The organism is Xanthobacter tagetidis (genome assembly GCF_003667445.1).
GTDB lineage: Bacteria > Pseudomonadota > Alphaproteobacteria > Rhizobiales > Xanthobacteraceae > Xanthobacter > Xanthobacter tagetidis.
In genome coordinates this window covers 113,295-167,457 of the sequence record NZ_RCTF01000010.1, presented here as the reverse complement: position 1 = coordinate 167,457, position 54,163 = coordinate 113,295, and the positions used below count along the sequence as shown (strand labels likewise).

The following is a 54,163-nucleotide window of genomic DNA, read 5'->3' as shown; positions in this document are numbered from 1 at the left end:
GGATGTGGATTACCCAGGCCGGCGGTGCCGGCTTGGGGGAGACGACAGAAGGCGCGGCCGCAAGGCTGCGCCTTTTTGTTGGCAGGAGCAGCCGGCGTTTCCCGGTGCGGAGCCGGACGTCGTAACGTAAGCTGTCTCCGCTGGAGGCATGGGCAGGACGGATGGCGACGGAGAGCGGGACGGAGGGCGCGGCCGGAAGCGGCGAAAACGCGGAGCACGCCCGGCTGCCGTTCGACGCCGCCCTCGCCGCCTTCGCCCGCCTCGCATCGGCCGCCTTTCCCGGCCGCACGGTCGAGGTGTGGCTCACCGATGCGGCGCGCGCACGCATCGGCCGCGCCGGTCCCTCCGATCCGAGGGCTGAGGCGCTGCTGGGCCGGATCGGGGCGTTTTCCGGCGTGTTCGAGATGGCCGATGCGGCGCGTGATCCCGTCATCGCCGCGGCCGGGCCGCCGCCGCCGGGCGTCATCGCGGTGGCGCCGCTCAAGGCGGGGGCGGGCGTGGTGGTCATGTGGGGCGGGGCGCAGGCCGCGCTCACGCCGGCCGAGCGGGCGCGCGCGCTGGACGTGGCGCACATCGTCTCGGCGCATCTGGCGGCGCTGGCCGAGGAGCGCGAGGCGAGCGAGCAGCGCGATCTGTTCGGCCTGATCGCCGAGCACAACTCCGACACGCTGGTGCGCGGCAATCTGGAGGGCGTGCGGCTCTACGTTTCCTCCTCGGTGCGCGATCTTTTGGGCTATGCGCCCGAGGAGATGGTGGGCCGCCGCGCGGCCGAGCTGGTGCATCCCGACGACCTGCCCGAATTCCGCGGGCTGATGGAGGGGGTGCGGACCGGACGGGTCGAGCTGCTGCGCACCGAGCATCGCCAGCGGCGCAAGGACGGCACCTATGTGTGGCTGGAGGCCTATCTCAAGCTGACGCGCGACAAGGAGACCGGCGCGCCGGACGGCTACGTGGTCTCGGTGCGCGACATCTCGCAGCGCAGGGCGGCAGAGGACGAACTGGCCTTCGCCGCCTCGCACGATCCGCTCACCGGCCTGGCGAACCGGGTGATGGCCGAGGCGCAGCTGAAGGCGGCCGTGGAGCGCTGGGCGCGCGGGGGCGCCGGCCTTGCCGTGCTGCTGCTGGACCTCGACCGCTTCAAGACGGTGAACGACACGCTGGGCCACGCCGCCGGCGACCAGGTGCTGCGCGCGGCGGCGGACCGCTTCCGCGCCGAGCTGCGCACGGGCGACCTGGTGGCGCGCATGGGGGGCGACGAGTTCCTGATAGTGCTGGAGCACCCCGCGGGCGCTGCGCCGGAGGCCCCGCCGGCCGGGACGTCCGGCGCGGGGCAAGGCGAGACGGCGGGCGATGGCGCCGGGCTGGGCGGGGGCGAGCGGGCGGGGGCCGCCATCGGAGCGGACGCCGCCGCGCCCGCCATGGAGGCCGCCGCCTGCGCCCTGTCCGAGCGCCTCATCGCCGCCATGGCGAAGCCGGTGGAGACGGCGGCGTGGAGCGTGGGCGTCGGCCTCTCGGTCGGCATCGCCGTGCCGGGCGAAGGCCGCGACACCCCCGAAGCCCTGCTCCAGGCCGCCGACACGGCGCTCTATGCCGCGAAGGCGGGGGGGAGGAATGGGTGGCGGGTGGGGTGAGGGGGGAATTAACGATCAGGAAATTCTATTTTCTTTTATGAAATCTATTACAGGACTCCAAAAATGACTATTTTTTTCATTAAATATGTCGATCATTCCTGCGCGTATGTATACGGCAGATATAAAATCTAATTTTTCACTTAGTTCGGAAAAAATAATATGCGGATCACATTGTGAATTGCGTACAGTTTGTATTGATTCGAGTATTTTATCTTCTGTAAACTGAGACAAAAAACATCGTTGTCTAATTAATGAAACTAGTTCGCGTCTGTTACTAAAAATGTATTCAAATACAATAGATTCCGGAGTTCCTTCTCCGAGAAACATGGCATGTTCTGGAAGTGATTGACCTCTGGTTTGGTCATAAATATCTCCATCAACTAGGGCAACGGAGGGAATCTGTAAAAGGGGGTTCTCATTATGAAACTGACTAACCTTTACGACATTTGGATAACCTCCAGCAGAAAATACCTTTGTTGTTCCCGCGATGCCTTCTCCGAAACGCCCAATTGCATTTTCCGTCCATTCTTTCACAAATGCATCCTCAACATAAACAACGTGCGTGCTGGGGGCGTCCCCTGTGATGGCTCTCAAGCTTTCAATGCTTAATTTTCCGTTCCATGTTCTTTTATTAATGGAAGCCCACACCGCTTCTGCGGGTAATTCATTAACTGCATCCTGCGAATGTGTAGTAAAAATTATTTGTAACCTTTTTCTTCGGGCGGCATTTTGAAGGTATTGGACAAACATCCGCACGGCCACCGGATGCAGGCCATTTTCAACTTCTTCGATTAAAATCAACGCATTGTCATTCGATGATTCTATTCTATCTATCGTTTCAATCACGGAAGCCTCTCCGGCTCCAAAATGAAATTGCGAATATCCTATAGCGGATTCAGTAGATCCAACATACATTTTTATATTAGGATTTCTAATGTTCTGAACTACGCGATAATGTTCAATATTTTTATCTAGAACCGCAGTTGCATATTTAATAGTATTTTCATTTAATGATGAAACATTGTAATCATCTAAATTTCCGCTCAAAAACCGTCTAAATCTAGTCAGTTCGCCTGCCGGTACTGTTCTTTGAATTTCAATGTATTGAACAGGTCGCTCCGGAAAATCATCTCGTCTCCATTTGGATTTAGAAAAGCGAGCTGTCCTGGTGACTGTGCGATCTTGAGCTATTTGTTTGGCTATCAGTTCAAGCTCTATTGTCCAATCAGACATGCTTTCGTCCCCAAGAAATGCCTTGGGAAAAAATTGACCAGGCTTAATGTTTTTATATGCTATAGCAATCGCACCAAGAATAGTAGATTTACCACCGCCGTTTGTGCCCACGAGCGCTGTTACAGGATACTTTAATTCAATGGTTTCGTTTATGAAGCCGCGAACTTTTTGTAATCTGACTTTCTTTACAAACTGCCGGAAATTATTTTGGCGAACGCGTTCTATTTCGCTATGAATTTCTGTCGGCGAGAGTTTCATTGTTTGATCCTGCCGAAAGGTCGCCAGCGTGAGGTCGATGAAATGCTACAGTCTCGCACGGCATTCGGCAATCCTTGTGAAAATCCCCCTCACCACCCAATCGCCCCCGGCAGCCAGGTCGCTAGCGTCGGGAACAGGAACACCAGCACCGTCGCCGCCACCTGCAAGGCGATGAAGGGCACCACGCCCCGGTAGATGTCGCCCGTCTTCACCTCCGGCGGCGCCACGCCGCGCAGGAAGAACAGGGCCCAGCCGAAGGGCGGGGTGAGGAAGCTGGTCTGGAGCATCACGCACACCAGCATGCCGATCCACACCAGGTCCACGTTCTGCGCCTGGAAGATGGGCAAAAACAGCGGCACGGCGATGTAGCAGATCTCGATCCACTCGATGAAGAAGCCGAGCAGGAACACGATGGTCAGCATGAACCAGATCTCGGCCGCCTGACCGCCCGGCAGGAGGTCGAAGGCGTCATGCACCAATTGCTCGCCGCCGAGCCCGCGGAAGGCGATGGCGAACACCTGCGCGCAGATCAGGATGAACATCATCTGCGCCGTGATCTTCGCCGTGTCGGTCATGGTGGCCCACAGCGTCGCCCAGGAGAGCCGCCGCCCCAGCGCCGTCACCAGGATCGAGCCCAGCGCGCCCATCGAGGCGGCCTCGGTGGGCGCGGCGACGCCGGCGATGATGGAGCCGAGCACCGCCAGCACCAGGCCGAACGGCGGCAGCGCCACCCGCAGCATCTTGCCCATGAGTTCGGCGCGGCCCATGGCGGCGCGCTCGTCCACCGACACCGGCGGCACCATGTGGGGCCGGAAGACGCCGAGCGCGAGGATGTAGAGGCAGAACAGCGCCGCCAGCATCAGGCCCGGGATCACCGCCGCCGCGAACAGGGTGCCGACGCTCTCGTTCATGATGTCGGCGAGCAATATCAGCACCAGGGAAGGCGGGATGATCTGGCCGAGCGTGCCCGAGGCGCAGATGGCGCCGCAGGCGAGCCCCTTGTCGTAGCCGCGCTTCAGCAGCGCCGGCAAAGTGAGCAGGCCGAGCGTCACCACTGTGGCGCCGACGATGCCGGTGGTCGCGCCCATGATGACGCCCACCAGGATGATGCCCACCCCGATGCCGCCGCGCACCGAGCCGGCGAGATGGCTCACCACCTCCATCAAATCCTCGGCGAGGCGGGATTTCTCCAGCATCACCCCCATGAACACGAACAGCGGGATGGCGAGCAAAGTGTAGTTGGTGACCACGCCGTAGATGCGCGCCGGCACCAGGTTGAACAAAAGCGGCCCGAAGCCGAACCAGCCGGCGACGAAGCCCGACACCGCGAGCGTCAGGGCCACCGGCAGGCCGGCCATCAAGAGGCCGAAGAAGCCGACCAGCATGCCGATCGCCAGCCACTCGTTCACGCTCATGATGTCACCGGGGAAAGAGGCGCTGCCAGGCGCGGATGGCGTCGGCCAGCGATTGCAGGAAGAACAGCGCGAAGCCGAGCGGGATGAAGGCCTTCAGCAGGTAGCGCATGTCGATGCCGCCCGGGTTCGCCGAGCCCTCGCCCATGGCCGCCGACTGCATCACGTAGGGGATCGAGAGGCGGAAGATGATCGCCGCCACCACCATGGAGACGAGGGCGGTGAGCACGTCCGTGACCGCCTTGGCGCGGGGGGAATAGCGCGAATAGAGCACGTCCACCCGCACATGCTCGCCGTGGCGCAGCGCATAGGCCGCGCCCAGCATGCAGATGGGCACCAGAAGGTGCCATTCCAGCTCCTGCGCCCAGATGGAGCCGGTGGAGAAGAGGTAGCGCAGCAGAACGTTGGTGGCCATGACCAGGACCAGCGCCAGGCAGGTCCAGGCCGAGAGCGCGCCCACGCGGTCCACCAGCGTCTCGATGGCGCCCGCGACGCGCCCCCCGAAGGAGGGCGCGCCGGCCAGATCGGCAGGTGCGGTCACGGGCGTCAGCCGAGGATCTTGTTGTAGTAGACGCCTTCGGACAATTCGGCCCAGCTCTTGTAGGTGCCGAGGAAGGCGAAGTAGCTGTCCGAGACCTTCTTGGCGATCGGGTCGGCCGCCACCGCCGCGTCCAGCACCTTGGCGGTGCCGATGCGCAGGTCCTTCACCACGTCGTCGGGCAGCGGCTGGGCGATCACGCCCTGGTTCTTCACGAGGTCCTGCATGGCCTCGCCGTTGGCCTTCTGGCACCAGGCTTCCGAGATCACGTTGCAGGCGGCGCAGGCATTCTCGACGATCGCCTTCAGGTCGTCCGGCAGCTTGGCCCAGGCGGCCTTGTTGACGATCACCTCGGAGACGGTGGCGGGCTCGTGCCAGCCGGTGGTGTAATAGTATTTCGCCACCTTCTGCAGGCCGAGCTGGCGGTCGAGATAGGGGCCGACGAACTCGGCCGCGTCGATCACGCCGCGCTCCAGCGCCGGGAAGATCTCGCCGCCCGGCAGTAGGCGCACGTCGACGCCGAACTCCTTGTAGACGCGCCCGGCAAGGCCGGGGATGCGCATCTTCAGGCCGTTGAGGTCGGCGGTCTTCTCGATCGGCTTCTTGAACCAGCCGGTCATCTGCACGCCGGTATTGCCGGCCACCAGCGGCACCAGGTTGAACTTGTCGTAGACCTCCTTGTAGAGCGGCATGCCGCCGCCCTCATAGAGCCAGCCATTGACGCCCTGGAAGTTGAGGCCGAACGGCACCGCGGTGAAGAACTGCGCGGCGAAGCTCTTGCCGGTCCAGAAATAGGCGTTGGCGTAGTTCATCTCCACCGTGCCGGCGGAGACCGCGTCGAAGCCCTCCAGCGCCGGGATCAGCTCGCCCGCGCCGAAGAACTGGATCTTGAGGCGCCCGCCGGACATGGCCTCGATGCGCTTGCACAGGTCCGTGGCGCTGCCCGGCCCCACGGAATAGAAGGCGGCCTTCGGGCCGTAGGCCGAGGTCATCTTCCAGGTGAAGGTGGTCTGGGCGCGCAGCACCGCCGGGGCGGCGACGGTTCCGGCGGCGGCGGTCAGGGCAAGCTTCGTGAAGTCGCGGCGGCGCATGGGAGGCCTCGTGCGTCGGGGAAGGTGCGGGCTGACCGTTCGCAACGTCCGTGCCAATTGCATGCACTTTGTGGATGCAGCACGGAAACCGCGCTTTCCCGTCGCCGGGTAGGGGCGCTCTGCCTTCCGAAGCGGCAATTGGCGCGCCACAGGGCAGAGTTCGCCGGTATCACGCGGTCGTGAGTCGGTGCCCCCTGGTTGGCGCGGCCGACGGCGCCGCCGGAAGGCTCAGTCGCGCACCAGCGTCATTTCCGCCAGCGGGATCACGGTGGGTGCCGGTGCCGCGGCCAGGCGGGCGGCGGCATCCTGCTCCAGCGCGTCCATGAAGCGCGCGGCGCGGTCGGCGTCGGCGCCCAGCTCCGCGGCGAGCGTCGGGAACACCGAGGCGCGTGAGAAGCCGGCCCATTTGGCGCCGAACGCGCGGGCGTCGCCGTCGGCGGAGAAATCGGCGAACACGTGGTCGAAGCCGTGGAACACGTCGAGCCCCTCCAGGCGCAGCCCGGCGAAGCGCCCGCCCGCGAACGGCGCCGAAAACTCTGCGCGGGTCCGCCCATAGGTCGGGATGGCCATGCGCCCGAGCTCGGCGGCGGTGATCGCGCCGCGCGCCGCCATGTCCTCCAGCGCGGCGTAGAGCGTCGCCACCTGCGCCCCATAGCCGAAGTCGCTGGCATCGTCGGTGGCCATGGCCAGCACCACGAGGCGCCCGCCGGGAGCAAGCTCGGCGCCGCGCGCCTGAAGGAAGGCGCGCCAGTCGGCGGCGGCCTGGGCGGCGAAGGCGGCGCGGGCGGCGGCATCCCGGCTGAAGGCCACCTGCACCTGGTCCGGGATCGGCGCCGGCACCCGGCTCAGCCACTGCACCGCCCACGAGCTCCAGCCGAGATGGACGCTTGATCCGGGCAGGATCTGGCCGAAGAAGGAGCGTCCCACCGCCGAGGGAAAGACCGCGCCGTCGCCCTTGAGGTAGCTTGCGGGATCGCTCTCCAGCGTCTCGAACAGCGCCGAGAAGTCGTTGCCCGGCAGGTCGGTGTGGACGACGCTCACGGCGCGGTCCGGCCCGGCGCGCCGGCGCAGCTCCGCGAGCGCCGAGCCGATCGGGGCGAGCGAGTTGCGGCCCTGGGATGCGCCGTAGTCGGCGATCACGAGCGGCGCCGGCGGATCGGGCAGGGGCGCCGCCTGCGCCGCCGCTTCAAGCAGCCCCAGTGCCGGCGCCGAGGAGGCGCCCTGCACCCGCGAGCCGCGATTGTAGGCGCCGTGGCCCTCCATGGCCGCGGGCATGTCCGCGCCGCCGGTCTGCGCCAAACGCTCTCCCCCGATCTGCATCGCGATCCTTTCTTCCCGTCGCGGCCTCAGTGCGGCACCGGCCGGAAGCCGATCAGCCCGGCATCGGCATCGAAGAGATAGTCGTAGGCATTGAGCAGCCGCACGGTGGTGTTCACGAAAGGCGGCCTGCGGCCATTGCCCACGAGCACCACGCGCTCGGGCGTCACGGGTGCCGCGAGATCGCCGACAAGAAAGCGGTAGGACGGCGCGCTCGCCCCCGATGGGGGCAGGATCGACACCTCGACGCCGTCGGCGAGGATCGGCTCGCCGCGCGCGCTCAGGAACTCCAGCTCCGCGGCCTGCCCGTCGGGGACCGACAGATACATGGTGGCGACGCCGGTATCCACCAGCAGCGTTCCGCATGCGGGCGGCTTGCGCTGCGCCAGCGAGATGCAAGCCTGCGGCGGCGCCCAGTCGCCCCGCGTCGGATCGCGTTCGAGCGCGGTGGTGACGAACCGGTCCGCCGCGTCGCGGGGGCCGAGACCCACCTGCACGCCCCGGCGCTCGATGATGTAGCCGCGCCCGAGCGGTCCGGGCGCGTCGGGGCCGCCCATGTCGGGCAGGTTGAGGAACGGGTTCTTCTCAGGGGTCGCGGCCCGCTGGCGGTCCGCTTCGCGCGCGAAGCCGACGCCCAGCATGGCGATGCCGCGCGGCCGGTCCTGCGGCTCGCAATTGCGCGCCGAGGCGAGGCAGTCGACGCTCTCCACCGCCAGCACGGGGATCGGCCGGGTGGTGATCGCCGCGCCGTTCTTGCCGATCACGGTGACCGGCGAAAGCACGTAGCGCCCCTGCATGATGCGCCCGGAACTCGTATAGGTGAGCTGGCCGGGGCCGATCACCGGCAGGTCGTCGATGTCGAGGATCGAGGAGGCCGAGACCACGACGCCGGTCGAGCCCGTGTCGAGCACCGCCCGGTGGATCTCGCCGCTGCCCACCGCCAGACCCAGGGTGGGGGGGCGCAGCAGAGGCCCGCCCTCGGGCGGCGCGTTGAAGAAGGTGAGGGTGACGCTGCGCCGGTTCTCGCCCTCCCCGGCGACGGCCGGCCGTGGGCAGGCCAGCGCCGCGAGTGCGGCGAGCGCCAAGCACAGGAGGCGGATGCCGAGGGCGGCATCCCGGGCGCCTTCGTTGGACATCATGGAACGCACCTTGGAAGGCAGGTTTTGCGCCGTGGGCCACCGGCCGACATCATCATTCCGCGTCGAAAACCGCAAGCCGTTCAGGCATTGAACGGCGGTGCGGCGGGGGAAATCCGGTGGCGGAGGTTGCCGCGTGCCGCCGGGCCGCGTGCCCCGAAAAGCCCGCCCGGCCTTGGTGCGTCGGCTGCCGAAAAAACTTAGCCGATCTGCGAAGTGTTGGTTGCGCGGCGGGTGCGCCGGTGATAGTTAGCATCATGGCTAAGCATTATCCGGATCTCTCGCTCATCTTCCACGCTTTGGCCGATCCGACCCGGCGGTCGATCCTGACCCGGCTCGCCACGGGGCCGGCGCGGGTCACGGAGCTGTCGGGACCGACGGGCCTGCGCCTGCCGACCGTGATGCGGCACCTCGGCGTGCTGGAGGAGGCGGGACTGATCGCCTCCACCAAGGACGGGCGGGTGCGCACCTGCGCCATCGTGCCGGAGGCGTTCGCGCCCGCGCGGACCTGGCTCGATGCGCAGCGGGACATCTGGGAAGGCCGGCTCGACCGGCTGGATGCGTTCGTGATGGCCACCATGAAGGAGCCCAAGGAATGACCGCCAAGCCGAACCCCGCGCCCACGCCTGCGATGCCTGAGCCTGCGGCCGGCCGCTTCGCCACGCTGACCTTCGCGCGGGACGTGGCCGCGCCCCTCCCGGTGCTCTGGCAGGCCTGGACGGCCCCCGCAGCGCGCGCGGTCTGGGCGGCGCCGACGCCCGCGGTGGTCGTCGAGTTCATCGAGGCGGACACCCGCGTCGGCGGGCGCGAGGTCTCGCTCTGCAAGGTCGATGGCGCGCCGGACATCCGCTGCGAGTGCGGCTGGCTGGAGCTGGAGCCTGCGGTGCGCGCCGTGAATTACGAGGTGGTCTCCATCGCCGGCGCGGCGCAGTCGGCGGCGCTGGTCACGGCGGATTTCTCCGGCTCGGACGCCCGCAGCCGGCTGGTGGTGACGGTGCAGCTCTCCGCTCTGGCAAAGGAGCCCGTACGGGACATGGCGGCCGGCTATCGGCAGGGCTTCGAGGCGGGGCTCGGCAATCTCGCTGGCGTCGCCGCGCGCACCATGCTGCTGGAGCGCGTCATCCGCGCGCCGCGTGCCGCCGTCTGGAATGCCTGGATGAACCCGCTGACTCTGCCGCAATGGTGGGGCCCGGACGGCTTCTCCTGCCGCACGCAGCGCATCGACCTTCGCGCCGGCGGCGAATGGGTGTTCGACATGATCGCGCCCGACGGCACGGTCTTCCCCAACCATCACCGCTATGGCGAAGTCCGCCCGCAGGAGCGGATCGCCTACGCGCTGTTGTGGGGCGAGAACGGGCCGAAGCACGCGGACGCCTGGGCCAGCTTCGAGGACGAGGACGGCGCGACCAGGGTGAGGCTCGGCATGGTGTTCAGCACCGAGGCGGAATTCCAGACCGCGAAGGGCTTCGGCGCCATCGAGCTGGGGCTGCAGACGCTCGGCAAGCTGGCCCGCTTCGTCGGCGCGCCCTAGGGGAGCGCCGCGGCCGGCGCTTCCGGGCCGCCGCCCGACCGTGTTAGATTACCGTTGGCGCGACGTGAGCGCCGAACGGGAGATGCCCAGGCATGCGCAGCGAGATTTCCGGCACGACGCTCCCCGTCCTCACGGTCACGCTGGAGGCCGGCGAGACCATGCTCGCGGAGCCGGACCGGCTGTCCTGGATGACGTCCAACGTGGCCATGCGCACCACCGCGGCCACGGGCGGCGCCACGGGCTTCTTCGGCGCCATCGGCCGTGCGGTGTCCGGCGGCGGCCTGTTCATGACCGAGTTCACCGCCGAGGGCGGCGAGGCGCTGGTGGCGTTCGCCGCGACCCTGCCCGGCGCCATCATGGAGACGAAGGTGAGCGCGGGGCGGGGCCTGCTGATCCACCGCCACGGCTTCCTTGCCGGCGCGGCGGGGCTCAGCCTCGCCGTCGGCTTCCAGCAGTCGCTCGGCGCCGGCGTGTTCGGCGGCGAGGGCTTCGTGCTCCAGCACCTCACGGGGGAGGGGCCGGCCTTCGTGGAGCTGGGCGGCGAGATCGTCAGCTACACGCTCAAGCAGGGCCAGGACCTGCTAGTGCATCCCGGCCATGTGGGCATGTTCGAGGAGACCGTGGGCTTCGAGATCACCACCATACGCGGCGTCAAGAACGTCCTGTTCGGCGGCGACGGCCTGTTCCTCGCCCGGCTCTCCGGACCGGGGCAGGTGTGGCTCCAGTCGCTGACGCCGGCCAAGCTCGCCCACGCGCTGCGGCCCTATCTGCCGTCCGGCGAGCACCGCTGAGGGGGGGGGAGCCCGCCGGCGTCACCCCCGCATCAAGGCGGTGACGTGCGCGGCGGCGGAGGTGGCGAGGCCTTCGAGGTCGTAGCCGCCTTCCAGCACCGAGACCACGCGGCCCTGGCACTTCTTGTCGGCGATCTCCATCAGGCGCTTGCTGATCCAGCCGAAGTCCGTGTCCACGAGGCGCAGCGAGGCGAGCGGGTCGCGCACATGGGCGTCGAAGCCGGCGGAGATCAGGATCAGGTCCGGCGCGAAGCTCTCCACCCGCGGCAGGATGCGGCTCTCCATCGCCTCCTTGAACTTGGCGCCGTCGTCGCCGGAGGCGAGCGGGGCGTTGACGATGGTGCCGACCGCGCCGGTCTCGCTCACCTCGCCGGTGCCGGGATAGAGCGGCATCTGGTGGGTCGAGCAATAGAGCACGCTGTCGTCGGCCCAGAAGATCTCCTGGGTGCCGTTGCCGTGGTGCACGTCGAAATCGATCACCGCCACGCGGTCGAGGCCGTATTTGGCCTGGGCGTGGCGCGCGGCGATGGCCACCTGGTTGAGCAGGCAGAAGCCCATGGGCCGGCGCGTCTCGCAATGGTGGCCCGGCGGGCGCATGGCGACGAAGGCGTTGGAAACCTTGCCGTCCATCACCTCGTCCACGGCGAAGCAGGCGCCGCCCACCGCGCGCAGCACCGCCTCCCAGCTGCCGGGCGAGAGCAGCGTGTCGGAATCGATGCGCACCAGCCCTTCCTTCGGGCTCGCCTCGGCCATGGCGTCGACGAAGTCCTCCGGATGCACGCGGATGATGTCCTCGCGCGCGCCGCGCGGGGCGAGGTCACGCACCAGGTTCGCGAACTTCTCCTGCTCGAAGATGCGGTCGAGCACGCGCAGCCGGTCGGCCCGCTCCGGATGGCCGGGCGGGGTGGCGTGGGCGAGGCCGGACGGATGGGTGACGAGCAGCGTGGACATGGGGGCGGCGTTTCCTCGGGCTGTCTTCTGGAGCGCGATCCGATCAAATCGACTCAATTTGGTCGGCGCGTGCTCTTGGGCGCGCAGAGCTTCGCCCTGCATACCATATTCCAACCGGCCCGGTAGCGCTTTGAGCCGGCTCAATCGCCGGCAGGCCCTGCGCCCGCTCAGTTCCCGTCGAGCCGGCGGGAGAAGACGATGCGCTCCTCCTCCTGGTAGCCGAGCGCCGCGTAGAAGGCGCGCACCTGGGCATTGTCCGGCCGCACCATGAGCATCAATTTGGGCACCGCGCGGCCCTTCAGCCAGTCCTCGGCCGCCAGCGCCAGAGCGCGGCCGATGCCCTTGCCCTGGAGCGCCGGCTCCACGGCGAGGTAATAGAGCCAGCCGCGGTGGCCGTCATGGCCCACCATCACCGAGCCGGCGATGGCGTCGGCCTGGCGCGCCACCAGGATGGTGGAGTGCGGCCCGCGCCGGGCGAGGGCGATGTCGGCGAGCGGATCGTTCCAGGGCCGGGTGAGGCCGGCGCGCGCCCACAAGGCGGCGAGGGCGGCCGCATCTCCGTCGCCCGCATGGTCGATGGCGAGGGTGCCGGCGTCGGTGGAGACGGCGATGGGGTGGGCGGTCATTGCGGCGTCTCCTCGGGAGCGGATCGGGGGGCGGCGGCCCGTGCGAGGCGGTCGGCGATGGCCTCGCCGAGGCCGTGGCGCGGCAGGGGAACGACGGCGATGGCCGGTGCGCCGCAAGCGTCAAGCGCCCGCAGCGCGCCATAGAGGCGGGCGGCGGCTTCCGCCAGATCGCCGGTGGGACTGAGGTCGATGGTCATCGCCGCCGCCGCAGCGCCCGGTGGGCGCGCCCCGGCGAAGGTGAGCAGCGCCTCGCCCGGCGCCAGCGCCTCGGCCTCAAGCCGCACCGCGGCGCGCGGCGCATAATGGGAGGCGAGGCGCCCGGGGGAGGCGGGGCGCGCCGCGTCGCCCGTCCCGGCATCCGCCAGCGCGTGGCCGAGCACCTGTTCGAGCGCCGCACGCGGTACGCCGCCGGGCCGCAGCAGGCGCGACACTGCGCCGGTGGCGTCGACGATGGTGGATTCGACCCCCACCTGCGTTGGCCCGCCGTCGAGGATGGCGTCGATCCGCCCGTCGAGGTCGGCCGCGACGTGCGCGGCCTGGGTGGGCGAGACCCGGCCGGAGCGGTTGGCGCTCGGCGCCACCACCGCGCCGCCGAACGCCGCGAGCAGCGCCTGCGCCACCGGATGGGAGGGCACCCGAAGGGCGACGGTGGCGAGCCCCGCGCGCGCCAGCTCGCACACCGCGTCGCCGCCGGCGAACGGCACCACGAGCGTCAGCGGGCCGGGCCAGAAGGCCGCGGCGAGCCGCCGCGCCTCGGCGGAGAAGGCGCCGATGGCGAACGCCTGCGCCGCCGTGGCGGTGTGGGCGATCAGCGGGTTGAAGGCCGGCCGGCCCTTGGCGGCATAGAGGTCCGCCACCGCCCGCGGGTTCGCCGCGTCCGCCCCGAGGCCATAGACCGTCTCGGTGGGAAAGGCGACCAGCCGGCCCGCGCCGAGCAGCGCCGCGCCTTGCGCCAGCGCGTGCGGGTCGGCGGCCGGGAGGCTCAGGGTATGGCGCTGCGGGGGGCTTGCGGAAGGGTCCATGGGTGCCGGCACATCATACGAAGTGGCCAAAGCCAGGCCCTTGACGAAAGGGGGGCAACGCCCCGAATTGGTGCGCCGGTTCCGGCTCTAGTGAGCGGGCCGTGCCGGGTCAAGCCGCATCGCGCCGGGCGCGGGCGTCACATATGCACACGTGGAGAGATCGATGGCCTATCGCGCCCCCGTCGAGGATGTGTCCTTCCTGCTGAAGAGCTGCACCTCCCTGCCGCGGCTTATGGAAGAGGGCATCGTCGATCTCTCGTTCGACCTCGTGGACAGCGTGCTGGAGGAGGCCGGCAAGTTCGCCGCCTCCGAGGTCGCCCCGCTCGACCCGGTGTCGGACAAGGAGGGCTGCACGCTGAAGGACGGGGCGGTTGCGACCCCTACGGGCGTGCGCGCCGCCTATGCGGCGTGGGCGGCGGCAGGCTGGCCCTCGGTCGCCGCCGAGGAACGCTTCGGCGGCCAGCATCTGCCGGTGGCGCTCACCTCCGCGCTCACCGAGTTCTGGAATTCCGCCTGTCCTTCCTTCGGCATCTGCGGCGTGCTCACCATGGGCGCGGTGGAGGCGCTCACCGCCCACGGCGCGAAGGCGCTCCAGGACACCTATCTGCCGAACCTCGTGGCCGGCACCTGGACCGGCACCATGAACCTCACCGAGCCGCAGGCGGGCTCCGACCTCTCCGCCTTGCGCGCCCGTGCCGAGCCCAAGGGCGACGGCACCTACCGCATCTTCGGCACCAAGATCTTCATCACCTATGGCGAGCACGACGTGGCCGAGAACATCGTCCACCTGGTGCTCGCGCGCCTGCCCGGCGCACCCGCCGGCACGCGCGGCATCTCGCTGTTCCTGGTGCCGAAGTTCCTGGTCAATGCGGACGGCAGCCTCGGCGCGCGCAACGACGCGGTATGCACCGGCATCGAGCACAAGCTCGGCCTGCACGGCTCGCCCACCTGCACCATGACCTTCGGCGACAAAGGCGAGGGCGCGGTCGGCTGGCTGATCGGCGAGGAGAATCGCGGCCTCAATTGCATGTTCACCATGATGAACAACGCCCGCCTCGCGGTGGGCGTGCAGGGCGTCGCCATCGCCGAGCGCGCCACCCAGCGCGCCATCGCCTTTGCGAAGGAGCGCCGGCAGGGCAAGGCGGCGGGCTACCAGGGCGAGGGCATGGCGCCCATCGTCGCCCACCCGGACGTGCAGCGCACGCTGCTCACCATGCGCGCCGAGACGTTGGCGGCGCGCGCCATCTGCCTGATGACCGCGGACGCGCTCGACCGCTATCACCGCCTGCCCGACCCCGCCGCCCGCGCCGCCGCCCTCGCCGAGGCGAGCCTGCTCACGCCGGTGGCGAAGGCGTTCTCCACCGACATCGGCATCGAGGTCGCCTCCATGGGCGTCCAGGTGCATGGAGGAATGGGCTATATCGAGGAGACCGGCGCGGCGCAGCACCTGCGCGACGCGCGCATCTTCGCCATCTACGAGGGCACCAACGGCATCCAGGCCATCGACCTCGTCACCCGCAAGATTGGCCAGAACGGCGGCGACGTGGTGGAGGCCCTGATCGCCGACTGTCGCACCGTCGCGGCGGACGTGACGGCGGTGAACGCCGTGGAGTTCGGCCATATGGGCGTGCGGCTCGGCGAGGCGGTGGACGCGTTCGCCACCGCCACCCGAAAGATGCTCGACTGGCTGGGCGAGGATCAGGGCAAGGCGCTCGCCGGCGCGACGCCCTATCTGCGCCTGTTCGCCCGCGCGGCCGGCGGCGCCTATCTCGCCAAGGCGGCGCTCGCGGCGCACCGCGCCCGCACCGAGGGCGAGAGCGACCCGCGCCTTGCCGCCCGCATCGCGCTTGCCCGCTTCTTCGCCGAGAACCTCGCCACCGAGGCCCGGGGCCTGTGCGAGAGCGTCATCGGCGGCGCCGGCGCGGTGCTGGAGGCGGAAGCGGTGCTGGCGCTCGACTGACGCGGGCTCCCTATGGCGCCGCCGTCACCCTCCGGCTTGGCCGGAGGACCCACGGCCCGCGCCGTTTCCCTGCCCTGAGGCTGGATGCTCCGGTCAAGCCTGTCGCCGCCCTGGAACGGCATAACCGGTCGCGCCCCCTCTCCCAACGGAGGAGGGAGCCCGTCACCAATACTCCGCATGGTGAGACGCAAGGACGCCGGCCCTGGCGTTTGCGCCCCCTCTCCCCTCGTGGGAGAGGGCCGGGGTGAAGGGGCGGACGCCGGGGCTTCGATGCACCGCGGCCTGCGCTTCGCGCTCCCCCTCACCCCCGCCCCTCTCCCGCGGGGGGAGAGGGGAGTCCGGCCGGCGCTTCGACGCACCGCGGACTGCGCCCCCGGCCTATGGTCCCACGAAGCGGTCGAACACCATGTCGGGGGCGCTGGTGTTGTGGGCGGAGGGGGCGAGGCGGCCGGCCCACAAGGCGCGCACGTCGGACGCGCCGGGGAAGGTGGTTATGTGCGCCTCGCGCCAGCCGTGCGCCCCCGTCCGCCAGGCGAGGCGGGCGACGTCGGCGTTCGCTTCGGTGACATACATGGAGCGCAGCGCCGCGAAGGCGCCGGCGCGCGGGCGGTCGAACGCCGCCTCCAGCACCATGCGCGCCTCGGACAGCTCGGTCAGAGCGAGCCGCGCGGTGCCGCCCGCGGCGAAGGCGAGCGTGAAGGCCTTCGCCTGCGGGTCGAAGGCGATCTCCTTCAGGTCCACCACCGGCCGGCCCTTCTCCTCCACCGGGCCGAGCAGGAACGACGAGCCGTAGGCCACGGCGCGCAGGTGCGGCGGCGGCAGCGGGCGGGCGCGCCAGTAGCCGTCCGGCGGATAGACCACCAGCACCTCCTCGGCGCGCTCCTTGTGCCAGACCCAGAGCTGGACCAGGTGCAGCCCCTCGAAGGTGCGCCCGCCGACCCGCACCGGGGTCGCCGCCGCGCGCCAGAAGGAGGGGAAGGTGAAGCCCACCAGCCACAGGTCCGGCGTCTCAAAGAGCGTGGTGCGCTTCGGCCCGCTGAGCGGCGCGGCGGCCGGAACGGCCGGATCGTTCGTCATGTCGCAGGCGGTGAAGTCGGGCGCCGTGCTGTCGATGGCGAGGGTGCCCACATAGGCCGGGTGGCGCGCCTCGATCCTGAGGCCCGTGACCGCGGGGGCGGAAAAGGTGAGCGCGACGTTGTCGGTCTCGGCGCAGGCGGTGGGCGCGGTGCCGTTCGCCACAGCGACGCCGATCTCGCCCGCTTCGGCGCCGCCGAGCGCGGCACAGGCCATCAGCAGCGCCGCGCCGGCGATGATCTCACGTCGCAAAGGCATAGCCGGCGCCCCTCGGCTCGATCAGCCCGCGCACACCGAGGTGGGAGCCCATGACCGCGATCTTGTCGGCGCTCACCAGGTCGAGCAGCCGAAGGCGGGTCGCCCGCGCCTCCGCCATGTCCACGTCGAACAAGAGCGACCAGCCCGGATGAGGAAACTGGAGCGCGGCGGTGTGCAGCACGTCGGTCCACAGCAGGATGCGCTCGGGACCGTCCTCGATCAGCACACCCATATGTCCCGGCGTGTGGCCGGGGAAGGGCATGGCGAGCACGCCGGGCGCCAGCGCCGCGACGCCTTCCAGCGGCTCGATCCGGTTCCCGTAGGCGGCCAGCACGTCGCGGGCGATCTTGAAGAAGGGCTTCATGTCGTCCGGCGCGCGGGCGAGCATGGCGTCGTCGCTCCAGAAGGCGATCTCCTTGAGCTGGACCGTGACGCGCGCCTTCGGGAAGCGCGCCGTGCCGTCGGCGGCGAGGAGGCCGCCCGCATGGTCGCCGTGCAGATGGGTGAGGTGGATCGTCTCCACCTTCGCCGGGTCGATGCCGGCGCCGGCCATGGCGCCGAACGCCTTGCCGAAGTCGGCGCCGAACAGGGAGCCGCAGCCGCAGTCGATCAGCGCCAGCCGGCCGTTGCGCTCCAGCGCGAAGGCGTTCACCGGGATCGGCACCGGGCCCTTCGCCGGCAGGTCGGCGGCCCTCAGCAGCGCGGCGCCCGCGGGGCTCTGGGCGTCCGGGATGATCGGCAACGGCAGAGGGAAGGTGCCGTCGAACAGCGGCGTCACCTGGAACGCGCCCACCCGGAACCCGGCCGCCCCGAGCGGCGCCGACCGCGGGCGGGGATGCGATTCGGCCAAGGCGGCCGTGGGGCCGAGTGCGGCGGCGGCGCTCGCGGCAATGAAGGCGCGGCGGGAGAGGGCGGACATCATCTGCTCCTGGAGACGAGGCGCGCGAGGGGGGCGGACCATATCAGGCGCACCGATCACGGCCAATCTCGGGCGGCCGCGGGGGTATCGCCCGCTGCGCGGAAGCTTCCCCCGGACCCCGGCTCGGCGCTCCGGCTGCGCCGTCGCTGGGCCGGGGAACGGCGGATGCGACGCCGGACATCGCCGCCCGCGCGTCCCGGCCGACTGCAACGCAGCGTCAGCGGAGTGGAAGGAGAGCCGGGACCCAACGCAAGGGATGCGCCGAAGGCGGCTTCTGATGTGAGCGCGGTTGGGTCATGCCCCGCTGCGCGGGAGTCCTGCGCTGGACCCCGGCTCGCATTCCGCTGGCGCTCCATGCGTCCGGGGCACCGCCCGCGCTCCGGCTTCGCCGTCGCTGGGCCGGGGAACGGCGACGGGGCGTGCGCAGACACGCGTGCCGCGCTGCACACCAAGGCTGCACACCAAGATTTCAAGTGAAGCGACACGCTTGCCCTGGAAATCGGGGGCGTTCTTCCCATATGTAAGGGCAAGCTACCGTTAGGTCAGGTGGCGGCGGGAGGACTCATGTTCCGGAAGACCACACTTTTTGCGGCCCTTGCAGTGGCGGCCGGCCTGACGCTGGCGGCAGTCGATGTGGCCGAGGCCAAGCGCGGATTCTCGTTCGGCAACCGCGGCTCGCGCACCTATCAGGCGCCGCCCGCAACCAATACTGCCCCCAGTGCCGCTCCCATCCAGCGCTCCACCACGCCGCAGACCACGCCGGCGCCCGCCGCGACCCGCGCGCCCGGCGCCGCCGCGCAGGCGGCGCGGCCCTCCATGTTCGGCGCCGGCCTCGGCGGCGCGCTGATGCGCGGCCTGCTGATCGGCGGCATCATCGGCCTCCTGATGGGCGGCGGCTTCGGCGGCCTCGCCGGCATGCTCGGCCTCCTGCTCCAGGTGGGCCTGATCGTGCTCGCCGTGGTGCTGGTGATGCGCTTCCTGCGCCGCGGGCAGCCGCAGCCGGCAGCCGCCGGTGCCGGCGCGCCCTATGCCCGCTCCAGCGGCGTGCCGCCCATGGGCGGCGTTCCTCCGATGGGCGGTGCGCCGGCCGGCGGCACGGGCTATCCGGCCGCCGCAACCGCTGCCTCTGCCGCGGCCTCCGAGCCGGAATTCCAGTCCGCGGCACGCGCGCCGTCCGACGACCTGGGCCTCAAGGGTGAGGATTTCGACGCCTTCGAGCGCCTGCTCGGCACCATCCACGGCGCCTTCGGGGCCGAGGACCAGGGCACGCTGATGCAGCACACCACGCCGGAGGTGTTCTCCTACTTCGCCGACGAGCTGCGCGAGAATGCCGAGCGCGGCGTGCGCAACGTGGTGAGCGACGTGAAGCTGCTCCAGGGCGACCTCGCCGAGGCCTGGCGCGAGGGCGGCAAGGAGTTCGCCACGGTCGCGCTGCGCTACGAGAGCCGCGACACGATGGTGGACCGCGCCACCGGCCAGGTGGTCGGCGGCGACCGCGACGCCAAGGGCGAGGCCACGGAGATCTGGACCTTCGTGCGCGAGCAGGGCGGCGACTGGAAGCTCACCGCCATCCAGGGCACCTGATCCCGCAGGATTGCATCCACAGCAGGACAGGGTCCCGCGCCTGACCGCGCGGGACCCTTCCGCGCGCGGCCGGACAGGTCTAAGAGGGTGCCATGCCCGACCCCGAGTCCCGCGCTGCGCCCGGCGCCGTCATTTCCGTCTCCCGCCTGTCGAAGACCTACGCCACGGGCCATAGCGCGCTCAAGGACGTGAGCTTCGACATCCGCCGCGGCGAGATCTTCGCCTTGCTCGGCCCCAACGGCGCCGGCAAGACCACGCTCATCTCGATCGTCTGCGGCCTCGTCAACGCCACCGCCGGAACGGTGCGGGTGGACGGCCACGACATCGTCAGGGACTACCGCGCCGCCCGCGCCGCCATCGGCCTCGTGCCGCAGGAGCTGACCACCGACAGCTTCGAGACCGTATGGGCCACCGTGAGCTTCTCGCGCGGCCTGTTCGGCAAGAAGGCGAACCCCGCTTTCATCGAGAAGGTGCTGAAAAGCCTCTCCCTGTGGGACAAGAAGGACGCCAAGATCATGACGCTCTCGGGCGGCATGAAGCGGCGCGTCTTGATCGCCAAGGCGCTGGCCCACGAGCCGCATGTGCTGTTCCTCGACGAGCCGTCCGCCGGCGTCGACGTGGAGCTGCGCCGCGACATGTGGCGCCTGGTGCGCGAGCTGCGCGAGAGCGGCGTCACCATCATCCTCACCACCCACTATTTGGAGGAGGCGGAGGAGATGGCGGACCGCATCGGCGTCATCACCAAGGGCGAGTTGATCCTGGTGGAGGAGAAGGCGACGCTCATGCGCCGGCTCGGCCGCAAGGAATTGACGGTGGAGCTGGTGGCCCCGCTCGCGGCGATCCCGCCGGCGCTGGCGCCGTTCGGCCTTGAGCTCTCGGACGGCGGCACGCACCTGACCTACGTCTACGAGACCTGCGCCTCGGGCGCCGAGGAGGAGGGCGACACGCACTCCATCGCCGACCTTTTGGCGCTGCTCTCCGCCGAGGGCATCGCCTTCAGGGACCTCCACACGGAGCAAAGCTCCCTCGAAGACATCTTCGTGAGCCTCGTGAGGCGGGACCAGTGAACCTCGAAGCCGTCCGCGCCATCTACATGTTCGAGATGGCCCGCACCATGCGCACCCTGCTGCAGAGCGTGGTGTCGCCGGTGATCTCCACCTCGCTCTATTTCGTGGTGTTCGGCTCCGCTATCGGCTCCCGCATGGCGGAGATCGAGGGCGTGCCCTACGGCGCCTTCATCGTGCCGGGCCTGATGATGCTGACGCTGCTCACGCAGTCCATCTCCAACGCCGCGTTCGCGATCTACTTCCCGCGCTTCACCGGCACGATCTTCGAGCTGCTCTCGGCGCCGGTGTCGCCGTTCGAGATCGTGCTCGGCTATGTGGGGGCGGCGGCGACCAAGTCGGTGGTGCTGGGGCTCATCATCCTCGCCACGGCCTCGCTGTTCGTGCCGCTGGAGATCAAGCACCCGTTCTGGATGCTGGGCTTCCTGGTGCTGACCGCGTTCACCTTCGCCCTGTTCGGCTTTATCATTGGCATCTGGGCCGACGGGTTCGAACGGCTGCAGGTGATCCCGCTCCTGGTCATCACGCCGCTGACCTTCCTGGGCGGCACCTTCTACTCGCTCGACATGCTGCCGCCGGCCTGGCGCACGGTGACGCTGTTCAATCCGGTGGTCTATCTGGTGTCGGGCTTCCGCTGGAGCTTCTTCGGCATATCGGACGTGGCGGTCGGCCTTTCGCTCGCCATGACGCTGGGCTTCCTCGCCTTGTGCCTCGGCGCGTGCACCTGGATGTTCCGCACCGGCTACCGGCTGAAGAGCTGAGGCGGCGGCAGCCGCCGCCTCGCGCGTCGGGGGCTCAGGTGGCCGGGGTGGCGGCAGGGGCGGCGTGCAGGCCGGCGGCGGCCTTGGCGAGGGCCTCCTTCAGCTTCAGCTCGGCCTCGTTGGAGAGCGAGGTCTTCAGCACGCGCGGATTGTAGGGCTCGATCTCGGGCAGCACCTTGTCCTCGGTGACGCTCTTGATGAGCACGAACAGCGCCGACGAATTGGCCGGGATGGTGTCGCCGAGATTCTTCACGAAGTCGTCGTCGATGCCGTAGTCGGCGAGCGAGCCGGAGATGGCGCCCGCGCCCGCGCCCGCCACCGCGCCCAGCGCCATGCCGGCCAGCGGGTTGAGGAACAGGAGGCCGACGAGGCCGCCCCACAGCGCGCCCATGGTGCCGCCCTGGGCCGCGCCCAGCGCCACGAGGTTCACCGCCTGCTTGATGTGGACCTTGCCGTCCGGCTCGCGCTCGACGACGCAGGCGTCCTCCAGGTCGATCAGGTGGCCCTTCTGGAGCGACCGCAGCTTGTTCAGGACCTCGTCCGCCGAATGGACGCCGTCGAAACCGAATACGACAAGATTGCTCATGACACCGTTTCCTCACAATGCGGGACGCCTCGCCTCCGGCCGAAGCGCGAGCCCGGCCGCGGGGGAGCGTCCTCGCAGAACGTGACACTGGCACGACCTGTTCCGGCGCGCGAGGGGGGGGAGGGCTCACGGCGCGACGTCGCAGCGTCATGCTGAACGGCGCCTTGTGCCCGCCGCCCGGCGCGGCTATTGGGCCACGCCAGAGGCGCGCGCGGGCGTGCCGCCAGGGCGGACCCTGCCGATGACACAAGTGCCGACCCCGTCCGCCGCCCCGGCCGTGCCGGGCGTGATCTCCATCCGCCTGACGCACGTCTCCCAGCTCTTCAACATGCTGGACCCGTTTCCCTTCCGCGAGCGCGACCTCGCGCCGGAGGCGGAGGAATACATCGCCGGGTGGGCCGAGGAGATGCCGGCCCGCGCGCCGCTCGCCATCGTCGTCCACCTGCCCGAAGCCGAGGCGGCCGGCCCGGACGCGCAGGGCCTTCCGGAGGCGATCGCGCATTTCTTCGACTATCGCCGCCACGAGACCGCGCGGGAACTGGCGCAGCTGTTCCGGGTGGGGCGGCTGTCGCTGGTGATCGGCCTCGGCGTGCTGGCGGTGTGCCTTGTGGCCGCGCAACTGGTCGGACACGTGCTGGGGGAGGGGACCTTCGCCGGCATCCTGGAGGAGAGCCTCGTCATCGTCGGCTGGGTGGCCAATTGGCGGCCGATCGAGATCTTCCTCTACGAGTGGTGGCCGCTCGCCCGGCGGCGCGACCTGTTCGCCCGCCTCGCCGCCGCCCGGGTGGAGGTGCGGGCGGAAGGTGCCGCGGGCAGCGCCGATGCGCGCGGGGTGCCTTCGTAGGGCAGGGGGGTGGTCATCCTTCCGCCGGTACGGGATGGCGCGCCAGCAGGTCCAGGACCTGCGCATCTCCCACCTGGCGGAAGTCGTCGTAGAAATAGCCGATGGCGCCGAACGGCTCCGGTGTCGCGAGGCACACCACCGCGTCAGCCTCAGCCCTGAGCGCGTCGACGGTCTCGGGCGGCGCCACCGGCGCGGCGAGCACGAGCATCTTCGGCCGGCGTGCCCGCACCGCCCTGAGCGCGGCGCGCACGGTGGCGCCGGTGGCGATGCCGTCGTCCACCAGCACCACCGTCCGCCCGGCGATCGGGGCGCGGCGCCGGGTGCCGATATAGCGCGCGCGCCGGCGCTCGATCTCCTCAAGCTCCCGCGCGCGCACCGCCTCGAACGCCGTGCGCGTCACCCCCGATGCGGCGATGACATCGTCATTGCGCACCACGATGGGATCGGCGCCGTCCACCACGGCGCCCATGGCCAGTTCCTCGGCGCCGGGCACGCCGATCTTGCGCACCAGCACCAGATCGAGCGGCGCGCCAAGCGCCTGCGCCACCTCCGCCGCCACCGGCACGCCGCCGCGCGGCAGCGCCAGCACCACCGGCGCTTCCGCCTTCAGGTGCGCGAGCGCGGCCGCGAGCTGCCGCCCCGCCGCGCGGCGGTCGGCGAACGGAAGGATCATGGCGCCTTCCAGTCGTCGGTGCGGCCGAGCAGGTGCCGCTCGAACCAGCGCGTGGCGAGCGCCGTCACCTCCTCCTGCGCGCCGGGCTCGGGGAAGAGGTGGCTGGCGCCGGGAACGATCTTCAGCGCCTTCTCGCAGGCGAGCCGGCCGAACGCCTCGGCGTTCAGCTCCAGCACCGTCTCGTCGGCGCCGCCGACGATCAGGAGGCTCGGGGCCGTCACGCCGCCGAGGACGTCCCAGGCGAGGTCCGGACGTCCGGAGCGCGACACCACCGCCGAGATCAGGCCGCCAAGCCGCGCCGCCGCCTTGAGCGCGGCGGCGGCGCCGGTGCCGGCGCCCAGCAGGCCGAGCGGCAGGCGCGCGGTGCGCGGCTCCGCCTTGGCCCAGCCCACGGCCTCCGACAGGCGGTCGGCGAGCAGGTCGATGTCGAAGACGTTGGCGCGGTCGGCCTCCTCCTCGGGCGAGAGCAGGTCGATGAGCAGGGTGGCGAGGCCCTGCCGGTTGAGCGCTTCGGCCAGGGCGGCGTTGCGCGGGGCGAGGCGGTCCGATGCGCTGCCGTGGGCGAACAGGACGAGGGCGCCCGCATAGTCCGGCATGCTCAGCGTCGCGGGAAGGCCGTGCGGCGGCACTCTCACCTCGAACGTCGCCATGCCGCCCTCCGGCGCCGGCGGGAACCCGGCGCCGTACTTTATGCGGGCCGCTGCCGCCCCTCGGCCTTGATCGCGGTCAAGTGGCGCCGGGCGCTCAGAGGTCCCCCCGCCAGGCCCACAGCAGGTGGTGCATGCCGTCCTTCACCTGGAAGCCCTTGCCCGCGAGGTGGGCGATGACGGCGGCGCGGGTGCGGTTGCCTTTGCCCTGGTCGTGGATCTCCACCACCATCTGGCGGATGCGGGCGAGCACGGCGTCGGAGGCGCCGTAGAGGATGTCGAACTCGGCGCCCTCGCAATCCATCTTCATGAGGTCGCAGGTGGCGATGCCCTGCGCCGCGAACGCCTCCTCCAGGGTGACGGCCGTCACCGTGATCTTCTCGCCGGTGCTGCGCACGAGCGAACCCGAGGTGGAGACGCCGGTGGCGTCGCCCCGGTGGAACACCAGCGTGCCCGCCTCTCCGGCGATGGCGGTCTCCACCGCCGTGATGCGCCCGCCTGCCTCGGCGGCGTTGCGGGCGAGCGCCGCGAAGTTCACCGGGTCGGGCTCGAAGGCAACGACGCGGGCGGCCTTGAAGCGGGTGGCGGCGAACACGCTGAAGGCGCCGATATTGGCGCCGATGTCCACCACGGTCGCCCCCTCCGGCAGCGCGAGCGGCATGCCGGACAGATAGGCCTCGTCGAAGAACACCTCCTTGAACTCGTGCATCACCTCGCGCGGGACAAAGATGCGCCCGCCGCCGCGCAGCTCGAACACCGCCGGCGAGGCGGTGGTGAGGTTGAATTTATGCGCGAAATAGACCGGCCAGTTGGAGATGGTCTTGATGAGGTTGAGGTAGCGCATCCGTGCTCCGCCGATGGTCCGCGCGGGTTGGTCCGCCGGACGGCCCCCATTGTCAAGGGCAGGCCGCCCGCAGCCCCCGCCGATGCCGCACCGCGGATGGGGGAGAAGGGGGCCGGCTCGCGCGCTGGCGCCCCCGCTCCCGCGTGCGGGGGAGGGTGGGGGCGGCCCGCTGCCGGCGGCCGGGACGCGGGCGGCTCAGTCCAGGAACTCGCCGTGCTCCTCGACGTGGCGCGCAAGGCCCAGCGTGTGCTCGCGCACCAGGCGCTCGGCAAGGTCCGCGTCGCGCTTCTCGATGGCGGCGACGATGCGGGTGTGGTCGACGATGGAGCGCTGGGCGCGATGGTCCTGGCCGATGGTCACGTTGCGCACGCCGCGCATGTGCGGGAACAGGCCCTCGGTCATCTCGGCGATCAGCTCGCAGCCGGACATGCGGATGATGATCTTGTGGAAGGCGAGGTTGGCCTCGGAATATTCCGAGACGAACTCCTCGGGGTCGCGGTCGGCGAAGGCGCGCACGTTCTCGCGCAACTCGCGGATCTCGGCCTCGGAGGCGCGCGCGCAGGCGAGGCGGGCGGCCATGCTCTCCAGCGCGGCCCAGACCGTGATCATCTCCAGGATTTCCTGCCGGGTCTTGCGCACCACGAAGATGCCGCGCCGCGGGACGGAGCGCACGAAGCCCTCCTGCTCCAAGAGCGTCATGGCCTCGCGGATGGGGGTGCGCGAAACGCCGAGCTTCTCGGAGAGCTGGCGTTCTTCGAGGCGGATGTCCTCCCGGTGGCTGTAGATATCCATCTCCATGATGGCCGCCTTGAGGGCCTTGTAGGCCTTCATTCGGAAGCTCGATTCGGTCTCGATCGGCTTCACGTTGATGTCCTGATAGGTCATCGCTCCCCTTCGCCTTAGGCAGTCTTCGTGGCGCGGCGCGGCCCGCATTCGATGCCGACCAAATACATCATATCAGATGAAGGACTTGTGCGTTGAGGGCAAGGGTTGCCGCAGGCCGATGCAAAACCGGCCGTCTTCGCGCATCTTCTTGCAATGCAGCATGAAATCGCCCGTTCTGCTGCTTCAGTGTGCGTTGACATCCAGTATTTTGAATACCAGAATTCCTCCAGGTGCCCTTCAAGAGGCCCACACTTTCCAGAAACGGGGCTCCGGCCCGGAGGAACGCCGCCATGCTGATGCGCGTCGACGACATCCTGCGCGAGAAGCGCGACACCCGGATCATCACCGTCCGGGCCAACGAGACCGTGGCCACCGCCGTGAAGATCATGCAGCGGGAGAACGTCTCCTCGGTGATCGTCAAGGACGTGTGCCGCACCGAGGGCAACACCGTGGTCGGCGTGTTCTCCGAGCGCGACGTGACGCGGGCCTTGCTGGCCCATGGCGCCGGCACTCCGGCCGTGGTGCTCGCCAGCCTGCTCAAGCGGGAGGTGATCTCCTGCGCTCTCGCCGATTCCATCGTCACCGTGCTGCGGCTCATGAACGAGCACCAGGTGCGCCACCTGCCGGTGATCGAGGACCACGCGCTGGTGGGCGTCATCAGCGCCACCGACCTGATGCGCCACTATCTGCACGAATCCGAGGTCGCGACCCACGCGGAGCAGGCGCTGAGCGGCATGGGCGCGGAGCTCGCCGTGCTGCGCTGACCCTTGCGCCGCCGCCGGCCGATGCCGCGCCGGCAGGGGCATCGGGATGGGCCGGAGGCGGCCCGCGGCCCCCTGCATTTTACTTTAGTCGAATTCGGTTGCAGGCGGAAAATGGCGATGATAACGTCTGTATATGGCATACAACATCCAGTAGACACGGATGGGTGCCGGGCGCGGACTGCGCCCACAAGCCGGCTCAAGACTGGCGGAACATACGGTCGGATCGAGGAAATCCAGGGGTAACGGCATGGGCAAGGCGCTTGAGGGCGTGCGTGTCCTGGACATGACGCATGTTCAGTCCGGACCGTCCGCGACCCAGATGCTCGCGTGGCTCGGGGCGGAGGTCATCAAGGTCGAGATGCCCCGCCGCGGGGACATCACCAGATCCCAGCTCAGGGACAAGTCGAACGTCGACAGTCTCTATTTCACCATGCTGAACGCCAACAAGCGCAGCCTCACGCTCAACATCAAGAGCGCGCAGGGGCAGGAGGCGCTGACCCGTCTCATCGCCAGCTGCGACGTGCTGGTGGAGAATTTCGGCCCCGGCGTTCTGGAGCGCCAGGGCTTCGGCTACGACCAGGCGCGCGCCATCAATCCGCGCCTGATCTACGCCACCATCAAGGGCTTCGCCGACGCCTCCGGCATCGACGCCAAGGCCTACGAGACCATCGCCCAGGCCATGGGCGGGGCCATGAGCACCACCGGCTGGCGCTCCGGCCCGCCGACCGCGTCGAGCGCGCAGATCGGCGATACCGGCACCGGCGTCCACTGCCTCTCCGGCGTGCTGGCGGCGCTCTACCAGCGCACGGTGACCGGCGAGGGCCAATTGGTCGAGGTCGCCATGCAGGACTGCGTGATGAACCTCCTCAGGGTGAAGCTGCGCGACCAACAGCGCCTCGCCTCCGGCCCGCTCCCCGAATATCCCGGCGCCCCCGAGACCGATTGCGTGCCGCGCGCCGGCAACTGCTCCGGCGGCGGCCAGCCGGGCGCCGCGGTGCGCTGCGCGCCGGGCGGCGAGAACGACTATTGCTACGTCATCATCCAGCCCCAGGGCTGGGCGCCGCTGATGCGGCTCGTCGGCCGCAAGGACCTGATCGACGATCCCAAGTTCGCCAGCCACGAGGCGCGCCTGCAGCGGCTCGACGCCTGCTTCGACGTGATCGAGCGCTGGAGCCTCAAGCGCACCAAGTTCGAGGTGATGGACGCGCTCAAGGCGATCGACGTGCCGTGCGGCCCGGTGCTCTCCACCAAGGACATCCTTCAGGACCGCGCGCTCTACGACCGCGGCTTCCTCGTCGAGGTGCCGCATCCCGAGCGCGGCACCTACGTGACGCTCGGCTCGCCGATCCAGATGTCGGCGAGCCACGTTCCGGTCGAGCGGGCGCCGCTGCTCGGCGAGCATACGGACGAGGTGCTCGGCGCCCTCGGCTACAGCGCGGAGGAGATCGCCGGCATGCGCACCGCCGGCGCCGTGTGAGGCGCACGCGCCTTGCCGCTTTTTCCGAACATGCCGCTTCCGAGAGGGAAAACAACGGGGTGAGGCGGCTTTGTCTTCTTGGAACTAAAATAATAATGTTCTCAAAGGGTGGATAAAATGGTGAGTGAAGCTGTCAAAGCTGCCGGCCCCAATCGCTGGCTCCAGTTGGTGGCGGGCATCGTCTGCATGGTTGCTGCCGCGAATATTCAATATTCCTGGACATTGTTCGTTCCCGAGATCGTTTCCGGCAACTCCTGGACCCGCGCCTCGGTGCAGGTGGCCTTCACGGTGTTCGTGGTGGTGCAGACCTGGGCGACGCCCATCGTCGGCTACTTCATCGACAAATACGGCCCGCGCAACGTGGTGCTGGTGGGCGGCCTGTTCACCGGCCTGTCCTGGGTGCTGAACTCCTATGCCTCCACGCTGCCGGCGCTCTACTTCGCGGCGGCGGTGGGCGGCATCGGCGTCGGCTGCGTCTATGCCACCTGCGTCAACAGCGCGCTCAAGTGGTTCCCCGACCGGCGCGGCCTCGCTGTCGGCCTCACCGCGGCGGGCTACGGCTCCGGCACGGTGGTGACGATCCTGCCCATCGCGGCGATGATCAAGTCGTCCGGCTATCACGAGACCTTCTTCACCTTCGGCCTGATCCAGGGCGCGGTGATCGTCGCCGCGGCGCTGTTCCTCACCGCCCCGACCGGCAAGGAAGTGACCTATTCGTCGACCGTCGCCCAGAGCCGGCGCGACTACACGCTCGGCGAGGCGCTGCGCACGCCGGTGTTCTGGGTCATGCTCACCATGTTCACGCTGACCGTCACCGGCGGCCTGATGGCGGTGGCGCAGCTCGGCGTGATCGCCGAGGACCTGGGCGTGAAGCACGTGGAGGTCAACCTCTACTTCTTCGCCATGGCGGCGCTGCCGTTCGCGCTGATGCTGGACCGCATCCTGAACGGCTTCTCGCGGCCCTTCTTCGGCTGGATCTCGGACCATATCGGCCGCGAGAAGACCATGTTCTTCGCCTTCATGATGGAGGGCATCGGCATCGTCGCGCTCGGCACGTTCGGGCACAATCCGTGGGCCTTCATCATCCTGTCGGGCATCGTGTTCCTGGCCTGGGGCGAGGTCTACTCCCTGTTCTCGGCCACCGCCGCGGACACCTTCGGCTCCAAGCACATCGGCAAGATCTACGGCATGCTCTACTGCGCCAAGGGCATCGCCGCTCTGCTGGTTCCGGTGGCCAACCTCCTGATGGAGGCGACCGGCAGCTGGACGGTGGTGCTCTACACCGTCGCCGCCATGGACATGACCGCCGCCATCGCCGCGCTTCTGGTGCTGAAGCCCCTGCTGGCACGTCATCACCGGCTCAACGAGGCCCACGCCCTCAAGGCGCGCGAGGCGACCGTCTGACCGCTCCATAGGATCGCGCGCGCCGCACCTCGTCGCGGCGCGCGCCTGAAGTCCCTCCACCGCCTTCTGGGCGGCCCCTGCATGGCCCCGACGCGTGTCGGGGCCATTTTTTTGTGTTGGCGCTGGGGCTTGAGGGGCGATCATACGGGTCGGACGGGCCCGAGGGGCCGGTCGGCGCCCCAAGGCCGCGGCGCCTCGCCCCTCGGCCGGCCGCTCCTGCCCGGGCGGCCCTGCGCCTCCCCGCCTTGCGCAGTCCGCAGGGGAGAGTCCGCGAACCGGCACGAGACGGAATCGGCTTCCCCTCACCGGCAGGGCAGGAGGATGCGCGCTCTCCTGCGCTGAGTGGTCTCCGCATGCCGCTCGAACCGCGCGAAACACCGCCCAAGGGGCCAAAGTAGCCGTTACATAGCCGAAACTTGCATACGGTATACGGTATTCCTGACCCATCCTTCCCGACGGAACGCAGCCGCATCCGCCTCAACGAGGTGCGGCCGAATGGTGTCCGTCACGGGCCGTTCATCGTCCTTCGATGATCCCCAGTGAGAAAGGGAAGGAAATGCCGTCTTCAACTCTGCCGGCCGCGGCCGGCCGCGGCCCCGTGGGCGGGCGCTGGCTCCAATTGCTCATCGGCGTCGTCTGCATGTCGATGATCGCCAACCTCCAGTACGGCTGGACGCTGTTCGTCGAGCCCATGAACGAGAAGCACCAGTGGGGCCGCGCCGCCATCCAGGTGGCCTTCACCATCTTCGTGCTGTTCGAGACCTGGCTGGTGCCCATCGAGGGCTGGTTCGTCGACAAGTTCGGCCCGCGCATCGTGGTGATGCTCGGCGGCATCCTGTGCGCCGCCTCCTGGTGGCTGAACTCCATGGCCGACAGCCTGACGATGCTCTACGTCTCCGCCGCCATCGGCGGCACCGGCGCGGGCGCGGTCTACGGCACCTGCGTCGGTGCGGCGCTGAAGTGGTTCCCGGACCGGCGCGGCCTCGCCGCGGGCATCACCGCCGCCGGCTTCGGCGCCGGCTCGGCGCTGACCATCGTGCCCATCGCGGCGATGATCAAGTCGCAGGGCTACGAGCACACCTTCCTGTTCTTCGGCCTGCTCCAGGGCGCCGTGGTGTTCGTGCTGGCGCTGCTGCTCCAGAGCCCGAAGGAGGGCCAGCTGCCCAAGGTCGAGGTGGCGGTGAACCAGAGCCGGCGCAGCTACGGCCCCGGCGAGATGGTGAAGACCCCGGTGTTCTGGATCATGTACCTGATGTTCGTCCTGGTGGCGGGCGGCGGGCTCATGGCGACCGCCCAGCTCGGCTCCATCGCCAAGGACTTCAAGATCGCCGACGTGCCGGTCTCGATCCTCGGCCTGACCATGCCGGCGCTCACCTTCGCGCTGTCCATCGACCGGGTGCTGAACGGCGTCACGCGGCCCTTCTTCGGCTGGGTGTCGGACAATATCGGCCGCGAGAACACCATGTTCATCGCCTTCTCGCTGGAGGCGGTCGGCGTGCTGGCGCTGGCGCATTTCGGCGCCAATCCGGTGGCGTTCGTGATCCTCACAGGCCTCGTCTTCTTCGCCTGGGGCGAGATCTACTCGCTGTTCCCGGCGACCTGCGGCGACACGTTCGGCTCGAAGTTCGCCACCACCAATGCCGGCCTGCTCTACACCGCCAAGGGAACCGCCTCGCTGGTGGTGCCCATGGCCTCGGTGGCGGTGGCGAGCCTCGGCAACTGGGACCTGGTGTTCCTCATCACCGCCGCGGTCAACGCCATCGCGGCGCTGATGGCGATCTTCGTCCTGAAGCCGCTCCGGGCGCGATTCGTCTCGCAGGCGCGCGCGATCGAGACGGTCGAGGGCCGGGCGCCCGAGATCGCGCGCTGAGCCCGCACAAAGCTACCGGCGCGCCGTTTCCACCCCGCGCCGTCCTGGAGGGAGAGGTTGGCGCCTCTCCCTCTTTTTTCGTTCAGAAGGCGCGCGGGAAGGCGGCGACCGCCGGCTCGCGCGTCTCGCCGTTCTGCGAGCCGCCGAAGCGGACGCCGGCGAAGCGCGGCGCGGCCGGGGCCTCGCCGAGCGCGTCGACGATCGACAGGCCCACGTCGCCGCCGGCCGCGAGGAACGGGCGGGGCGAGGAGAAGCCGATGGTGGCGGCGGTCAGGGTGATGCCGAATATGCCGAGGGCGGCGAAGTCGAAAACGCTCATGTCTGCCTCCGGGCGCCGGGGCGCCGACCGGGAGGTGACCTCCCGATTACAGAAGGCATCCTGACTCACTTCCGGATCTCTGTGGTATACATAATACGTAACCGAGCCCTGTCTTTGCTGCATAGCAGCATGGCGCCTCAGCGGCCGCCGATCTCCTTGAGGTGCGTCAGCAGGCCGCGCGTCGAGGCGGAGGCTCCGGGCGGCACCTTGGCGTCCATCACCGCCGGCAGAAGCTCGGTCGCCAGCTCCTTGCCCAGCTCCACGCCCCACTGGTCGTAGGCATTGATGCCCCACACCGCCGCCTCCACGAACACCCGGTGCTCGTAGAGCGCGATCAGCCGGCCGAGGGTGAAGGGATCGAGCTGGGCATAGGCCAATGTCACCGAAGGCCGGCTGCCGGGAAACACCCGGTGCGGAGCAAGCCGCGCCACCTCGGCCGCGTCGAGCCCCTTGGCGCGCAGCTGCGCCGCCGCCTCCTCCAGGGTGCGCCCGCGCATCAGCGCCTCGGACTGGGCGAGGCAGTTGGCCACCAGCAGCTGGTGATGCTCCAAAAGCTTCGGCTCGTGGCCCTCTGCGGCGATCAGGAACTCCACCGGGATCACGTCCGTGCCCTGGTGGATGAGCTGGAAGAAGGCGTGCTGCGAATTGGTGCCCGGCTCGCCCCACACGATCGGCCCGGTGGGCCGGGCGACCGGCTTGCCGTCGAGCGTCACGCTCTTGCCGTTGCTCTCCATGTCGAGCTGCTGGAGATAGGCGGGAAAGCGCGCGAGCCGCTGGTCGTAGGGGATCACGGCGCGGCTCGGAAAGCCGCAGACGTTGCGGTGGAACAGGCCGACCGCCGCGAGCAGAACCGGCAGGTTGATCTCCGGCGGCGCGGTGCGGAAATGCTCGTCCATGGCCGCGGCGCCGGCCAGGAACTCGCGGAAGTTCTGCGGCCCCACCGCGAGCATCACCGGCAGGCCGATGGCGGACCACACCGAATAGCGTCCGCCCACCCAGTCCCAGAAGCCGAACGTGCGCTCGGGCCGGATGCCGAACGCGCCCACCTTGTCGAGCGCGGTGGAGACGGCAGCGAAATGGTCCGCCACCGCGGCCTCCCCCAGCGCGTCCTTGATGAAGGCGCGGGCGGTGGCCGCGTTGCACATGGTCTCGACCGTGGTGAAGGTCTTCGACGCGATGACGAACAGCGTGGTGGCCGGGTCGAGCCCCTTCAGCGTGTCGGCGATATGGGCGCCGTCCACGTTCGAGACGAAGTGGCAGCGCGGGCCGTCATGGTAGGGCGCAAGCGCCCCCGTCACCATCGCCGGGCCGAGGTCCGACCCGCCGATGCCGATATTCACCACGTCCGTGAAGCGGTCGCCCTTGGCGCCGGCGATGGTGCCGGAGCGCACGTCGTCGGCGAAGGCGAACAGCCGCGCCAGGGTCTCGCGCACCGGCGGCTTCACGTCCGCGCCGTCCACCGCGAGCGGCGCGTCCTCGCCGTCGCGCAATGCGACGTGCAGCACGCTGCGGCCTTCCGTGGCGTTGATCCGCTCGCCCGCGAACATGGCGTCGCGCCGCGCCGTGACCCCTGCCGCGCGGACGAGGTCCAGCAGCAGGCCGAGGCTGTGCTTGGACAGGGCGGTCTTGGAGAAGTCGAGCAGCAGGTCCCCGAAGGCGCACGAGAAGTCCTCGAACCGCTCCGGCTCCGCGACCACCTCCCTCAGCGGGCGTTCCCGGTCCGCCGTCCAGGCGGTCGAAAGGGACTGCCAGAGGGCCTCGGTCTCGCTCATGCACGTCTCCATCAGGGGCACCACAGGACATCGAGGGGGCGCCGGGCGTGGCGGAGCACGGCCCGGATGGGCATCTGCCCCTGCGGGCCGGGGCGGGAGGCCGCCTCCAGCACCTCCCGCTTCACCTTGCCCTCGATGTGCAGCAGAAGCGTGTCGGCGGCAAGCAGCTCCGGCAGGGTAAAGGTGATGCGCGGCTCGCCCGCCGCTTCGGCGCGGATGGCCGCGAGCAGGGCCGGCGCGGCCGGGTCGATGGCGGCTTCGAGGCCTTCGGCACCGGGAAAGAACGACGCGGTGTGTCCGTCGTCGCCCATGCCCAGAACCACGGCGGCGAACGGGTGAGGCAGGCCGCCGACGCGCTCCTCGGCGGCGGCAAGCCCTGCCTCCGGCGTCGGCGCGCCGGTGAAGAGCGGCACGAAGCGGGCGGCGGCGGCCGCGCCCTTCAGCAGGTGGGCGCGCACCAGAGCGGCGTTGGAGCGGTCGGAGGTCTCGGGAACCCAGCGCTCGTCCACCAGCGTCACGCTGATCCGGCCCCAGTCGAGCGGCGCCGCCGAAAGCGTCTCCAGGAACAAGGCCGGCGTGCGCCCGCCGGAGACGGCGAGGCTCGCCGCGCCGTCCCGCGCGGTGCGGGCAAGCAGCGCCTGCGCCACATGGGCGGCGAGCGCGCGGGCGAGCGCGGCCCGGTCCTCATAGGCCGCGAGCGCGAAGGGCAGGGGGGCGTCGTCCACGGCCGGGCTCAGGCGTCGTCCGCCCAGGTGCGCCCGTCGCGCTCGATCAGCGCGATGGCGGCGGACGGCCCCCAGGTGCCGGCGGTGTAGGGCTTCGGCGCCTCGCGGGAATTGCGCCAGGCCTCCAGGATGGGGTCGACCCAGCGCCAGGCGGCCTCGACCTCGTCGCGACGCATGAACAGCGTCTGGTTGCCACGCACCACGTCCATCAAGAGGCGCTCATAGGCATCGGGATTGCGCACGCCGAACACGCTGGCGAAGCTCATGTCGAGCGGCACGTGCTGCAGCCGCATGCCGCCGGGGCCGGGGTCCTTGATCATGATCCAGAGCTTCACGCCTTCGTCCGGCTGCAGGCGGATGACGAGGCGGTTGGCCATGATCGGCCCGGCCTGCCCGTCGAACACCGAGTGCGGGATGGGGCGGAACTGGATGACGATCTCGGAGACCCGGCTCGCCAGCCTCTTGCCCGTGCGCAGGTAGAACGGCACGCCCGACCAGCGCCAGTTGGCGATCTCCGCCTTCAGCGCCACGAAGGTCTCGGTGCCGGAGGCGCCGGCGCCCAGCTCGTCCAGATAGCCCGGCACCGCCCCGCCTGCCGAGGCGCCGGCGCGGTACTGGCCGCGCACGGTGAGCTGGCCGGCCGTCTTCTCGCCGATCGGCACCAGGGCCTTGAGCACCTTCAGCTTCTCGTCGCGCACCGCGTCGGCGTCGAGCGAGACCGGCGGCTCCATGGCGACGAGGCAGAGCAATTGGAGGATGTGGTTCTGCACCATGTCGCGCAGCGCGCCGGCGGTGTCGTAATAGCCGGCGCGCCCGGCGGTGCCGAGGCTCTCGGCCACCGTGATCTGCACGTGGTCGATGTGGGCGTTGTTCCAGATCGGCTCGAACAAGGCGTTGGCGAAGCGCAGCGCCATCAGGTTCTGCACCGTCTCCTTGCCGAGATAGTGGTCGATGCGGAACACCGCCTCCTCGGGGAAGACCCGGCCGACGGCGGCGTTCACCTTGCGCGCCGAGGCGAGGTCCTTGCCCACCGGCTTCTCCACCACCACGCGGGTGAGCGGCGTGACGAGGCCGTGGGCGCCGATGCGGGCGCAGATGTCGTCGAACAGGTCCGGGCCGACCGCGAGATAGAACACCCGCACCCGGTCCTCGGCCTCCTTGAGGCGCGCCGCGAGATCGTCCCAGCCGGCGTCCGAGACCGCGTCGACCGCCACATAATCGAGCCGCTTCAGGAAGCGGGTGAGGTCGCCGGGGGCGTTCTCCTCGATGCCGTCGCGGTCCTCCACCGCCTCGCGGGCGAACGCCTCGAAGGCGTCGCGCGCCATGGGGCGGCGCGAGGCGCCGAAGATGCGGCAGGCGTCGGGGAGCTGTCCCGCGCGGTCGCGCTCGTAGAGGGCGGGCAGGAGCTTGCGCCGGGCGAGGTCGCCGGTCGCGCCGAACACGACGATGTCGAAGGGCTCCACCTCAATCACCCGTGCGACCATTCCTGTCTCCCGTCCCCGTACGCCCGACCGGCGGCGCTCCGCAAGCCCCGCGACCGCCGCCTGATTCCGTCGATCGGCGGCGCCTGCAACAGGGCGCCTGCAAGGAGGCAATGCCGCTCGCCGCCGGACGTTCCGCGAAAGGCGCGCCGCACTGCCATCCATCCCGCCGACGGTCGAACGAGGCCCAGTTCTAAATCGATTTGCCCTGCATGTCGCGGGGCATCGCGGCGGTTCGCAGCACGGGCGCGACGCGGTTTCCTTTGCGGGGGGCAGCGGCTAAGGTCGCGCTCCCCGCGGGGCGGCGCTGCGGCGCGCCCCGCTTTTGCCCGTTTCTTGGCCGACCGATCGCACCCATGAGCGCCTCCCTGCCGCCGCCCGGCGCACGCCTGATGATGATCCTGCCGCCGCAAGGCGTCGCCGACCTCGGCGCCTGCCTCGATGCGGGCGACGTGGCGGCCGTGATCTGGCGCGGCCCGCCGCCCGCCGATCAGGTGGCCGAGGCGCAGCGGCGCGACGTCGCCGCACTGGCGGAGGGCGGCGCGCGTGCGGCCGTCGAGGGGCTCGACGGGGCGCATGTGGGCGATCCGGCCGCGCTCAAGGCCGCGCTTTCGGCGCTGAAGCCGGACGCCATCGTCGGTGCCGGCGGCCTCACCGACCGCCACGAGGCCATGGTCGCGGGCGAGAGCGGCGCCGACTACGTGCTGTTCGGCGACCTCGCGGGCGCCGCCGGCAGCTTTCCCCGCACCCTCGACCTCGCCGCCTGGTGGGCCGAGGTGTTCGAGGTGCCCTGCGTGGGCGTCGCCACCTCGCTCGACGAGGTGGAGGCGCTGGCGCGCGCCGGGGTCGATTTCGTCGCCCTTGCGGGGCCGCTGCTCGACGCCGGCCAGGGGCCGGCCAACGTCGCCGCCGCCATGGCGCGCATCGCCGAGGCCGGCGCCTGATGCGGCGCGGCTTCGCGGCTCTTCCGACGGGCGCGATGGTGCTGGCGCTCGCACTCGGCGTCGCGGCGCCGGGCCGGGCCGCCGCGCAGACGGCGCAGGCTCCGCCCACGCCGCTGACGCCGCTGCCGCCGCTTTTGCCCAACACCGTTCAGCCCGGCACGGCCGCTCCGGCCGCCCAGCCCGCCCCGAAGCCGGCGCCGAAGCCCGGCGCCAAGCCCGCCGCCAAGCCGGGCGCGGGCGCCAAGGCCGAGCCCGCGAAGCCGCCGGAGCCGCCGCCCGCGGGCGGCGGCGACCTCGCTTATGGCGCCTACCAGCGCGGCTATTTCCTCACCGCCTATGCCGAGGCGCAGAAGCGCGTGAGCGCCGGCAACGACGCCGCCGCCATGACGCTGCTCGGCGAGCTCTACGGGCGCGGCTTCGGCGTGCCGCAGGACCTCAAGAAATCGCGCGACTGGTACAAGAAGGCGGCCGACGCCGGCTCGTCCGACGCGCTGTTCGCGCTCGGCCTCATGGCGCTCACCGGCCAGGGCGAGAAGGCGGACGAGGCGGCGGCCGCGCGCCTGTTCAAGACCGCGGCGGAGAAGGGCAGCGGGGCCGCGGCCTACAATCTCGGCCTGCTCTATCTCCAGGGCCGCACGGTGCCGAAGGACGTGCCCGAGGCCGCGCACTGGTTCGAGGTGGCGGCCAATTACGACCTTGAGGATGCGGTCTATGCCCTCGCCGTCCTGGTGAAAGAGGGCAACGGCGTGGACAAGGACAATGCCCGCGCCGCCAAGCTGATGGCCAAGGCGGCGCGGCTCGGCCACGTCACCGCCCAGGTGGAATTCGCCATCATGCTGTTCAACGGGGTCGGGGTGCCGAAGGACGAGGCGGCGGCCGCCGCCATGTTCCGCCGCGCGGCGCTCTCCGGCAACGCCATCGCGCAGAACCGCTATGCCCGGCTGCTCTCGGCCGGACGCGGCGCCGGCCAGGACAAGGTGGCGGCCGCCGGCTGGCACCTGGTGGCGAAGAAGAAGGGCCTCGGCGACCCGATGCTGGACGATCTGGTGGCCAAGCTCCCCGACGCCGACCGCCAGAAGGCCGAGGCGCTGGCGCGCAAGTGGGGCGGCTGAGGGCGCGCGCCTCCCGATCCGAAGCGCCGCCTTGACGGCGCCGCATGTCGCGGGCACACCTCGCGCCGACTTCACGCCTGCCCCGCCGAGGCGCGCCCCGAAAGCGGGCGCCCGCACGGCCAATTCCGGGAACCCTTTCGCGATGATCCGTACCCCCCTCATGACCGTCATGGTGCAGGCCGTGCGCAAGGCCGGCCGCGCGCTGGCCCGCGACTTCGGGGAGGTGGAGCAGCTCCAGGTGTCCATGAAGGGGCCGGCGGACTTCGTCTCCGCCGCAGACCGCAAGGCCGAGGACGTGCTGTTCGCCGAGCTGTCCAAGGCGCGTCCCGGCTTCGGCTTCCTGATGGAGGAGCGCGGCCGGGTGGAGGGCAGCGATCCCGCCAACGAATGGGTGGTGGACCCGCTCGACGGCACCACCAACTTCCTGCACGGCATCCCCATGTTCGCCATCTCGGTGGCGCTGGTGCGCAACGGCACGCCGGTGGCGGGTGCGATCTACAATCCGGTCGCGGACGAACTGTTCGTCGCCGAGCACGGCCAGGGCGCGTTCATGAACGACCGGCGCATCCGCGTCGCCGCGCGCAAGAAGCTCGCCGATGCGGTGGTGTGCTGCGGCCTGCCGCACATGGGTCGCGGCGACCACGGCCAGTTCAACCGCGAGCTGGCGGCGGTGCAAAGCCATGTGGCGGGCCTTCGGCGCACCGGCTCGGCGGCGCTCGACCTTGCCTGGGTGGCGGCGGGCCGCTTCGACGCCTTCTGGGAGCGCAACCTTGCGGCCTGGGACATGGCGGCGGGCCTGATCCTGGTGCGCGAGGCCGGCGGCTACGTCTCCGACATGGACGACGGCGACAAGGTTCTCGACAAGGGCCACGTGATCGCCGGCAACGAGGTGATCCGCCGCGATCTCCACCGCCTGCTGAAGGCGGCCTGAGGGGTCAGGCCGTCTCGGCACTGATCCAGGCGAGGAACGGCGCGCCGCCGCCCGCGACGGGCAGCACCAGGAGCGCCGGCACCTCATAGGGATGGAGCGCGGCTACCGCCGCGACCACGTCATCGGCGCGGGCGGCCGTGGTCTTCAGCAGCATCACCACCTCATCGGCGCGCTCGGTCTTGCCCTCCCAGCGATAGAGCGAAACCATGCCCGGCAGGATGTTGGCGCAGGCGATGAGCCGTTGGTCCAGCAAAGCGCGCGCGGCCTGCTCGGCAGCCGCGCGGTCGGGGAAGGTGGTGTAGACGAGGCGGTGGTCCATGGGCTGCTCCGGAAACGCCGGCTGCGGCGCCGGAGCCGCCAAGGTGCCCGCCCGCGCGGCCCGGCGCCAGTTCGACAAGTCCGGACCAAACGCCCTCTCCCGCGTGCGGGGGAGGGTGGGGAGGGGGAAGGGCAGGCCGGTGCGGCCGAAGCCGCGTTGGGCTTCCGCGCGACCATGCCCCCACCCTGCCCTCCCCCGCAAGCGGGAGAGGGGTCCGCGTCGCGCCCGGACGCAGTCTCCACTTCAAGCCGAGGCGCCGGCGCGCCGCTCAGGTGAGGTCGGAGAGATAGTGCATGGTGCCGGTGAGGCAGAGGCTGACGCGCCACTCCACCGGCTGTTCCTCCAGCGAGAAGGCGAGGCGATCGATGAGCAGCGCCGGCGTTCCCGCCGGCACGCCGAGCACCGCTGCGTCCTCGGCCGGCGCGGCTACCGCCTTCAGCTTCTCGCGCGCCCGCGCCACGGTGACGCCGTAGCGTGCGGCGTAGACGCCATAGACGTTGTTCGGCACGCCCGCCTCGACAAGGCCGGGAAACAGCGTCTCGGGCAGAGCGAGATCCTCCACCAGGATCGGCACGCCATCGAGCGCGCGCATGCGGCGGATGCGGATGACCCGCGCGCCGCGCACCAGCGCCAGCGCCTGCGCCTCGTCCTCGCTCGCCTTGCCCTTGGCGATGGAGAGCACCCGGCTTTCCGGGAAGCGGCGCACGCCGTCGTCCGACACCAGCTTGAAGAACTGGAACAGGATGCGGTCTTCGTCGTGGCGCGCGACGAAGGTGCCGCGGCCCTGGCGGCGCACCACGAGGTTCTCCGCCGCCATCTCGTCCAGCGCCTTGCGCACGGTGCCCTGGCTGACGCGCAGCTCGGCGGCGAGCTGCATCTCGCTCGGCAAGGGCGCGCCGGGCGCCCACACGCCGTCCACCATGCGGCGGATCAGCGCCTCGCGCACCTGGCGGTAGAGCGGCTTGGAGGCGAGGCCGTGGGCCTCTGGAGCGGCGGACGAGGGCAAAGCGCGCCCGCGTGCTCGCGCGGGAGAGGCGCCCTCCGGCCGGGCCGCGCCCGCGTCCGCTGCCTTGGTCCTCGCCACGCTGGTACCCCGTCGATCCATCAACGCTCCGACTTATAAGCAGATTCTCCGTCACACCCGAATCCAGCTTGCGGGATCGGGCGGAGGAAGTCATATATCTTATATATAACATCAGAATGCGCGGACGCCAGCCCGGCGCGACCCGGCGGTCGATCCGGAGGCAGCGGGGAGAGGATTGCGGGAGCGGACATGGCAGAGATCGTCGTCACCGAGTTCATGGATGAGAGCGCGCTCGACGCGCTGCGCGCGCATTACGACGTCACCTACGATCCGGCCCTGGTGGATCGTCCGGAGGACCTCGCCGGCCTCGTCGGCGCCGCGCGGGCGCTGATCGTGCGCAACCGCACGCAGGTGCGCCCCGCGCTGCTGGACAAGGCGCCGCGCCTCGAAGTGGTGGGCCGGCTCGGCGTCGGCCTCGACAATATCGACGTCGCCGCCTGCGAGGCGCGCGGCATCGCGGTGCGGCCTGCCACCGGCGCCAACGACCTCTCGGTGGCGGAATACGTGATCTGCGGCGTGATGATGCTGCTGCGCGGCGCCTACCATTCCTCCGCCGAAGTGGCGGACGGCGCCTGGCCGCGCACCCGCCTGATGGGCCGCGAGACCTCCGGACGCGCGCTCGGCCTCGTCGGCTTCGGCGCCATCGCGCGCGAGACCGCGCGGCGCGCCTCGGCGCTCGGCATGACCATCCTGGCGCACGACCCGTTTCTGCCCGACGACCATCCGGTGTTCGCCGAGTTCCAGGCGACGCCGCTTTCGCTCGCCGGCCTCCTGGCGCAGGCGGACGCGGTGAGCCTCCACGTGCCCTTGACCGATGCGACGCGCGGCCTGATCGGCGCCGTGGCGCTCGCCGGCATGCGCGCCGACGCGGTGCTCATCAACGCCGCCCGCGGCGGCGTGGTGGACGAGGCTGCGCTGGCCGAGGCCCTGAAGGCGGGGCGGCTCGGCGGCGCCATGCTCGACGTGTTCGAACGCGAGCCGCTGCCGGGCGGCGGGCCGCTCCAGGGCGTGCCGAACCTCATTCTTACCCCGCACATCGCCGGGGTGACGGAAGAATCCAATGTCCGCGTGAGCGCGGCGGTGGCCGAGGCCGTCGCCCGCGTGCTGAAGGAGCGCGCCGCCGCATGACTGCCCATCTGACCCTTTCCGAGGCGCGCGACCTCGCGCACGCCGTTCTGGTCGCCGCCGGCACCAGCCCGCAGAACGCCGCCGCCGTTGCCGATGCCCTGGTGGCGGCCGAGGCCGACGGCATCGCCAGCCACGGTCTGTCGCGCCTGCCGGCCTATGCCGACCAGGTGAAGAGCGGCAAGGTGGCCGGCGCAGCCGTTCCCGCGCTCCACTGGACCGCCGAGGCGACGCTGCGGGTGGATGCGGGCGCGGGGTTCGCCTTTCCCGCCGTCGCCGCCGGCCTCGACGCGGCGGCCGGGCGGGTGGCGAAGACCGGCATCGTCGGCGTCGCGGTCTATGCCTCGCATCATGCGGGCGCCATGGGCCACCATGTGGAAAAGCTCGCGGCGCGCGGCCTCGCCGGCCTCGCTTTCTCCAACTCGCCGTCCGCCATCGCGCCCTGGGGCGGGTCGGCGGGCGTGTTCGGCACCAATCCCATCGCCTTCGCGGTGCCGCGCGCGGGCGCGGCACCGCTGGTCATCGACGCCTCGCTGAGCAAGGTCGCGCGCGGCAAGATCATGGTCGCCGCCCAGCGCGGCACCGCAATCCCCGACGACTGGGCGCTCGATCCGGAGGGCCGGCCCACCACCGATCCCAAGGCGGCGCTGGAGGGCACCATGCTGCCCATCGGCGACGCCAAGGGCGCGGCTCTGGTGCTGATGGTGGAAATCCTCGCGGCGGCGCTCACCGGCGGCCAGTTCGGCTTCGAAGCGTCCTCCTTCTTCACAGCGGACGGGCCGGCGCCGCGCATCGGCCACCTGTTCGTGGTGATGGACCCGGCGCGGCTCGGCGGTCCGGACTTCGCGGCGCGGCTGGAAGTCCTGCTCGGCGCCATCCTCGGCCAGGACGGCACCCGCCTTCCCGGCGACCGCCGCCTCGGCGCGCGGGCGAAGGCCGCCACAGCGGGCATTTCCGTGCCGGCGGCGCTGCTGGAGGATTTGAGAGCGAGGGCGGAGCGATAGGTCCAAAGCCGGTCGGGCGCGCCGGGCGTTGCGTTGAGCCTCAGATGAGACTAATTTTGGTCTCAGATGAAAGGGCGCCACGATGGTCGCGTTTGCACATATCGCCGATGTGCTGGGGCTTCCCGGCGGAGCGGCGGCGCCACGTTCGCCCTTCGATCTGATGGACGAGATCGAGGGCGGGCTGCCGCTTGCGGCGCTGGAGCGCATGTCGCGCCTGCTCGCGCCCGACGACGCCCGTTTCAAGTACCGGCTGGTGGCCAAGGCGACCTATGAGCGGCGCAAGGCGGCCCATCGCCTGTCGGCCGACGAGGGCACGCGGCTGGCACGCCTCGCGCGGGTCTGGAGCCTGGCGCTGGACGTCTGGCGCAGCGAGGCGGAGGCGCGCGACTTCCTGTTTCGCGCCCATCCCATGCTGCAGGACGAACGGCCGATCGACGTGGTTCTGCGCGGCGAGATCGGCGCCGAGCTGGTGCTCGATGTCCTCGCCGGCCTGAAGTACGGCACCGCCGCGTGACCGCGCAGGTCCTGGATCGCACGCTGGTGGGGTTCAGGATCGGCGATCCGGACGGCGACTATCCGATCTTCGACGCGACCGGCTCGACCCTGGCGCCGGGACGGTGGAACACCCCCGCCAGCCCGCTCATCTATGCGAGCGAGCATTTTTCCACCGCGCTGCTGGAGAAGCTGGTGCGCGGCAGCGGACGGCTGCCGCCCAACCAGCATTATGTGGCCATCACCCTGCCGCGGGGGCTCACCTACGAGGTGTTCTCGCCGCCAGGCCTGCCGGGGTGGGACGAAATGCCGGCGACCGTGAGCAAGGCGTTCGGCGCGCGCTGGTGCCTGGAGCGGCGCAGCGCCATCCTGCTGGTGCCGAGCGTGGTCGCGCGGCTCGACAGCAACATCCTGATCAATCCGGCGCATCCCGAGTTCGGGCTGATCGCGGCGAGCCTGCACCAGCCGGTGTTCTGGGATCGGCGCCTGTTCGGGCCATAGCCCGAGACGCGGGCCGGGCGGGCGTCGCCGCCCGTCCGGCCGTGCGTGTCACGCGCTGCGGTAGAGCTTCGTCATGACGAACTCGCGGTGGCCGAGGGCCTCCGCGGCGGTGAGGCGGCCGTTGGCGGTGCGCACGATCATGTCGATGAGCGCGTCGCCGGCCTCCGGGATGGTCATGTCGCGGCGCAGGACGCCGGACACGTCCACGTCGATGTGCTCGCCCATGGTGCGCACCGTGCGCGGGTTGCCGGAGATCTTGATCACCGGGACGATGGGGTTGCCGATCACGTTGCCCTGCCCGGTGGGGAAGGTGTGGATCACGTAGCCCGCCGCCGCCATCAGCGTCACGCACTCGGCGGCCGCGGACGAGGTGTCCATGTAATAGAGGCCGGGGCCCTTCGCCGGGGCCTCGGCGGGCTCCAGCGCGTCGATGTAGCGGCACTCGCGGCCTATCTTCTCCAGGTTGCCGAGCGCCTTCTCCTCGATGGTGGTGAGGCCGCCCACGATGTTGCCCTTGGTGGGCTGGCTGTCGGAGAGATCGTTGGTCTTGTGGGCCTCGATGACGTCGTCCTGGTAGGACTTCCACATCTTGAACCACTTCTCGGCGATCTCCGGGCTCGCCGCGCGCTCCTTGCACAGGTGCTCGGCGCCGGTGATCTCGGAGGTCTCGCCGAACACGCCGTAGATGCCCTTCGGGATCAGCTTGTCGTACATGTTGCCCACGGTGGGGCAGGAGGACAGGCCCGTGGTGGTGTCGCTCTCGCCGCACTTGGTGGAGATCCACAGGTCGGAGATCGGGCAGTCCTCGCGCGGCAGCTCGTTCGCCCACTGGACGAAGCGCTTGGCCTGGTAGGACGCCTTGGCGACGGTGGCGATGTCGCCGTTGCCCTCGATGCCGAAGCCCACCACCGGCTTGCCGGTCTTGGCGATGCCCTCGACCACGATGTTGGTCCACTGGTCCTCGATGCCGATCACCACCACCGCGGCGACGTTCGGGTTCGAGCCGATGCCGATCAGGGTGCGGAAGAACAGATCGAGGTCGGCGCCGAACTGGAGGCGGCCGTAGGCGTGGGGCAGGGCCATGGTGCCCTTCACATGGTGCGCCACGGCCTCGCAGGCGGCGTTGGAGAGGTCGTCGAGCGGCAGCAGCACGACGTGGTTGCGCACGCCGACGCGGCCGTTCTCACGGCGCCACCCGCGGAAGGTGGCCTTCGCATAGTCGAGCGAGGCGCGCTTGGCGGGGGTGGCCTTGGTGACCAGCTGGTCCGGCGCGCCGCCCTTGAAGGGGTCGGCGGCGCTCTGGGCGTGGAACATGGCGATCTCGGTCATTTTCACACCTCACCAGCGCTTGGTCTTGGCGTTATGGACGTGGACGTGCTCGCCCTTGGCGATGTCGGCCTTGGCGATGCCGATGTCCTGGCCGTACTTCCAGATGGTGTCGCCGGACTTGATGTCGACGAGCGCGATCTTGTGGCCGATGGGCACGTCCATCTTCGACGTCAGGTGGAAGGCGGAATTGTCGTGCGTCACCACGCACAGCATGTCGGTGCCGGCCTTCAGGCCTTCCACCACCACGACACCCACGGTGTCCTTCTTCTCATGAACCAGCAGCTGCGGCGCAGTCACACGTGCCTCCTCGCCTCCTGCGACTTGCCCTACGGGGACAAGTCTTCTATAAGATATAGGATAGATGAGTTAGTCGGAGGAGCGTGTCAAGCGCCCTCCGGTCGCAAGGCTCACGGGAACTCGCGGAAGGGCCGGCGCAAGTCCGGACCCCGCGGGAGGAAAATGCCACCAAGGAGAGAACCATGATGCGTTTGGGGAAATGGGTTGCGGCGGCCGCGGCGGGGCTCGCATTGGCGACGGCGGGGGCGCAGGCCCAGACCTTCCCGTCCCGTCCCATCACGATGATCGTGCCGTTCGCCGCCGGCGGTCCGAGCGATGCCATCGCGCGCCTCGTCGGCCAGTCCATGTCGGCGAGCCTCGGCCAGCAGGTGGTGATCGAGAACATCGCCGGCGCGGGCGGCACGGCCGGCGCGGCGCGCCTCGCGAAGGCGGCGCCGGACGGCTACACCATCCTCATCCACCACGTGGCGCTGGCCGCCGGCGCGGCGCTCTACGGCAACCTCACCTACGAGACCACCAACGCCTTCGCGCCCCTCGGCCTCATCAATTACGGCCCGATGGTGCTGCTCTCGAAGAAGGACTATCCTGCAAACACCATCGCCGAGCTGCTGAAGATGGTGAAGGAGAACGGCGCCAAGACCACCATCGCCCATGCGGGCGTCGGCTCGAACGCGCATCTGTGCGGCCTGCTGCTGCAGAAGGCGCTGGGCGTCACCCTCACCGAGGTGGGCTATCGCGGCACCGGCCCGGCCATGAACGACCTCATGGGCGGACAGGTGGACCTTCTGTGCGACCAGTCCACCACCGCCGTGCCGCAGATCCAGGCCGCGACCATCAAGGCGTTCGCCGTGACCTCCAAGGAGCGCCTGCCGGTGCTCAAGGACATCCCGACCCTGGAGCAGGCGGGCCTGAAGGGCTTCGAGTTCGTGATCTGGCACGGCCTCTATGCGCCCAAGGGAACGCCCGCGGACGTGGTCGGCAAGCTCAACGGCGCGCTGCAGAAGGCGCTGAATGACGAAGCGATCGTCAAGCGCTTCGTCGACGTGGGCACCAACGTGTTCCCGCCGTCCGAGCGCAGCCCCGACGCGCACGGCGCGCGCTTCGCGGCCGAGATCGCGGTGTGGAAGTCGGTGATCCCGAAGCCCGTCAACTGAGGCGGGGCGGGCCGCCGGCGGCCCGCGGAAAAGTGTCCGGTCAGGGCTGGGGGGGCTCCGGGGCGCACGCCGTCACGGGGCCCTTCTCGCGTGGGGCGCGTGCCGGCGAGGCTACCCGGGCGCCGGGCCGCGCCCGGCAGGGGCGGCTCAGTACCAGATCTTCTGCGTCTCCAGGCCCTTGTACAGGCCGGCCACCTGCTCGCCATAGCCGTTGTAGAGCAGCGTCGGCCGGCGGTTCCCGGTGGCGATGTCCTCCTCGCTCGCCTGGCTCCAGCGCGGATGGGCGACCTTGGGGTTCACATTGGCCCAGAAGCCGTATTCGGAGGCCTGCACTGCCTCCCAGAAGCTCACCGGCTGCTTGTCCGTGAAGGTGAAGCGCACGATGCCCTTGGCCGACTTGAAGCCGTATTTCCACGGCAGCGCGATGCGCAGCGGCGCGCCGAACTGGTTCGGCGCCGGCTTGCCGTAGATTCCGGTGACGAGGAAGGCCAGCTCGTTGCGCGCCTCTTCCAGGGTCAGCCCCTCCACATAGGGCCAGGGATAGCGGAAGTCGCGCTGGTTCGGCGCCACCTTGGGATCGACGAAGGATTCCATCTGGATGTACTTCGCCGATGCCATGGGTGCGGCGAGCGCCACAAGGTCCGCCATGGGAAAGCCGGTCCACGGCACCGCCATGGACCACGCCTCCACGCAGCGGTGGCGGTAGAGGCGCTCTTCCAGCGACACCTTCTTGAGCAGGTCGTCGATGCCGATCTCGAACGGCTTCTCCACCAGCCCGTCCACCTTCACCGTCCAGGGCCGGCGCTGGAAGCGCGTCATGGAGGGGGCGACGTTCTTGCCGTAGCTGAACTCGTAGTAATTGTTGAGCGTGCTGGAGCGCGCCTCGGGCGTCACCGGCCGGTCGAGCGCATAGGCGTCGTTGCGCTTGGCGGGATAGAGGTCGGCGGACGGGTCCGGCATGTCGCTCACGCGCTGCGCCGCCGCCGGCGTCGCCAGGAGCGGGGAGGCGAGCAGCGCCGCGCCCGCGCCGATTCCCGCGCCGAGGGCCTCGCGGCGGGACAGATAGACCGCCTCCGGCGTCGCCGCCGATTCCGGAATTTCCCAGCCGCGCCTGCGTCGAATATGCATGCCTCGTCCTCCGAACAGGCGGCCAACATCTGGCGGGCTCGAAGGATCGGCAAGTCAAAGGAGCGTGTGAGTCAAAGGAGGGTAGCGTTGGTCAAGGCACCGTGATGGCGGCGGCGCGCTATTGCGGCACGGTCGCGGAGGACTCCAGCTTCAGCGTCGCGCCGGCGAAGGACAGGCTCAGGCCGCTGTCGGCGGAGATGCTCAGCGGCTGAAGCGTCACCTGCCGCCCGGCATCCTGGGCGGCGAGCATGTTGGCCGAAAAGCCCGGCCCGACCGCAAAGCCGGTGGAGAGGCCCACATAGGTGCCGGCCAGCGCGCCGGGATCGATGTTCGGCGAGGTGGCGAGCACCGCCCACAGCATGCTGCCCTGGTCGGACACCCCGAAGTCGAGGCCGACGCGGTCGAGCGTGCCGGAATAATAGTGGTTGAAGCCGACCGAGGGGCGGAACTCGCACGTCACCTTGCGGGAGGAGCCGAAGCCGTAGCCGGTGGCGAACGCGCCGCGGCATTCGAGCAGTCCGGCCGAGACCTGCGGCATGGTGGGGCTTGCCGCGTCCACCGTGCCGGCGAGCGTCAGCCCCAGGCCGAGGGACAGGAGCGGGACGAGACCTCGCATGCGGCAACCCTCCGGAGCTTGCCCCTCGGAGGACGCGACATCAAAGGACGCGCGGTTTGCCCACGCATCCAGGGGGCCGACGCGGAAGGCCCGCCCCGGCCCGTCTCGCCCCCGGCGAAGCGGGCTCCGAAGCGCGATTCGCCTCGGTTCTTGTGCGCCTTCGGCCGGGCGATTGCAACGGCCGAGCGCAGCGGGCCCGCTTGAACACGCGATCCGCCGATGCCTGCGGCCGAAGGCCCCGGACATGAAAACGGCGCCCCCCGCGGGCGGCGCCGTTTCCTCAAGGACAGATGATGCTGCGGCTCAGGGCTGCAGGGCGAGCTTCATGTCGGAGATGCCGGCGGCGATCATGGCGCCGGTCACGCCTTCCAGCGACAGGGGCTGGAGCGCGACGGTGTTGTTGGAGCCGCCGAGCAGCACGTTGGCGCCGCCGCCGATGGCCCAGGCGGCATCCGCCGAAACGCCCACATAGGTGCCGGAGATATTGCCCGGCGCGATCTGCGAGGTGGGCGCGAACACCGCCCAGCCCAGCGTGCCGCCGGTGCTCACGCCGATGTCGATGCCGAAGCGGCTCACGGTGCCCTTGTAGCGGGCCAGAAGGTTGTAGGGCTGCACCTGGGCGGTGCGCAGCTCGCAGTTCATCTCGCGGATGGAGCCGATGACGAAGCCCACGGACGGGGCGACGCTGCACACCAGCACGCCCGCCTGGACCTTCGCCGACTGGGCGGCGGCAGGGGTGGCGGCGGCGACGAGAGCGAGGGCGGCAAGGCTGACGAAGGACGTGCGCATGGGTTCCCCCAAGAACAAAGGACAAGGATGACAGGTACGTCGCCCGCCGCCGAGGCGCAACAGCGGTGCGCGGATAGGACAGGGGGCGCTGGCGACAGGGTTACGAACCCCTTGATTGCGGCCCACAAATGCAAAACGCGCCCCCGCGAGGGGGCGCGTTGACGGGCCGGGCCGGCCTGCGCCGCCGCTCCAGGGAGAGGCGGCGCGGCGCCGAATCAGCGCAGGGTCAGGTCGGAAACGCCGAGCGCGAGGTTGAGGCCGGTCTGGCCTTCCACGGACAGGGGCTGGAGCGCGAAGGTGTTGCGCGAGCCGCCCACCAGGACGTTGGCGCCGAGGCCGACGCCGATGGTGGCGTTGCCGGAGGCGCCCACATAGGTGCCGCGCAGCGCGCCGCTGGGCACCTTGGCGGAGGGAGCGAACACGCCCCACACCAGCACGCCCTTGCCGCTCACGCCCACGTCGAGGCCGAAGCGGCGGACCGTGCCGCGATAGGCACCGGACTTCGCGCCCTTGACCGACGGACGGAAGTTGCAGGTCATCTCGCGCACGGAGCCGATGACGAAGCTCACGTTGGGCGCCACGTTGCAGACCAGCTGGCCGACCTGGACGCGGGACTGGGCGGACGCGGGCAGCGCGCCGAAGGCGAGAAGGGCGGCGGCGGCGAGGCCGGCCTTGAGAACAGTCTTCATGGTGTCGTTCCTCCTATGGGAAGCGGGTTCTGAGACCAGCGCTGACGACGGCGAAGCCTTAGCCCGACTCCAACGCGCCGCCAACGCTTGTCTACGCCGCAAGTTCCTTTTCTTTTGTCTAGTGTCCGCCTCAGCTCAGGTTGCCGCAGAAGCGCTGAATACGCGTGCAAGCTTCCTCAAGGTCAGATGTGGCGGTAGCATAGGAGATGCGGAACGCCGGACCAAGTCCGAAGGCGGATCCGTGTACCACCGCCACGCCCTCCGATTCGAGCAGCTGCGCGGCGAAGACTTCGTCGCTCTCGATCTTGACGCCCGAGGGGGTGCTCAGGCCGATCACGCCGGCGCAGGAGGGGAACACGTAGAACGCGCCCTCCGGCTTCGGGCAGGTGAGGCCCTTGGCCTGGTTCAGCATGGACACCACGAGGTCGCGGCGCTCCTTGAACACCTTGTTGTTGGCCGGGATGAAGTCCTGCGGGCCGTTCAGCGCCTCGACCGCCGCCCACTGGGCGATGGAGGAGGGGTTGGACGTGGAGTGCGACTGCAGGGCGCTCATGGCCTTGATGAGCGGCTCCGGGCCGGCGCCGTAGCCGATGCGCCAGCCGGTCATGCAATAGGCCTTCGACACGCCGTTCATGGTCAGCGTGCGGTCATAGAGCCGCGGCTCGATCTGGGCCGGGCTGTAGAACTTGAAGTCGTCATAGACGAGGTGCTCGTACATGTCGTCCGACAGGATCCACACCTGCGGATGCTTCACCAGCACGTCGGTGAGCGCCTTCAGCTCGTCATGGGTGTAAGCGGCGCCCGAGGGGTTCGAGGGCGAGTTGAAGATCAGCCACTTGGTCTTGGGCGTGATCGCCGCCTCCAGCACCTCGGGGCGCAGCTTGAAATTGTCCTCGAGCCGGGTCAGCACCGGCACCGGCTTGGCGCCGCAGAACTCGACGATGTCGGGATAGCTCACCCAATAGGGCGCCGGAATCAGCACCTCGTCGCCGGGATCGAGGGTGGCGACCAGCGCGTTGAACAGCACCTGCTTGCCGCCGGTGCCCACCGTCACCTGCGAGGGCTTGTAGTCGAGCCCGTTCTCGCGCTTGAACTTGGCGCAGATCGCCGCCTTCAGCTCGGGGATGCCGTCCACCGCCGTGTACTTGGTCTCGCCCCGGCGGATGGCGGCGATGGCCGCCTCCTTGATGTTCTCGGGCGTATCGAAATCGGGCTCGCCGGCCGAGAGCGCGATCACGTCGCGCCCCGCCGCCTTCAGCTCCTTGGCCTTGCCGGTGATGGCCATGGTGGGGGACGGCTTGATGCGCTTCAGCGCCGACGAGATGAGGCTCATGGCCTTGGAACTCCGGACGCGCCCTTGCCGCGGCGCCGCCGCTCGGGCGGCTTCGGCTGCGGTTGCTGGGCGGATTGTGGCACGTTGCGCCGCACGGCCTTCAGCCGGGGCGCGCGGACACTAATGGAGGCCGGGGCCGCGAACAAGCGAGGATAAGCGATGGCGGCGTTCGCCGACGGTGATGAATCGCCGCCCCCGCCACCGGGACGGGACGTCGGCGGGACCAGGCGAGATTTTGCGGGACCAGGCGGGATTTTGTGCCGGACCAGGAGGGATTTGCGGGACCACCGGGTGAATCCCGGGCCGCGCTCGGCTAGACAGGGCGGCGACATCCGCCATCCAGGATCAGGGACTGGAGCCGCCGTGCTGACGCTTTATTCCTCCGGGTCGTCCGGCAATTCCTACAAGGTGCGGCTGATGCTCGCCAAGCTCGGCCGGCCGTTCCGCCTGATCGAGGTGGACATCTTCGCCGGCGAGAACCGGACCCCCGAATTCCTCGCCATGAACCCCGAAGGCCGGGTGCCGCTGCTCGCGGTCGACGGCCATTTCCTCGCTGAATCCAACGCCATCCTGTTCTATCTCGCCGAGGGCACCGGCTTCCTGCCGCAGGCGCCGCTGGAGAAGGCGGAGACCTTGCGCTGGATGTTCTTCGAGCAGCACAGCCACGAGCCCGGCATCGCCGCCGCCCGCTTCTGGCTGCGCCAGGTGCGCGGCGGCCGCGACCTGCGCACCCACGACGTCGACCGCTGGATGGAGGAGGGATACGGCGCGCTGAATGTGATGGAGCGCCATCTCGAAAGCCGGCCGGAGGGCAGCGACTTCTTCGTCGGCGCGCAACTGACCATCGCCGACATCGCCCTCTACGCCCACACCCATGTGGCGGAGGAAGGCGACTTCTCGCTGGCCGGCTTTCCCGCCATCCGCGCCTGGCTCGCCCGCGTCGCAGCCGCGCCGGGCCACGTGGACATGGCCTGGCGGCCGCAGGGCGCCACGGCCTGAGCAGGGGGCGCGGCATTTTTTCTGTGGGAACCTTTTTTCGCGGGCGCAGGTTGATCGGCGGTCAGGTGGCGCGGGGCCGAAGCCTCCAACTGCTTGGTACGCGGCGGGAAATCGCGGGACCGTGACCAGGTGTCACGATGTCGCCATGGTTCTCCGCCGTTGGGCCACAGTTGAACTCCACCCTTTACAGGTCGAATCAGCTGATTCGCGGCGGTAATGCCCGGGTCGGCAAGAACATCGAGCGAGTGCATCATGTCGGAGCCTTTCGACTTTGAGTCCCGCGTTCTCGGTCACGCCGGCTTTTCCGCGCGGACGCCGCTTTCCGCGGCCGATCCCGAAGTGCTCGCCCGCGCCGTGCGCGCGCACAAGGCCGGCGACGCGGTGGCGCAGGCGGCGCTGACGCTCGCTTTGATGTTCGCCATCGGCACGGTTGCCTTCGTGCTGAGCATCGACCGCGCGGCCGCTGCCACCCTCACCGCGGTGCAGAGCGTGTCGGGGCCGGCCCTGCTCATGGGCGTCACGCTCATCGGCGGCGGAATGCTGGCCGGTCTTGCCGTGCGCCGCAGGGCGGCGGCGAAGGTCGCTGTTCGCCGCCAGCCGTGATTGGACGGCACCGGGTTTTCTCTTTCATCGTTATTGCAGTGGCCGCGCTCGCCGCCGGCGCCGCATCGGCTGCGCCGCAGGATAGCGCGCCGATGCGCTTCGCAGGCGAGAGCGTGCGCGTGGTGCCGTTCGCCCAGGGGCTCGAAAATCCCTGGGGCATGGCTTTCCTGCCGGACGGCCGCGTTCTGGTGACGGAGCGGCCGGGCCGGCTGCGCATCGTCGATGGCGAGGGGCGGGCATCCGAGCCGGTGGCCGGCGTTCCGAAGGTGTTCGCCGTGGGCCAGGGCGGCCTGCTCGACGTCGCGCTCGATCCCGACTTCGCCGCCAACCGCTTCATCTATCTGAGCTATGCCGAGCCGCGGACGGGCGGGGCTGCCACCGCGGTGGCCCGTGCGAAGCTGGATGTTCAGGCGCTCCGGCTCGATGACCTCAAGGTGATCTTCCGTCAGGAGCCGGTCCACGCGACGGGCCAGCATTTCGGCTCCCGGCTGGTCTTCGCTCGCGACGGAACGCTGTTCGTGACCCTGGGCGACCGCTATTCCCTCTCCGAGCGCGCGCAGGATTTGTCCACCACCATCGGCAAGGTGGTGCGGATCAATCCGGACGGCTCGATCCCGGCCGACAACCCCTTTCGCGGCAAGGCAGGCGCGCGGCCCGAAATCTTCAGCTATGGCCACCGCAACGTGCAGGGCGCCGCGCTGGAGCCGGCCACCGGTGCCCTCTGGACCATCGAACACGGCGCGCGCGGCGGCGACGAGGTGAACCGGCCGGAGCCGGGCCGGAACTATGGCTGGCCGGTCATCAGCTATGGCCGGCACTATTCCGGCGGCCGGATCGGCGAGGGCACCGAGAAGGCCGGGATGGAGCAGCCGCTGTTCTACTGGGACCCCTCAATCGCCCCTTCCGGCGCCGCATTCTACACCGCGGACCTCATGCCAGCCTTCAAGGGCCACCTGTTCACCGGCGGCCTCGCCGCGCAGACGCTGGTGATGGTGAAGATCGCCGACGGCAAGGTCGCGGGCGAAGAGCGCCTCGATATCGGCGCGCGGGTGCGCGACGTGCGCCAGGGGCCGGACGGCGCGCTCTGGCTCGCCCTCGATGCCGAGGACGGCGCCATCGTGCGGGTGGTGCCGGCGCGCTGAGGCGCCGTCAGAACTTCTGGAAGATGAAATAGGCCCCCGCCGCGATCAGGGTGAAGCCCACCAGGTGGTTCCAGCCCAGCGGCTCCTTCAGGTACAGCACCGAGAAGCCGGCGAAGACCAGGAGGGTGATGACCTCCTGCATCGTCTTGAGCTGGGCCGTGGAATAGACCTGCGAGCCGATGCGGTTGGCCGGCACCGCCAGGCAATATTCGAAGAAGGCGATGCCCCAGCTCGCCAGGATCGCGATCAGCAGCGGCGAGGATTTGTACTTGAGGTGGCCGTACCAGGCGAACGTCATGAAGACGTTCGAGGCCACCAGCATGAGGATGGGCGAGAGGTGGGGCGGCAGAAGAGTGGAGAGGTTCGGCATGGGCGATCCGGCGCGGAGAACCCGGCCGGGGCCGGATTCGGAAGGGAGTCCGCAGAGGATCGCCAATTGCTTCCGGACGCAACAGCCGCTGGGGCATGCCGCATCGGCGCCTGCCGGACGCCTAGTTGCTCCCCTCCTTCTTCGCCGGCGCCGAGGGCGCGGTGGCGGAGGCGTTGGGCTTGTTCGCCTGCTCGGTCAGGTTGGTCAGCCCGGACATGAACGAGCATTGCTGGTGGTAGGCCTGCGCATCCCTGAGCGCGAGCGAGACGGGGTAGGCGGCCAGTGAGGTGGGCAGCCCGTTCTTGACCCGCCGCTTCATGATCTCTTCCACGATCTGCTGCCGGTTGGAGCGAATCTTGGCGGCGATCAGCGTGACGAGCTGGTTCTGGAGGATGGTGGTGTCGGCGAGCTTGTCGGTGCCCTGGGCGATGGTGGAGACGAGGCTCAGCGCCTCGGCCGCCGCCCCGCCGGAGAAGGCGCCCACCGCCGAGGCGATGAGAGCGGTCTCGCCCAGCAGGAACTTGCGTTCGGTGACGCGAATGTACATCCCGTCGACGAAATGCTCGCACAGCACGTCGGAGCGCTGAAGCAGGGCGTCCTGCACGAAGTCGCGCCGCGCCGGAGAGGATTCCGCAATGCTGACGTCCGTCATCGTCATCACCGGGATCGCCCGGTGCGAGAAGGCGGTCTGGAAGGCGTCGCCGGTCCGTGCCGCGCGCACCGACGCATCGTCGCTCACCGTGCCGGTCGCGGG

General features: G+C 69.8%; 55 protein-coding genes (1 of these 55 running past the window's edge). 24 read left to right on the top strand and 31 right to left on the bottom strand.

Annotated elements, in window-relative coordinates:
- Positions 1-161: 161 nt before the first annotated feature.
- Positions 162-1,631 carry a diguanylate cyclase domain-containing protein gene (locus D9R14_RS13770; RefSeq protein WP_121623898.1) on the top strand — a complete coding sequence of 490 codons (1,470 nt, stop codon included), beginning with the start codon at positions 162-164 and terminating at the stop codon, positions 1,629-1,631.
- Positions 1,632-1,646: 15 nt separating this feature from the next.
- Here D9R14_RS13770 and D9R14_RS13765 read toward each other — a convergent pair whose 3' ends face one another.
- From D9R14_RS13765 to D9R14_RS13740, 6 genes are all read right to left on the bottom strand, one after another.
- Positions 1,647-3,122, bottom strand: coding sequence for an ATP-dependent nuclease (locus tag D9R14_RS13765; RefSeq protein ID WP_121623931.1), 1,476 nt, complete (start codon positions 3,120-3,122; stop codon positions 1,647-1,649).
- Between the two features lie 89 nt (positions 3,123-3,211).
- The gene (locus tag D9R14_RS13760; RefSeq protein WP_121623897.1) at positions 3,212-4,537 is read right to left on the bottom strand and encodes a TRAP transporter large permease; all 1,326 of its coding nucleotides are present in this window, start codon (positions 4,535-4,537) and stop codon (positions 3,212-3,214) included.
- 4 nt (positions 4,538-4,541) lie between these two features.
- On the bottom strand, positions 4,542-5,075 hold the full coding sequence (locus D9R14_RS13755; RefSeq protein ID WP_245420801.1) for a TRAP transporter small permease subunit: 534 nt from the start codon (positions 5,073-5,075) through the stop codon (positions 4,542-4,544).
- Positions 5,076-5,080: 5 nt separating this feature from the next.
- Positions 5,081-6,163 (bottom strand): TRAP transporter substrate-binding protein, encoded by a 1,083-nt coding sequence (locus D9R14_RS13750; protein WP_121623896.1) that lies wholly within the window; start codon positions 6,161-6,163, stop codon positions 5,081-5,083.
- Positions 6,164-6,391: 228 nt separating this feature from the next.
- Positions 6,392-7,462: a class I SAM-dependent methyltransferase gene (locus D9R14_RS13745; RefSeq protein WP_210210851.1), complete on the bottom strand. Its 1,071-nt coding sequence runs from the start codon at positions 7,460-7,462 to the stop codon at positions 6,392-6,394.
- 47 nt (positions 7,463-7,509) lie between these two features.
- The gene (locus D9R14_RS13740) at positions 7,510-8,619 is read right to left on the bottom strand and encodes a hypothetical protein (RefSeq protein ID WP_121623895.1); all 1,110 of its coding nucleotides are present in this window, start codon (positions 8,617-8,619) and stop codon (positions 7,510-7,512) included.
- 254 nt (positions 8,620-8,873) lie between these two features.
- On the opposite strand from D9R14_RS13740, the gene D9R14_RS13735 reads away from it, so the two are divergent.
- The 3 genes from D9R14_RS13735 to D9R14_RS13725 all read left to right on the top strand — a co-directional run bounded on the left by D9R14_RS13735 (position 8,874) and on the right by D9R14_RS13725 (position 10,938).
- The gene (locus D9R14_RS13735; RefSeq protein ID WP_184759450.1) at positions 8,874-9,215 is read left to right on the top strand and encodes an ArsR/SmtB family transcription factor; all 342 of its coding nucleotides are present in this window, start codon (positions 8,874-8,876) and stop codon (positions 9,213-9,215) included.
- Positions 9,212-10,147 (top strand): SRPBCC family protein, encoded by a 936-nt coding sequence (locus D9R14_RS13730; protein WP_121623893.1) that lies wholly within the window; start codon positions 9,212-9,214, stop codon positions 10,145-10,147. The genes D9R14_RS13735 and D9R14_RS13730 overlap by 4 nt, the downstream gene beginning before the upstream one ends.
- A gap of 92 nt (positions 10,148-10,239) precedes the next feature.
- Positions 10,240-10,938, top strand: coding sequence for a TIGR00266 family protein (locus D9R14_RS13725; protein ID WP_121623892.1), 699 nt, complete (start codon positions 10,240-10,242; stop codon positions 10,936-10,938).
- Positions 10,939-10,959: 21 nt separating this feature from the next.
- On the opposite strand, the gene D9R14_RS13720 is transcribed toward D9R14_RS13725, so the two are convergent.
- From D9R14_RS13720 to D9R14_RS13710, 3 genes are all read right to left on the bottom strand, one after another.
- Positions 10,960-11,889, bottom strand: coding sequence for a histone deacetylase family protein (locus tag D9R14_RS13720; RefSeq protein WP_121623891.1), 930 nt, complete (start codon positions 11,887-11,889; stop codon positions 10,960-10,962).
- A 167-nt stretch (positions 11,890-12,056) separates the two neighbouring features.
- Positions 12,057-12,515 carry a GNAT family acetyltransferase gene (locus D9R14_RS13715; RefSeq protein ID WP_121623890.1) on the bottom strand — a complete coding sequence of 153 codons (459 nt, stop codon included), beginning with the start codon at positions 12,513-12,515 and terminating at the stop codon, positions 12,057-12,059.
- Positions 12,512-13,537 carry an L-threonylcarbamoyladenylate synthase gene (locus D9R14_RS13710; protein ID WP_121623889.1) on the bottom strand — a complete coding sequence of 342 codons (1,026 nt, stop codon included), beginning with the start codon at positions 13,535-13,537 and terminating at the stop codon, positions 12,512-12,514. The genes D9R14_RS13715 and D9R14_RS13710 overlap by 4 nt, the downstream gene beginning before the upstream one ends.
- A gap of 163 nt (positions 13,538-13,700) precedes the next feature.
- Here D9R14_RS13710 and D9R14_RS13705 point away from each other — a divergent pair, with 163 nt between their 5' ends.
- Positions 13,701-15,497 (top strand): acyl-CoA dehydrogenase family protein, encoded by a 1,797-nt coding sequence (locus tag D9R14_RS13705; protein WP_121623888.1) that lies wholly within the window; start codon positions 13,701-13,703, stop codon positions 15,495-15,497.
- 378 nt (positions 15,498-15,875) lie between these two features.
- On the opposite strand, the gene D9R14_RS13700 is transcribed toward D9R14_RS13705, so the two are convergent.
- Both D9R14_RS13700 and D9R14_RS13695 read right to left on the bottom strand, forming a co-directional pair.
- Positions 15,876-16,829, bottom strand: a complete 954-nt coding sequence (locus D9R14_RS13700) for a hypothetical protein (protein ID WP_121623887.1) — start codon at positions 16,827-16,829, stop codon at positions 15,876-15,878.
- Positions 16,813-17,748 (bottom strand): MBL fold metallo-hydrolase, encoded by a 936-nt coding sequence (locus D9R14_RS13695; protein WP_342634786.1) that lies wholly within the window; start codon positions 17,746-17,748, stop codon positions 16,813-16,815. Before D9R14_RS13695 ends, D9R14_RS13700 begins: the two co-directional genes overlap by 17 nt.
- A gap of 564 nt (positions 17,749-18,312) precedes the next feature.
- Here D9R14_RS13695 and D9R14_RS13690 point away from each other — a divergent pair.
- The 3 genes from D9R14_RS13690 (at position 18,313) to D9R14_RS13680 (ending at position 21,157) form a co-directional block, all read left to right on the top strand.
- Entirely contained in the window at positions 18,313-19,332 is a 1,020-nt protein-coding gene (locus D9R14_RS13690) for a TIM44-like domain-containing protein (protein WP_121623885.1), read from the top strand.
- Positions 19,333-19,424: 92 nt separating this feature from the next.
- Positions 19,425-20,399: an ABC transporter ATP-binding protein gene (locus tag D9R14_RS13685; RefSeq protein ID WP_121623884.1), complete on the top strand. Its 975-nt coding sequence runs from the start codon at positions 19,425-19,427 to the stop codon at positions 20,397-20,399.
- A complete protein-coding gene (locus D9R14_RS13680; RefSeq protein ID WP_121623883.1) occupies positions 20,396-21,157 on the top strand; it encodes an ABC transporter permease in 762 nt (253 codons plus the stop codon). Before D9R14_RS13685 ends, D9R14_RS13680 begins: the two co-directional genes overlap by 4 nt.
- A gap of 34 nt (positions 21,158-21,191) precedes the next feature.
- Here the strand turns inward: D9R14_RS13680 and D9R14_RS13675 are convergent, their stop codons facing one another.
- Positions 21,192-21,743, bottom strand: a complete 552-nt coding sequence (locus D9R14_RS13675) for a DUF1269 domain-containing protein (RefSeq protein WP_121623882.1) — start codon at positions 21,741-21,743, stop codon at positions 21,192-21,194.
- Positions 21,744-21,984: 241 nt separating this feature from the next.
- On the opposite strand from D9R14_RS13675, the gene D9R14_RS13670 reads away from it, so the two are divergent.
- Positions 21,985-22,587 carry a hypothetical protein gene (locus tag D9R14_RS13670; protein WP_170168617.1) on the top strand — a complete coding sequence of 201 codons (603 nt, stop codon included), beginning with the start codon at positions 21,985-21,987 and terminating at the stop codon, positions 22,585-22,587.
- A 13-nt stretch (positions 22,588-22,600) separates the two neighbouring features.
- Here D9R14_RS13670 and D9R14_RS13665 read toward each other — a convergent pair whose 3' ends face one another.
- The 4 genes from D9R14_RS13665 to D9R14_RS13650 all read right to left on the bottom strand — a co-directional run bounded on the left by D9R14_RS13665 (position 22,601) and on the right by D9R14_RS13650 (position 25,636).
- Positions 22,601-23,260, bottom strand: coding sequence for a phosphoribosyltransferase (locus D9R14_RS13665; protein ID WP_121623881.1), 660 nt, complete (start codon positions 23,258-23,260; stop codon positions 22,601-22,603).
- The gene (locus D9R14_RS13660) at positions 23,257-23,910 is read right to left on the bottom strand and encodes a dienelactone hydrolase family protein (RefSeq protein ID WP_121623880.1); all 654 of its coding nucleotides are present in this window, start codon (positions 23,908-23,910) and stop codon (positions 23,257-23,259) included. Before D9R14_RS13660 ends, D9R14_RS13665 begins: the two co-directional genes overlap by 4 nt.
- Before the next feature lie 94 nt (positions 23,911-24,004).
- A complete protein-coding gene (locus D9R14_RS13655; RefSeq protein ID WP_121623879.1) occupies positions 24,005-24,751 on the bottom strand; it encodes an FkbM family methyltransferase in 747 nt (248 codons plus the stop codon).
- A gap of 195 nt (positions 24,752-24,946) precedes the next feature.
- Positions 24,947-25,636, bottom strand: a complete 690-nt coding sequence (locus D9R14_RS13650; RefSeq protein ID WP_121623878.1) for a GntR family transcriptional regulator — start codon at positions 25,634-25,636, stop codon at positions 24,947-24,949.
- A gap of 290 nt (positions 25,637-25,926) precedes the next feature.
- Between D9R14_RS13650 and D9R14_RS13645 the strand changes: the two genes are divergently transcribed.
- The 4 genes from D9R14_RS13645 (at position 25,927) to oxlT (D9R14_RS13630) (ending at position 31,151) form a co-directional block, all read left to right on the top strand.
- Positions 25,927-26,400, top strand: a complete 474-nt coding sequence (locus D9R14_RS13645) for a CBS domain-containing protein (protein WP_245420800.1) — start codon at positions 25,927-25,929, stop codon at positions 26,398-26,400.
- A 247-nt stretch (positions 26,401-26,647) separates the two neighbouring features.
- Positions 26,648-27,877, top strand: coding sequence for a formyl-CoA transferase (frc, locus tag D9R14_RS13640; RefSeq protein ID WP_121623877.1), 1,230 nt, complete (start codon positions 26,648-26,650; stop codon positions 27,875-27,877).
- Between the two features lie 117 nt (positions 27,878-27,994).
- Positions 27,995-29,281 carry an oxalate/formate MFS antiporter gene (gene oxlT, locus D9R14_RS13635; RefSeq protein ID WP_121623876.1) on the top strand — a complete coding sequence of 429 codons (1,287 nt, stop codon included), beginning with the start codon at positions 27,995-27,997 and terminating at the stop codon, positions 29,279-29,281.
- A 556-nt stretch (positions 29,282-29,837) separates the two neighbouring features.
- On the top strand, positions 29,838-31,151 hold the full coding sequence (gene oxlT / locus D9R14_RS13630; RefSeq protein WP_121623875.1) for an oxalate/formate MFS antiporter: 1,314 nt from the start codon (positions 29,838-29,840) through the stop codon (positions 31,149-31,151).
- An 82-nt stretch (positions 31,152-31,233) separates the two neighbouring features.
- Here the strand turns inward: oxlT (D9R14_RS13630) and D9R14_RS13625 are convergent, their stop codons facing one another.
- From D9R14_RS13625 to zwf, 4 genes are all read right to left on the bottom strand, one after another.
- On the bottom strand, positions 31,234-31,470 hold the full coding sequence (locus D9R14_RS13625) for a hypothetical protein (RefSeq protein WP_121623874.1): 237 nt from the start codon (positions 31,468-31,470) through the stop codon (positions 31,234-31,236).
- A gap of 137 nt (positions 31,471-31,607) precedes the next feature.
- On the bottom strand, positions 31,608-33,242 hold the full coding sequence (gene pgi, locus D9R14_RS13620) for a glucose-6-phosphate isomerase (RefSeq protein WP_121623873.1): 1,635 nt from the start codon (positions 33,240-33,242) through the stop codon (positions 31,608-31,610).
- A gap of 11 nt (positions 33,243-33,253) precedes the next feature.
- A complete protein-coding gene (gene pgl, locus D9R14_RS13615) occupies positions 33,254-33,967 on the bottom strand; it encodes a 6-phosphogluconolactonase (protein ID WP_210210850.1) in 714 nt (237 codons plus the stop codon).
- An 8-nt stretch (positions 33,968-33,975) separates the two neighbouring features.
- Complete coding sequence (gene zwf, locus D9R14_RS13610; RefSeq protein ID WP_121623872.1) at positions 33,976-35,451, bottom strand: glucose-6-phosphate dehydrogenase; 1,476 nt, start codon at positions 35,449-35,451, stop codon at positions 33,976-33,978.
- 353 nt (positions 35,452-35,804) lie between these two features.
- Here zwf and D9R14_RS13605 point away from each other — a divergent pair, with 353 nt between their 5' ends.
- The 3 genes from D9R14_RS13605 (at position 35,805) to D9R14_RS13595 (ending at position 38,435) form a co-directional block, all read left to right on the top strand.
- Positions 35,805-36,392 (top strand): thiamine phosphate synthase, encoded by a 588-nt coding sequence (locus tag D9R14_RS13605; RefSeq protein ID WP_170168616.1) that lies wholly within the window; start codon positions 35,805-35,807, stop codon positions 36,390-36,392.
- 35 nt (positions 36,393-36,427) lie between these two features.
- The gene (locus tag D9R14_RS13600; RefSeq protein WP_147453030.1) at positions 36,428-37,504 is read left to right on the top strand and encodes a tetratricopeptide repeat protein; all 1,077 of its coding nucleotides are present in this window, start codon (positions 36,428-36,430) and stop codon (positions 37,502-37,504) included.
- Positions 37,505-37,646: 142 nt separating this feature from the next.
- On the top strand, positions 37,647-38,435 hold the full coding sequence (locus D9R14_RS13595; RefSeq protein ID WP_121623869.1) for an inositol monophosphatase family protein: 789 nt from the start codon (positions 37,647-37,649) through the stop codon (positions 38,433-38,435).
- 4 nt (positions 38,436-38,439) lie between these two features.
- On the opposite strand, the gene cutA is transcribed toward D9R14_RS13595, so the two are convergent.
- Together cutA and D9R14_RS13585 are read right to left on the bottom strand one after the other, a co-directional pair.
- Positions 38,440-38,754: a divalent-cation tolerance protein CutA gene (gene cutA, locus D9R14_RS13590; RefSeq protein WP_121623868.1), complete on the bottom strand. Its 315-nt coding sequence runs from the start codon at positions 38,752-38,754 to the stop codon at positions 38,440-38,442.
- A gap of 268 nt (positions 38,755-39,022) precedes the next feature.
- Positions 39,023-39,859 (bottom strand): GntR family transcriptional regulator, encoded by an 837-nt coding sequence (locus D9R14_RS13585; RefSeq protein WP_121623867.1) that lies wholly within the window; start codon positions 39,857-39,859, stop codon positions 39,023-39,025.
- A gap of 168 nt (positions 39,860-40,027) precedes the next feature.
- Between D9R14_RS13585 and D9R14_RS13580 the strand changes: the two genes are divergently transcribed.
- From D9R14_RS13580 to D9R14_RS13565, 4 genes are all read left to right on the top strand, one after another.
- Positions 40,028-40,966, top strand: coding sequence for a hydroxyacid dehydrogenase (locus tag D9R14_RS13580; RefSeq protein ID WP_121623866.1), 939 nt, complete (start codon positions 40,028-40,030; stop codon positions 40,964-40,966).
- Entirely contained in the window at positions 40,963-41,967 is a 1,005-nt protein-coding gene (locus D9R14_RS13575) for an Ldh family oxidoreductase (protein WP_121623865.1), read from the top strand. Before D9R14_RS13580 ends, D9R14_RS13575 begins: the two co-directional genes overlap by 4 nt.
- 82 nt (positions 41,968-42,049) lie before the next feature.
- Positions 42,050-42,481, top strand: coding sequence for an antitoxin Xre/MbcA/ParS toxin-binding domain-containing protein (locus D9R14_RS13570; protein WP_121623864.1), 432 nt, complete (start codon positions 42,050-42,052; stop codon positions 42,479-42,481).
- Positions 42,478-42,960: an RES family NAD+ phosphorylase gene (locus tag D9R14_RS13565; protein WP_121623863.1), complete on the top strand. Its 483-nt coding sequence runs from the start codon at positions 42,478-42,480 to the stop codon at positions 42,958-42,960. The genes D9R14_RS13570 and D9R14_RS13565 overlap by 4 nt, the downstream gene beginning before the upstream one ends.
- A 48-nt stretch (positions 42,961-43,008) precedes the next feature.
- Here D9R14_RS13565 and D9R14_RS13560 read toward each other — a convergent pair whose 3' ends face one another.
- Together D9R14_RS13560 and D9R14_RS13555 are read right to left on the bottom strand one after the other, a co-directional pair.
- Positions 43,009-44,289: a UxaA family hydrolase gene (locus D9R14_RS13560; protein ID WP_184759446.1), complete on the bottom strand. Its 1,281-nt coding sequence runs from the start codon at positions 44,287-44,289 to the stop codon at positions 43,009-43,011.
- Positions 44,290-44,298: 9 nt separating this feature from the next.
- Complete coding sequence (locus D9R14_RS13555) at positions 44,299-44,586, bottom strand: UxaA family hydrolase (RefSeq protein ID WP_121623862.1); 288 nt, start codon at positions 44,584-44,586, stop codon at positions 44,299-44,301.
- Positions 44,587-44,771: 185 nt separating this feature from the next.
- On the opposite strand from D9R14_RS13555, the gene D9R14_RS13550 reads away from it, so the two are divergent.
- Positions 44,772-45,740, top strand: a complete 969-nt coding sequence (locus tag D9R14_RS13550) for a tripartite tricarboxylate transporter substrate-binding protein (protein WP_121623924.1) — start codon at positions 44,772-44,774, stop codon at positions 45,738-45,740.
- Between the two features lie 147 nt (positions 45,741-45,887).
- On the opposite strand, the gene msrP is transcribed toward D9R14_RS13550, so the two are convergent.
- From msrP to D9R14_RS13525, 5 genes are all read right to left on the bottom strand, one after another.
- Positions 45,888-46,868 (bottom strand): protein-methionine-sulfoxide reductase catalytic subunit MsrP, encoded by a 981-nt coding sequence (gene msrP / locus D9R14_RS13545; protein WP_121623861.1) that lies wholly within the window; start codon positions 46,866-46,868, stop codon positions 45,888-45,890.
- Positions 46,869-46,986: 118 nt separating this feature from the next.
- A complete protein-coding gene (locus D9R14_RS13540; protein ID WP_170168615.1) occupies positions 46,987-47,484 on the bottom strand; it encodes a DUF992 domain-containing protein in 498 nt (165 codons plus the stop codon).
- Positions 47,485-47,787: 303 nt separating this feature from the next.
- Entirely contained in the window at positions 47,788-48,273 is a 486-nt protein-coding gene (locus tag D9R14_RS13535; protein ID WP_121623859.1) for a DUF992 domain-containing protein, read from the bottom strand.
- A gap of 215 nt (positions 48,274-48,488) precedes the next feature.
- Positions 48,489-48,962 carry a DUF992 domain-containing protein gene (locus D9R14_RS13530; RefSeq protein WP_121623858.1) on the bottom strand — a complete coding sequence of 158 codons (474 nt, stop codon included), beginning with the start codon at positions 48,960-48,962 and terminating at the stop codon, positions 48,489-48,491.
- 130 nt (positions 48,963-49,092) lie between these two features.
- The gene (locus tag D9R14_RS13525; protein WP_121623857.1) at positions 49,093-50,295 is read right to left on the bottom strand and encodes a pyridoxal phosphate-dependent aminotransferase; all 1,203 of its coding nucleotides are present in this window, start codon (positions 50,293-50,295) and stop codon (positions 49,093-49,095) included.
- 363 nt (positions 50,296-50,658) lie between these two features.
- On the opposite strand from D9R14_RS13525, the gene D9R14_RS13520 reads away from it, so the two are divergent.
- From D9R14_RS13520 to D9R14_RS13510, 3 genes are all read left to right on the top strand, one after another.
- A complete protein-coding gene (locus tag D9R14_RS13520; RefSeq protein ID WP_121623856.1) occupies positions 50,659-51,294 on the top strand; it encodes a glutathione S-transferase family protein in 636 nt (211 codons plus the stop codon).
- A gap of 252 nt (positions 51,295-51,546) precedes the next feature.
- A complete protein-coding gene (locus tag D9R14_RS13515) occupies positions 51,547-51,897 on the top strand; it encodes a hypothetical protein (protein ID WP_121623855.1) in 351 nt (116 codons plus the stop codon).
- A gap of 92 nt (positions 51,898-51,989) precedes the next feature.
- Entirely contained in the window at positions 51,990-53,039 is a 1,050-nt protein-coding gene (locus D9R14_RS13510) for a PQQ-dependent sugar dehydrogenase (RefSeq protein ID WP_121623854.1), read from the top strand.
- 7 nt (positions 53,040-53,046) lie between these two features.
- Here the strand turns inward: D9R14_RS13510 and D9R14_RS13505 are convergent, their stop codons facing one another.
- Together D9R14_RS13505 and D9R14_RS13500 are read right to left on the bottom strand one after the other, a co-directional pair.
- The gene (locus tag D9R14_RS13505) at positions 53,047-53,409 is read right to left on the bottom strand and encodes a DMT family protein (RefSeq protein ID WP_121623853.1); all 363 of its coding nucleotides are present in this window, start codon (positions 53,407-53,409) and stop codon (positions 53,047-53,049) included.
- A 121-nt stretch (positions 53,410-53,530) separates the two neighbouring features.
- Positions 53,531-54,163, bottom strand: the 3' portion of a protein-coding gene (locus tag D9R14_RS13500) for a hypothetical protein (RefSeq protein WP_121623852.1). Its footprint extends 51 nt past the window's final position; only the last 633 of its 684 coding nucleotides appear in the window; its start codon lies off the right edge, out of view; the stop codon is at positions 53,531-53,533.

What these genes read in the sequence shown, in the direction of transcription:
- D9R14_RS13655 (WP_121623879.1), bottom strand. Translation starts at nt 24,751, where the DNA reads ATGCGCTACCTCAACCTCATCAAGACCATCTCCAACTGGCCGGTCTAT.
- D9R14_RS13510 (WP_121623854.1), top strand. Translation starts at nt 51,990, where the DNA reads ATGCGCTTCGCAGGCGAGAGCGTGCGCGTGGTGCCGTTCGCCCAGGGG.
- D9R14_RS13530 (WP_121623858.1), bottom strand. Translation starts at nt 48,962, where the DNA reads ATGAAGACTGTTCTCAAGGCCGGCCTCGCCGCCGCCGCCCTTCTCGCC.
- D9R14_RS13650 (WP_121623878.1), bottom strand. Translation starts at nt 25,636, where the DNA reads ATGACCTATCAGGACATCAACGTGAAGCCGATCGAGACCGAATCGAGC.
- zwf (WP_121623872.1), bottom strand. Translation starts at nt 35,451, where the DNA reads ATGGTCGCACGGGTGATTGAGGTGGAGCCCTTCGACATCGTCGTGTTC.
- D9R14_RS13600 (WP_147453030.1), top strand. Translation starts at nt 36,428, where the DNA reads ATGGTGCTGGCGCTCGCACTCGGCGTCGCGGCGCCGGGCCGGGCCGCC.
- D9R14_RS13645 (WP_245420800.1), top strand. Translation starts at nt 25,927, where the DNA reads ATGCTGATGCGCGTCGACGACATCCTGCGCGAGAAGCGCGACACCCGG.
- D9R14_RS13535 (WP_121623859.1), bottom strand. Translation starts at nt 48,273, where the DNA reads ATGCGCACGTCCTTCGTCAGCCTTGCCGCCCTCGCTCTCGTCGCCGCC.
- D9R14_RS13605 (WP_170168616.1), top strand. Translation starts at nt 35,805, where the DNA reads ATGAGCGCCTCCCTGCCGCCGCCCGGCGCACGCCTGATGATGATCCTG.
- msrP (WP_121623861.1), bottom strand. Translation starts at nt 46,868, where the DNA reads ATGCATATTCGACGCAGGCGCGGCTGGGAAATTCCGGAATCGGCGGCG.
- D9R14_RS13675 (WP_121623882.1), bottom strand. Translation starts at nt 21,743, where the DNA reads ATGAGCAATCTTGTCGTATTCGGTTTCGACGGCGTCCATTCGGCGGAC.
- D9R14_RS13710 (WP_121623889.1), bottom strand. Translation starts at nt 13,537, where the DNA reads ATGGACCCTTCCGCAAGCCCCCCGCAGCGCCATACCCTGAGCCTCCCG.
- D9R14_RS13525 (WP_121623857.1), bottom strand. Translation starts at nt 50,295, where the DNA reads ATGAGCCTCATCTCGTCGGCGCTGAAGCGCATCAAGCCGTCCCCCACC.
- D9R14_RS13720 (WP_121623891.1), bottom strand. Translation starts at nt 11,889, where the DNA reads ATGTCCACGCTGCTCGTCACCCATCCGTCCGGCCTCGCCCACGCCACC.
- D9R14_RS13765 (WP_121623931.1), bottom strand. Translation starts at nt 3,122, where the DNA reads ATGAAACTCTCGCCGACAGAAATTCATAGCGAAATAGAACGCGTTCGC.
- frc (WP_121623877.1), top strand. Translation starts at nt 26,648, where the DNA reads ATGGGCAAGGCGCTTGAGGGCGTGCGTGTCCTGGACATGACGCATGTT.
- D9R14_RS13700 (WP_121623887.1), bottom strand. Translation starts at nt 16,829, where the DNA reads ATGCCTTTGCGACGTGAGATCATCGCCGGCGCGGCGCTGCTGATGGCC.
- D9R14_RS13690 (WP_121623885.1), top strand. Translation starts at nt 18,313, where the DNA reads ATGTTCCGGAAGACCACACTTTTTGCGGCCCTTGCAGTGGCGGCCGGC.
- D9R14_RS13505 (WP_121623853.1), bottom strand. Translation starts at nt 53,409, where the DNA reads ATGCCGAACCTCTCCACTCTTCTGCCGCCCCACCTCTCGCCCATCCTC.
- D9R14_RS13750 (WP_121623896.1), bottom strand. Translation starts at nt 6,163, where the DNA reads ATGCGCCGCCGCGACTTCACGAAGCTTGCCCTGACCGCCGCCGCCGGA.
- D9R14_RS13625 (WP_121623874.1), bottom strand. Translation starts at nt 31,470, where the DNA reads ATGAGCGTTTTCGACTTCGCCGCCCTCGGCATATTCGGCATCACCCTG.
- D9R14_RS13515 (WP_121623855.1), top strand. Translation starts at nt 51,547, where the DNA reads ATGTCGGAGCCTTTCGACTTTGAGTCCCGCGTTCTCGGTCACGCCGGC.
- D9R14_RS13560 (WP_184759446.1), bottom strand. Translation starts at nt 44,289, where the DNA reads ATGACCGAGATCGCCATGTTCCACGCCCAGAGCGCCGCCGACCCCTTC.
- D9R14_RS13730 (WP_121623893.1), top strand. Translation starts at nt 9,212, where the DNA reads ATGACCGCCAAGCCGAACCCCGCGCCCACGCCTGCGATGCCTGAGCCT.
- cutA (WP_121623868.1), bottom strand. Translation starts at nt 38,754, where the DNA reads ATGGACCACCGCCTCGTCTACACCACCTTCCCCGACCGCGCGGCTGCC.
- D9R14_RS13705 (WP_121623888.1), top strand. Translation starts at nt 13,701, where the DNA reads ATGGCCTATCGCGCCCCCGTCGAGGATGTGTCCTTCCTGCTGAAGAGC.
- D9R14_RS13735 (WP_184759450.1), top strand. Translation starts at nt 8,874, where the DNA reads ATGGCTAAGCATTATCCGGATCTCTCGCTCATCTTCCACGCTTTGGCC.
- D9R14_RS13770 (WP_121623898.1), top strand. Translation starts at nt 162, where the DNA reads ATGGCGACGGAGAGCGGGACGGAGGGCGCGGCCGGAAGCGGCGAAAAC.
- D9R14_RS13725 (WP_121623892.1), top strand. Translation starts at nt 10,240, where the DNA reads ATGCGCAGCGAGATTTCCGGCACGACGCTCCCCGTCCTCACGGTCACG.
- oxlT (WP_121623875.1), top strand. Translation starts at nt 29,838, where the DNA reads ATGCCGTCTTCAACTCTGCCGGCCGCGGCCGGCCGCGGCCCCGTGGGC.
- D9R14_RS13740 (WP_121623895.1), bottom strand. Translation starts at nt 8,619, where the DNA reads ATGATGTCCAACGAAGGCGCCCGGGATGCCGCCCTCGGCATCCGCCTC.
- D9R14_RS13580 (WP_121623866.1), top strand. Translation starts at nt 40,028, where the DNA reads ATGGCAGAGATCGTCGTCACCGAGTTCATGGATGAGAGCGCGCTCGAC.
- D9R14_RS13760 (WP_121623897.1), bottom strand. Translation starts at nt 4,537, where the DNA reads ATGAGCGTGAACGAGTGGCTGGCGATCGGCATGCTGGTCGGCTTCTTC.
- D9R14_RS13695 (WP_342634786.1), bottom strand. Translation starts at nt 17,748, where the DNA reads ATGTCCGCCCTCTCCCGCCGCGCCTTCATTGCCGCGAGCGCCGCCGCC.
- pgi (WP_121623873.1), bottom strand. Translation starts at nt 33,242, where the DNA reads ATGAGCGAGACCGAGGCCCTCTGGCAGTCCCTTTCGACCGCCTGGACG.
- D9R14_RS13550 (WP_121623924.1), top strand. Translation starts at nt 44,772, where the DNA reads ATGCGTTTGGGGAAATGGGTTGCGGCGGCCGCGGCGGGGCTCGCATTG.
- D9R14_RS13575 (WP_121623865.1), top strand. Translation starts at nt 40,963, where the DNA reads ATGACTGCCCATCTGACCCTTTCCGAGGCGCGCGACCTCGCGCACGCC.
- D9R14_RS13585 (WP_121623867.1), bottom strand. Translation starts at nt 39,859, where the DNA reads ATGGATCGACGGGGTACCAGCGTGGCGAGGACCAAGGCAGCGGACGCG.
- D9R14_RS13665 (WP_121623881.1), bottom strand. Translation starts at nt 23,260, where the DNA reads ATGATCCTTCCGTTCGCCGACCGCCGCGCGGCGGGGCGGCAGCTCGCG.
- D9R14_RS13715 (WP_121623890.1), bottom strand. Translation starts at nt 12,515, where the DNA reads ATGACCGCCCACCCCATCGCCGTCTCCACCGACGCCGGCACCCTCGCC.
- oxlT (WP_121623876.1), top strand. Translation starts at nt 27,995, where the DNA reads ATGGTGAGTGAAGCTGTCAAAGCTGCCGGCCCCAATCGCTGGCTCCAG.
- D9R14_RS13595 (WP_121623869.1), top strand. Translation starts at nt 37,647, where the DNA reads ATGATCCGTACCCCCCTCATGACCGTCATGGTGCAGGCCGTGCGCAAG.
- D9R14_RS13660 (WP_121623880.1), bottom strand. Translation starts at nt 23,910, where the DNA reads ATGGCGACGTTCGAGGTGAGAGTGCCGCCGCACGGCCTTCCCGCGACG.
- D9R14_RS13685 (WP_121623884.1), top strand. Translation starts at nt 19,425, where the DNA reads ATGCCCGACCCCGAGTCCCGCGCTGCGCCCGGCGCCGTCATTTCCGTC.
- D9R14_RS13570 (WP_121623864.1), top strand. Translation starts at nt 42,050, where the DNA reads ATGGTCGCGTTTGCACATATCGCCGATGTGCTGGGGCTTCCCGGCGGA.
- D9R14_RS13670 (WP_170168617.1), top strand. Translation starts at nt 21,985, where the DNA reads ATGACACAAGTGCCGACCCCGTCCGCCGCCCCGGCCGTGCCGGGCGTG.
- D9R14_RS13540 (WP_170168615.1), bottom strand. Translation starts at nt 47,484, where the DNA reads ATGCGAGGTCTCGTCCCGCTCCTGTCCCTCGGCCTGGGGCTGACGCTC.